Source organism: Pseudomonas sp. 18175 (assembly GCF_050432925.1).
Taxonomy (GTDB): Bacteria; Pseudomonadota; Gammaproteobacteria; order Pseudomonadales; family Pseudomonadaceae; genus Aquipseudomonas.
Genome location: NZ_JBKFTO010000023.1, coordinates 57,384 through 108,077 on the forward strand (window position 1 = coordinate 57,384; position 50,694 = coordinate 108,077).

Below are 50,694 nucleotides of genomic sequence, written 5' to 3' on the forward strand. Positions count from 1 at the left end.
ACTACCGTACCGGCGATACCGCCCAGGTCGATGCCGATGGCTATATCACCTTTGTTGGCCGTGCCGACGATGTGTTCAAGGCCTCCGACTACCGCATCAGCCCGTTCGAACTGGAGAGCGCGCTGATCGAGCACCCGGCAGTGATGGAAGTGGCCGTGGTGCCCAGCCCCGACCCGCTGCGGCTGGCGGTGCCCAAGGCCTTCCTGATCCTGGCCCACGACGCCCCCGGCAGCCATGAACTGGCGCGCCATATCCTCGCGTTTGCCCGCGACAACCTCGCGCCGTACAAACGGGTGCGGCGCATCGAGTTTGTCAGCGAGTTGCCCAAGACCATCTCCGGCAAGATCCGCCGCGTGGAGCTGCGGCAGATGGAGGTGGTGCGGCGTCAGAGTGAGACTCGGGGGGAGTGGGAGTATTTTGAGGAAGATTTTGTAGTGACCACTCCTACCCTATAACTGACAGCCCCTCCCACATTTGGATTGTGGTAGTGCCAGTCATGCCCTGCTTAGAAATCGACAGTGGCCGACACCTGCAACGTACGCGGATACCCCGGCGAAAACGCCCCATACGACGCCACACCCGACCAATACTCCCGGTCAAACACGTTCTGCACCGTGGCGCGGAACGTGGTTGGCCGCCCTTCTATCTTCGTGGCATAGCGCGCACCGGCATCGATGCGCGTCCAGGAATCGAGTTCCTGGGTATTGGCCTGGTTCACATACTGGCTGTCGGTGTAGATCGCGCCACCGGTCAGGGTAAAACCTTCCAGCCACGGCGTGTCCCACTCGGCCCACAGGTTGGCCTGGATATCCGGCACGCCCACCGGCTTGTTGCCACGGTTGGCAGGGGTTGCGGATTTGGTCAGTTCGCCATCCAGCAAGGTCACGCCGCCCATCAAGCGGGTGCCCGGCGCCACTTCGCCAAACACGCTCAACTCAACGCCACGGTTACGCTGTTCTGCCTGTACCGAATACACCCCATCGGCGCCCACTTCGCCGCTGGGCTTGGTGATCTGGAACAACGCCACGCTGGTCATGAACGTGCCGTGTTCATACTTCACGCCGAGTTCGTGTTGTTTGGACTCGTAGGGCGCGAAGGTCTCGCCGGCATTGCTCGCGGTGCCCGGCGCCGCATCACCTTTGCTCAAGCCCTCGACATAGTTGTAGTACAGCGACACGTCGTCCCAAGGCTTGATGACCACCCCCAGCAACGGTGTATTGGCGCTGGCGTCATAACGCGAACTGACCCCACCGGTGCTGTTGTAGTTACGCGACTCGATGGATTGGTGGCGCATGCCCAAGGTCAGTTGAAGGCGATCATCCAGAAAACCCAAGGTGTCGCTGAGCGCCACGCCCGATAGCTCCGTCTCGGAAATGCGCAGCACCTTCGGCGCGTTGATGGACTGCTTGGGCGTGTCCACCGGGTGGTAGATGTTCGAGAGAATCGTCGTGCCATTATTGATGCCGCGCGACAGTTCATCCGTGTAACGGGTGGCCATCAAGGTGGTGAGATGGGTCACCGGCCCCGTGGCAAACAACCCACGCAGGCCCACATCGGCAGTGGCGCGGTCGACATTGAACTTGTAATAACCCGGCACGTTGCTGGTGTCGCCGGCATCATTGAGGATTCGCGGCACCTGGTCGGACATGCGTTTCACATCCGACCGGCCGCCCCCGGCATGGGCGAACACGCTAAGGTTGTCGTTGAGGTCGTATTCGCCACCCAGCAGCAGCGATTGCTCCTTGGTGTCCGACCAGCCCCACTTCTGCGGCAGGCTGGTGCGGCCATTGGGAGCCGACGGCACCTGCACGTTCGGCGCAATCGTGAACGGCCGTGAGGCGCCTTCGTAGCTTTCTTTTTGGCTGATGTAATCCAGGTTCAAGCGCAGCCGCTCACCACGGTAATCCAGGGCGATAGCGCCGATGCCCACGTCGCGGTGCTGGTCGTCCACGGCCGTGTCACCGCCTTGCAGGCTGCCGTTGAAGCGCACGCCAAACTGGTTTTCATCACCGAAGCGACGGCTGATGTCGAGGTGGCCGCCCACTTGGCTGTCCGAGGCATAGCTGCCGGTGAAGCGGGTCAGGTCCTGATCCAGCGGGCGCTTGGGCACAATATTGATCACGCCGCCCACGCCGCTGTTGGGCGAGACGCCGTACATCAGCGCGCCCGGGCCCTTGAGCACTTCGATGCGTTCGGCGTACTCGGTGAACGCCCGGTAGTTGGGTGCTACACCGTACACGCCGTCATAGGCCAGCTCGCCGAGGTTGCCCTCGCCAATCGCAAAGCCGCGGATGAAAAACGAGTCGACAATGCCGCCGGTTTGTCCGGTGGAGCGCACCGAAGGGTCACGTTCCAGCGCGTCGGCCACGGTGACGGTCTGCAGGTCGGCAAGGGTCTTGGCGGTGTAGCTGGTGACGCTGAACGGCGTGTCCATCACGTCCTTGTTGCCCAGCATGCCCAAGCGTGCGCCGCGGGCCACCTGGCCACCGGCAAGCACGTCGGGCAAGTCTGTGGGGCCGTTGTAGACGGCGTTGACGTTGGTTTCGTCCAGCGTCAGAGGCTCGTCGACAGCCCAGGCGCAGGTGCTGGTGGCGGCCAATAACAGGGCGGTGCGAATGGCGAGGGTTAACCGGCTGGCAGCGGGCATGACGTCGGGGTCCTTTCATCAAGAGAACGTGGGAATTACTCCTGATGCCAGCCGGCGCGTGAAAAAGTATCAGCCGCCTGCGGTTTTTTTTGCAGGCGTTGCGCTGGCGGTGGGTTGTCACTTAGCATTGGGAATACTTCTCAATTGCACAGATCCGCGCCATGAGCGAAACCCTTGCTGCCGACAACTCCCCGCACCTGAGCACGGTCGAAGCCCTGTACAGCGGGCATCACGGCTGGCTGTACGCCACGCTCAAACGCAAACTCGGCAATGCCATGGATGCCGCCGACCTGGCCCAGGACACCTTCACCCGCATCCTCGCCTCCCAGGTCACGGTGATCGAGCAGCCACGGGCCTACCTGACCTGCGTGGCCAAGGGCATCCTGGTCAACTGGTACCAGCGCAAGGCCCTGGAACGCGCCTATCTGGAAGCCCTGGCCTGCGTCCCGGTTCACGAGGTGCCGTCGCCGGAAGCGCATTTTGTGGTGCTGGAAACCCTGCATGAAATCGACGCGATGCTCGATTCCCTGCCGCCATTGGTGAAGCGCGCGTTCCTGCTCTCGCAGCTCAACGGCCTTAAATACCAGGACATCGCCGATCAATTGGAGGTGTCGCTGATTACCGTCAAACGCTACATGAAACAGGCATTTGTGCAGTGCCTGATGCTGGTGGAATAGATGCCCGCCCTGTCTCCCAAAGCACTCGAGGAAGCCGCCGAATGGCTGATGCGCCTCAGCGAAGGCGACCTCAATGACAGCGAGCGCGCCGAATGGGAACACTGGAAACTCAGCAGCCCTGAACGCGATCGCGCGTGGGCCCGCGCACAGTTGCTGCAAAGCAAACTGGGTGGCCTGCCGCCGTCGCTGGCGATGTCGGCGCTGGACCGTCCTGCGAGCCCAGAGCGTCGCGCCGCCCTGGGCAAACTGGCGCTACTGTTGGCGGTGATGCCGGTGGGCTGGGGCAGTTGGAAGCTGGCGCAAAACCAGCAATGGATGGCGGACTACAGCACCCGTGTGGGCGAACGCCGCGTGTGGGTGTTGGCCGATGGTTCGCGCATAACGCTCAATACCGATACTGCTATCGACGTGCGGTTCGACAACCAGCAGCGCCTGGTACACCTGCGCGAAGGCGAAATACTGGTGCAGACCGCGCATGAGGCCACCCGCCCGTTTTTGGTCAGCACTCGCCAGGGGCACATGCAGGCCCTGGGCACACGTTTTACCGTGCGCGAACTGAACGCGCGGACTCATCTGGCGGTGTTGGAAGGTGCCGTCAAGGTGATGCTGGCCGAGAATAGCCAAACGGCGCCACTGATCGTTAATGCCGGGCAACGCACGGATTTTTCTGCGCAGACGTTTGGTGTATTGGGCACGGCTGACGCCAATGGAGATGCCTGGACCCGGGGCATGTTGATGGCGGACAAGATGCGCTTGGCGGATTTTGTGGCTGAGCTGTTGCGCTATCGCCGGGGGTTTGTGCGGTGTGATCCGGCGATTGCCGATTTGCGGATTTCCGGGGCGTTTCCGGTCGGTGATAGCCAGCGGGCGTTGGGGATGTTGGTGCAGACGTATCCGGTGCGGGTGAGTGGGCATTTGAATGGGTATTGGGTGACGTTGTCGCCTGCCTGAACCTACCAGGTCACCGCGTTTTATCAGATATAAACCGATTCAAATGTGGGAGCTGGCTTGCCTGCGATAGCGGCTTATCAGGCGACCGAGCTTTTTCGGATGCACACCGTTCAAAATGTGGGAGCGGGCTTGCTCGCGAAAGCTATGTGTTAGGCGCTAGAGGGTTTGGGTCGGAGTACATATCCGTTATTTCGGTGATGGCTGATATGGGTTCCGCCCTTACGGCGGGTCACTTTGGAAAAGCCCCAAAGTAACCAAAGGGCTCTTGCCCCACCACTCGGTGCCTCGCCTAGGCTCGGCATGCCCTCACTCCGGCTTGAATCCGTGGGCCGCCGTCATGGGCCATCCTTGGCCCAGGACGGCTAACCCGGCGTCCTGCCGGGTTACCCACGGATTCAAGCCTGCGTTCGGCCAGCGTGGTTTAACGGGGCGCCTGAGATCAAGATCTAAAGCAAAGCAAAGCAAAGCAAAGCAAAGCAAAGCAAAGCAAAGCTGCGTTCGACTTAAGTGACGCGAAAATAAAATGGCAGTTGGCTGATACTTTTTCCAATCTCAACTGGCAAACCTTGGAACTCCTTTACCTCTCGTCCAAAGGCTCCCCTTTGATGCTTGTGATTCGCAGTGCGCTGTTCAGTCTGGTATTGAGCGGTGCCACGATGGCTGCGCAGCTCGATGCTGTTGCGCTGCACGCTTATCAGATCGCTCCCGGCCCGCTCGGCGCTACGCTGTCGCGCTTTGCGGTGGACGCGGGTATTGCATTGTCGTTTGTACCGGCCCTGACCGAAGGCCAGACCAGCGCTGGGCTGTCCGGCACGTATTCGACCCAGGAGGCGGTCAACTTGCTGCTGGACGGCAGTGGTCTGGCGATGGTGATGCGCAGCGACGGCACCTACACCTTGGTGCAGCGCCGGGTCACTCTGGGCAACACCGAGGTCAGTGGCGTCGAGCAACGGGGCGATAGCCTGCCGCCGGTGTATGCCGGTGGGCAGGTGGCTATGGGTGGGCGCCTGGGCATGCTGGGCAATACGGATGTGATGGATGCGCCGTTCAGTGTCAGCACCTACACCGCCGCGTTGATCAAGGACCAGCAGGCCACTACCGTCGGCGATTTGCTGGAGCGCGATTCTTCGGTGCGTTCCACCGGGCAAACCGGGGGGATTGTCGACTCGTTTTTCATCCGTGGTTTCCCGGTGGGCGAAGGCAACCTCGGCGAATTGGCGTTCGACGGCGTGTACGGCGTGGCGTCCAACTACCGGGTGTTCACTGAGTACGCTGAACGCATCGAAGTGGTCAAGGGGCCAGGCGCCCTCCTCTATGGCATGTCACCCAACAGCGCGGTGGGGGGCGTGATCAATGTGGTGCCCAAGCGCTCCCTGGAGGACGACCTCACCCGCTACACCGCCAGTTACGCCCAGGATGCGCACCTGGGCAACCGCATCGATATCAGCCGGCGTTTTGGCGAGGAGCGCCGCTTTGGTGTGCGCTTCAATGGGGGTGTGCAGCAAGGCGATACGGTGATCGACCACCAGGACCGTGAAGTCGATATTGGCGCCCTGTCCCTGGACTACCAGGGGGAGCGCCTGCGCACCAGCCTGGATCTGATCTCCCAGCACGAGGTATTCAACGCCGCCTCGCGGCCGTTCCTGATCGACACCGGCGTGAAGATCCCCGGCGCCGCCAATGGCCGCACCAACGTCAGCCAGGACTGGGGCTGGTCCAGGACGCGGGACAAGTCCGCCTTGCTCAGCGCCGACTATGACCTTACCGATAACCTGACTGTGTTCGGCCACGCGGGCGGCGGCCGGTCGGCGGTGGCGCGCCTCTCCGACCAGACCCCCAGCATCATCAACAGCACGGGCGACACCTCGTCGATCCCGGGTTATTACCGCTTCGAGGTGCAGCGTTACACCGTGGACGCAGGTCTGCGCCTGCACTTCGACACCGGCCCCATCAGCCACAGCAGCACCGTGCAAGTCAGCCGTTATCGCGACGCGCTGTCACGAGGGATTATTTCAGGGGCGCCGGTGCTGTCCAATATCTACCACCCCACCGAGAGCGCCAGGCCTTCAATTGCCAAGCCCGATGCGCCAAAAGTGTCCGCCACCGAGCTGGACGGCGTGGCCATCGCCGACACTTTGTCGATCTGGGACCAACGCGTGCAGTTCACCCTGGGCCTGCGCAAACAGCGCATCCAGTCTAACAACTACAACAGCGCAGGCCGGGTGACCAGCGCCTACGACGACGGCAAGACCACGCCTCTATTCGGCGCGGTGCTCAAGCCCTGGGAGCAGGTGTCGTTCTACTACAACTACCTCGAAGGCCTGAGCAAGGGCGATGTCGCGCCCTCCAACGCGTCCAACGCCGGTGAGGTGTTTGCGCCCTACGTGTCCCGACAGCACGAAATCGGCGTGAAGCTCGACTACGGCACCTTCATGTCCACCCTGGCCCTGTTCCAGATCCAAAAACCCAGCGGCGAACTGGCCAGCGGACGGTTCGCGGTACAAGGTGAGCAACGCAACCGCGGGCTGGAGCTGACTGTGCTGGGCGAAATCGCCCCAGGCATCCGCCTGCTCGGCGGTGTGACCCTGCTGGATGCAACGCTGACCCGCACCGGCATCGCCGCGAACAAGGGCAACACCCCGGTGGGTGTGCCCAAGGCGCAGGCCAACCTGTGGGCCGAATGGGACACCCCGTGGGTCGAGGGCCTGACGCTGACCAGCGGCGCGCTCTATACCGCCAGCCAGTACGTCGACCAGGCCAACACCCAGCAACTGGATCCCTGGACGCGTATTGATATGGGCGCGCGGTATGCGACAAAGATCGAAGGGCGACCGACCACGTTCCGCGCCACGGTGCAGAACGTGTTTGACCGTGAATACTGGTCGGGCGTGGCCTCCTACGGGGCGTTTTCCCAAGGGGCGCCACGCACACTTCTACTGTCGGCTACGGTGGATTTCTAACCATTGACGCTCTCACCCGATCCTCTCGAATCCTTGCCTGATCCTGCGAACTTATCGACCACCGGATACTTACCCCTTGCACAGTGGTCTAGAGTTCGACAATAAGCGGCCGCCGCATTCATAAAGGCCGCACCTACCGTCGATCAGCAGGTGAGCCATGCAATTACGTATTAACCAACAGGCCTATCAGGTCGATGCAGACGCGGACACGCCCTTGCTGTGGGTAATCCGCGATGACCTGGGGCTGACCGGCACCAAATACGGCTGCGGCCTGGCCCAATGCGGTGCGTGTTCGGTGCTGGTAGACGGCAACGTGGTGCGCAGTTGCGTCACACCGGTGGCGGCGGTGGTCGGGCGCGAGATCACCACTATTGAGGCCATTGAGGCCGATGACGTAGGCAAGCGCGTGGTCGCGGCCTGGGTAGAGAACCAGGTGGCGCAATGCGGCTACTGCCAGTCCGGGCAGGTCATGGCCGCCACCGCGCTGCTCAAGCACACCCCCGCGCCCAATGACGCGCAGATCGAAGCGGCGATGATCAACCTGTGCCGCTGCGGCACCTATAACGCTATCCGTACCGCCATGCACGAGCTGGCCAAGCCGGAGCGTGCCTGATGAATACCCCCAACGATCTATTCGATGCGCCGGTGAATCTGTCGCGCCGACGCTTTTTGGCCAGTACCGCCGTGGGTGCGCTGGTGATCGGTTTCGGGCTGCCGCTGGGTACGTCCAGGGTGCAGGCTGCCACTGGCGCTGAACGCGGCACTCAAGTGCCGGCCTTCCTGGAGATTCGCCCGGACGGCAGCGTGCGTTTACTCAGCCCCTTTATGGAAGGTGGCCAAGGCACCCACACCGCCATGGCGCAGATTGTCGGTGAGGAATTGGACGCCGACCCCGCCACCTTCATCGTCGAGGCCGCCCCGCCCGGCGCAGCCTATGTGGTGATGGAAAACGGCATGCGCATCACCGGCGGCAGTATGTCGGTGCGCATGAGCTACCCCGTGATGCGCCGCCTGGGCGCCCTGGCGCGCACCATGTTGCTGCAAGCCGGTGCCGAGCAGCTCGGCGTGCCGGTGGCGGAGCTGACCACCCAACCTGGCCGCGTGGTGCATGCCGCGTCCGGCCGCTCCCTGGGTTACGGTGAATTGGCCAGTCGTGCCCTGGACATGCCAGTGCCCGACCCGGCCAGCATTACGTTGCGCGACCCGAGCCAGTTCCGCTGGATCGGCAAGCCGGTAAAACGCCTGGACGCCTACGACAAATCCACCGGCAAGGCGCTGTACAGCATCGACCAGAAAGTCGACGGCATGCTCCACGCCGCCGTCCAACACGCACCGCGCCTGGGCATGACGGTCGGCAGCCTGCGTAACCAGGCACAAGTCGAAGCCATGAAGGGCGTGCATTCGGTTCACCAATTGCCCGGTGCCGTGGCCGTGGTGGCTGAGCGCTGGTGGCACGCCAAGCGGGCAGTAGAAGCGATCCAAGTTGATTGGCAGGAACCGGGGGCCGACGCCACCGTGCGGGTCATGCCGGCGGACTTCTCCAGCGATGGCTTTCGCGACTTTCTCGCCGCCCAACAAGGCCCGGCGCGGGACGACGAAAACGAAGGCGATGTAGCCGCCGCGCTGGCGGGCGCCAAAACCAAGGTCGAAGCCACCTACCACAACCAATACCTGCACCACGCCCAACTGGAGCCGCCGTCGGCCCTGGCGCGGTTCAACCCTGACGGCACGCTGGACGTGTGGCTGCCCAACCAGGCCCCCGACATGTTCCACGCCGACATCGCCAAGCGCACCGGCCTCGACATCGCGCAAATCAACCTGCACTCGCCGTTGCTCGGCGGATTTTTTGGCCGGCATTTCCTGTATGACTCGGCCAGTCCGTACCCGCAGGCCATTGCGCTGGCCAAGGCGGTGGGACGTCCGGTCAAGCTGATCTGGAGCCGCGAGGAAGAGTTCCTGCGCGACGTGTTGCGCCCGGTGGCCGTGGTCAAGTTCCGCGCGGCGCTGGATGACAAAGGGTTGCCAGTGGCCATCGAGGCGGTGAGCGCCACCGAAGGCCCTACCGAAGCCATCGCCGGCAAACAGGGCGATAAACTCGACCCCACGGCCCTCGAAGGTTTGTCGGGCAAGGCCTATGCGATCCCTAACAAACGTATCGCGCAGATCTACGTCAAAGGCCCGGCCATGCTGGGCTACTGGCGTTCGGTGGGTAACTCGCTGAATGACTTCTTTTATGAGGCGTTCCTGGATGAACTGGCGGACAAAGGCGGTCACGACCCCTTTGAGCTGCGCCTGCATCTGCTGCGCGACAACCCACGCCTGACCACGCTGTTGCAAGCGGTGGGCGAACTGTCCGGTGGCTGGAAGCGCGGCCCCTACACGGCTGAAGACGGCACGCGCCGTGCACGTGGGGTAGCCATGGCCTCGCCGTTCGGCTCCCATGCGGCGGTGGTTGCCGAAGTGTCGATTGAAAGTGGCCAGGTGAAGGTGCACCAGATCTGGGAAGCCATCGACCCCGGCAGTATCGTCAACCCGGCGATTGTCGAGGCGCAGGTCAATGGCGCCGTGGCCCTGGGCTTGTCCCAGGCGTTGCTGGAAGAAGCGGTGTACGTGGACGGCAAGCCACGGGCGCGCAACTACGACCTGTATCCGATTCTGCCGCCGTCGCGCATGGCCCAGGTGCATGTGCGGATTGTCGAGAGTGGCGAAAAGATGGGCGGCATTGGCGAACCACCGTTGCCCGCCGTGGCACCGGCCGTGGCCAATGCGGTGGCGCAGTTGACCGGCCAGCGCATCCGCAGCCTGCCCTTGAGCCGACACACTTTCAGCTAACCGACAGAGACCGCCCATGAACAACCGTCGATTCGTAAGAACCGCAGGCTGGCTGGCGCTGCCCTGCCTGGTCGCCGCAGGTGTACTGGCCTGGTACGTTACCCGCCAGCCCACCACGCCTTTTGAACAAGCGCCAAGCGTGGACGCCGAACTGGTCAGCCGTGGCGAATATGTCGCCCGCCTCAGCGACTGCGTGGCCTGCCACAGCCTGCCGGGCAAGACGCCGTTTGCCGGCGGCCTGGAAATGGCCACGCCATTGGGGGCGATTCACGCCACCAACATCACCCCGGACCGCGAACACGGCATCGGCGCCTACAGCCTGGCCGACTTCGACCGTGCGGTGCGCCACGGCGTGGCACCGGGTGGCCGCAGGCTTTACCCGGCCATGCCCTACCCGTCCTATGTGAAGCTCAGCGACGAAGACGTGCGTGCGCTGTACGCGTTCTTTATGCAAGGCGTGCAACCGGCCAGCGAGCCGAATATCCCCAGCGACATTCCCTGGCCATTGAACCTGCGCTGGCCCATCGCCCTGTGGAACGGCGTGTTCGCCCCAAGCGCGCCCTATGCGGCCAAAACCGACCAGGATGCGCTGTGGAACCGTGGTGCCTACATCGTCCAAGGCCCCGGCCACTGCGGCAGTTGCCACACCCCCCGTGGCCTGGCCTTCAACGAAAAAGCGCTGGACGAATCCGGCAAACCCTTCCTCAGCGGCGCCCTGCTCGACGGCTGGTACGCCCCCAGCCTGCGCCAAGACCCCAACACCGGGCTGGGCCGCTGGACCGAGCCGCAGATCGTGCAGTTCCTCAAGACCGGGCGTAACCAGCATGCGGTGGTATTCGGTTCGATGACCGAGGCGTTCAACAACTCCACCCAGTTCATGGCTGATGACGATTTGGCCGCCATCGCCCGCTACCTCAAGTCTCTGCCGGGCGATCCGCAGCGTGACGGTACGCCGTGGCAATATCAGACCGCCGCTGCCGACACCGGCCCAGGTGCCCACACCTACGCCACTCGCTGCGCGTCCTGTCATGGCTTGGACGGCAAGGGCCAGCCCGAGTGGATGCCGCCGTTGGCCGGTGCCACGTCGGCACTTGCGAAGGAAAGCGCCTCGGCCATCAACATCACCCTCAATGGCTCGCAACGCATCGTGGTCGCCGGCGTACCGGACGCCTATCGCATGCCGGCGTTTCGTGAGCAGTTGTCCGACCAGGAGGTTGCCGAGGTGCTGAGCTATGTGCGCAACACCTGGGGCAATAAAGGGGGCGCAGTGGACACACAGGCAGTGGGCAAGCTGCGTGGGCATACCGACCCGGCGAGCAGCAGCCCGATTATTTTGCATATGCGTTGACGGCCCGTACTCGGTTAATTGTGGGAGCGGGCTTGCTCGCGAAGGCGGTGGGTCAGTGTGCAAATGCACTGACTGACACTCCGCTTTCGCGAGCAAGCCCGCTCCCACATTTTGGATCTCCATGCATCAGGGTACTTCGGTGGGTTACTGGCGTTTTGTCATGGTTTGTAAAGGGCCAGCAAGGCGCATCGCTTTTAATTGCAGGACGTTTCCTAGACAATCCCTGCCGCCTTGTGCCTGCTGGAATCGGTGGCTAGTCTGCGGTCCGTCACTGCCCATTCAGTGATCGGGTTTAGTCGCTCGGAATGACACAAGGCGCATGGTCACATGAAGTTTTATGGTGGCTGTGCGCAGGGCACCTTCGGGTGCGCCGGATTTCCTTGTGGCCGGTCGACTAACCTGCGTACAGCCGCCACCCATCGTTTAGTCGCGACAGGTGTTGGCTCCTATCTACACAAGGATCTACACCATGAACAAAGTCCTACCCGATCCACCCATCGACCCCGCAACAGACCGCGCCGCCTTCAACCGCGCCATCGACCATTACCTGCCCACCCAAGGTTTCCACTCGGTCAACGAAGACCTCAGCTTCGAAGACGCCCTGCTCTACACCGCCAGCTTGCTCGATAGCGCATCGGCGACAGCGCTCGACTGTGGTGAGCAATTGGCAAGCCCCGAACGGGCGAAGATCCTGGCGGTGTGGCACTTGCTGGAAATTGCCAGGACCACGGTGGATCGCTCCATTGAGTGCCTGAAACACAACTAAAAAAGCTGGGAGCTGGTTTGCCCGCGATGGCGGCCTGGCGGTCACCGTGTTGGTGTCCGATTCACCGTCATCGCAGGCAAACGTCACAGCCCTAGAACGCGGACCATCTGCCAAACGGCAAACCCAATCAGGCATGCCCCGCTAGCTCGGTTAAGCAAGCCTTGCCGTCCTTGGAGTAATGGCCAAGTCGAACGAAGACTTATATCTTTTAAGCTATATACCAGCAGGTTAGAAATAGCGAACACAAAAAACCAATATATCTCGCCGGAATAACCCTACAGCCTGCAATGGCGCGACCCTACATGCATATTATTTTTGCCAGTGCTATTTTTAGTTGCGTCTGACAAACATACAAAAGCATCGACTACATCAGCTGCGTTAATGCTCCGACAACAATCGAAGCCAGCAAGACTTCTTGTACACGGCAAGCGTTAACTAAAAAGAATCTTTCATAAAACCTTATGAAAATCGCTACTAATAGCCTCTGTGTTAGCGGAAATGTAGCGCCGAATCAACGGCAAGCACGTGATATCTAGAATCGTTTGGCCAAAATACTAAATAGGAAGTTTCATTATGTTTGAATGGGTACATGTCGAAACTGTTAATACTCCGGCCACTGCGGCACAAGTTTGGTCAGTATGGGCGGATGCGGAAAACTGGCCAAAGTGGGACGATCAGTTGGAATGGGTAAAATGGCAAGGTCCATTTGAAGAGGGAGCGATAGGAACAATGAAGCCAGCTGACGGGCCGGTTGTGTCGTTCGTACTAACAGAGGTTGAGGAATTTAGCCACTTTATCGACCGAGCTAACCTTCCTTTAACGACTGTTGATTTTATTCATCGTTATGAACCGACTTCTGATGGGGGAGGGAGAATAGTGCACAGTGTCGAGATGCGCGGCTTTTTAGCTCCGCTATTTGGCCGTGTTATAGGTTCAAAAATTAAGACACATCTGCGCCAAGCCATGGAGAAGCTTTCGCTACTTGCGGAAAGGCAATAGCAGCAGACAATTAGAGAGTTTGAATAATCGTCATCTAGGTCGTGGCATAGTGTTATCGCGCGGCTCAAGTTGCTCCGGCTTTCGCAGACACCTCTGTGCTGCTGCGGGCCGGAGGCGTCTCGATAGTTCGATTGCGGTGAGCAATTGGCAAGCCCCGAACGGGCGAAAATCCTGGCGGTGTGGCATTTGCTGGAAATTGCCAAGACTACGGTGGATCTCTCCATCGACTGCCTGAAACACGGTTAAGCCCGCTCCCACATTTGATCTGTAGCGACTGTTCGACCTCATCACAATTGTTAACCGTTAATTTGACGTTTTTTTCTCATTCCCCCCTCTACATTCGCCGCGCCCAAACATGCAAATGATTCCTATTGGTCTAGTCTCAATCGACCTCTCGCGGATTTCCCGTGCATTAATAAAAACCGGAGCGCTCACCGCATGACCACCCGTCTTCCGTCCTTTATCAAAAAAGCCCTGCTCGCCACCGCATTGGTCAGCGCAGGCCATGTGTATGCCGCCGACTCGGTGGGCATCGTGGTGTACAACGCCCAGCATGAAAGCCTCACCAAGGCGTGGGTCGAGGGGTTCACCCAGGAGACTGGTATCCCGGTGACGATCCGCAACGGCGATGACACCGAGATGGGCAACCAGATCGTGCAGGAAGGCGCCGCCTCCCCGGCCGATGTGTTCCTCACCGAAAACTCCCCGGCCATGGTGCTGGTGGACAACGCCGGGTTGTTCGCGCCCGTTGCACCGACCACCCTGGAACAGGTGGACGCCGCCTATCGCCCGGCCCATGGCAAGTGGGTCGGCATTGCCGCGCGCTCCACGGTGTTTGTGTACAACCCGAGCAAGCTCAAGGACGGCGACTTACCTAAATCGCTGATGGACCTGGCCTCGCCCAGCTGGAAAGGCCGTTGGGCTGCCTCCCCGGCCGGTGCCGACTTCCAGGCCATCGTTGCCGCCGTACTGGAGCTGAAAGGCGAAGCCGCCACCCTCGACTGGCTCAAGGCGATGAAGGCCAACGCCAGCATCTACCGCGGCAACAGCGCAGTGCTCAAGGCGGTCAACGCCGGCCAGGTCGACAGCGGCGTGATCTATCACTACTACAGCTTCGTCGACCAATCCAAGACCGGCGAAAACAGCAAGAACACTAAACTGCACTACTTCAAACACCAGGACCCAGGCGCGTTTGTGAGCATTTCCGGGGCCGGTGTATTGGCGTCCAGCAAACATCAGGAACAGGCCCAGGCCTTCGTGAAGTGGATCACCGGCAAAGATGGCCAGGCCATTCTCAAGGACGGCAATTCGTTCGAATACGCCGTGGGCCAGAACGCCCAGTCCAACCCCAAGCTGACGCCGCTGGCACAGTTGGACGCGCCGAAGGTCGATGCCTCCAAGCTCAACAGCAAGAAAGCCGTTGAGTTGATGACCCAAGCCGGACTGCTCTGATTGCTGCCTGAAACCTCCCTCCCCGGCGTTGCACACCCAGCGCCACGCAAACGCGCCCACGGCTGGATGAAAAGCCGTGGGGGCACGTGGGTCACCGGCTTGTCGGTGTTGGTGTCACTGCTGGCGCTACTACCGATTGCCTTTGTGATCGGCGTGTCCTGGCAGATCGGCTGGGCGCAGATCGAAGCGTTGGTGTGGCGCCCTCGCGTCGGCGAACTGCTGGCAAACACCGTGCTGCTGGTGGTACTCACGCTGCCGTTGTGCATCGTGTTGGGCGTTGCGCTGGCGTGGCTGACCGAACGCACCGACCTGCCGGGCCGCCGCTTCTGGTCGTTGCTGGCGGTTGCGCCACTGGCGGTGCCGGCGTTTGTGCACAGCTACGCCTGGGTCAGCCTGGTGCCGTCGATTCACGGTTTACCCGCCGGTGTGCTGGTGTCGGTGATTGCCTATTTCCCGTTTCTGTACTTGCCGGTGGCGGCTACATTACGTCGGCTTGATCCGGCGATTGAAGACGTGGCTGAATCCCTTGGGCTCAAGCCTTGGGCGGTGTTTTTCCGGGTGGTGCTACCTCAGCTGCGCCTGGCGATCTGCGGCGGTGCGCTACTGGTGGGCCTGCACCTGCTGGCCGAATATGGCCTGTACGCGATGATTCGTTTCGATACGTTCACCACGGCGATTTTCGATCAGTTCAAATCCACGTTTAACGGCCCGGCGGCGAATATGCTGGCGGCGGTGTTGGCGTTGTGTTGCCTGGCCATGCTCACCGTCGAATCCGCCGCACGCGGCCATGCGCGTTATGCGCGGGTCGGCTCGGGCAGCGCCCGAGAACAGCGCATTGTCGTGCTGGGTAACGGCACCACCCTGCTCTCACTCGGCTTGCAAACGGCAACCTGCGCACTGGCCCTCGGCGTTCCGCTGATTACCTTGGGCAAATGGCTGATCGCCGGAGGCCGCGAAGTCTGGCAGTTGGGCGAGTTGCTGCCAGCGCTGGAACAAACCGTACTGCTGGGCATTGCCGGTGCGGTGTTGACTACCTGCGCGGCGGTGCCGATTGCCTGGTTGTCGATCCGTGCACCGGGGCGCTTGCAGCGCCTGCTGGAAGGCTGCAACTACATCACCAGTGCCTTGCCCGGTATCGTCGTGGCCCTGGCGTTGGTCACGGTCACCATCCACTTCGCCCGGCCGATCTACCAAACCACGATTACCGTGCTGCTCGCCTACCTGCTGATGTTCCTGCCACGGGCATTGGTGAGCCTGCGCGCCGGCATCGCCCAGGCCCCGGTGGAGCTGGAAAACATGGCCCGCAGCCTCGGCCGCTCGCCAGGTCGGGCGTTGTGGCTGATCACGATGCGCCTGGCCGCACCGTCTGCCGCTGCCGGAGCGGCGCTGGTGTTTTTGGCAATCACCAATGAACTGACCGCCACCTTGCTGCTGGCCCCCAATGGCACGCGCACCTTGGCCACCGGCTTCTGGGCGATGACCAGCGAGATCGACTACGCAGCGGCCGCGCCCTATGCGCTGATCATGATCCTGCTGTCGTTGCCCTTGACCGGCCTCCTCTATCACCAATCCAAACGCACGGCAGGCCGATGAACGCCCTCGAACTCAACGCACTCTGCAAATCCTTCGGCGCCCAGCGCGCCCTGGCGGATGTGAGCCTGTCGGTGCCCACCGGCAGCCGCACGGTGATCGTCGGGCCGTCCGGCTCGGGCAAGACCACCTTGTTGCGGATGATTGCCGGCTTTGAATTCCCGGATACCGGCAGCCTCACGCTGAACGGGCAAACCCTGGTCGACAACAACCACGCCGTGCCAGCTCACCAACGCCAGATTGGCTATGTACCGCAGGACGGCGCGCTGTTTCCACACATGAGCGTGGCCGACAACATCGGCTTCGGCCTGGCAACCAAGGGCGAGCCGCGCCACGCACGCATCGCCGAACTGATGGACAGCGTGGCCCTCGATGCCACCATGGCGCAGCGTTGGCCCCACGAACTCTCCGGCGGCCAGCAGCAGCGTGTGGCGCTGGCCCGCGCATTGGCCCAACAGCCACGCCTGATGCTGCTGGATGAACCCTTCTCCGCGCTGGACACCGGGCTGCGCTCAGCCATGCGCAAGATGGTCGCGCGCCTGCTCAGCGATGCCGGTATCACCACGATCCTGGTCACCCACGATCAAAGCGAGGCGCTGTCATTTGCCGACCAGTTGGCGGTGATGCGCCAGGGTCGACTGGTGCAATCCGGCCATCCGATGGACCTGTACCAATACCCGGTCGACGAGCAAACCGCGCTGTTCCTCGGCGAAGCGGTGGTGATGCCCGCCAGGATCGAAGGCGGCTGGGCCCATTGCGGCCTGGGCCGCATATCGGTGGATAGCAAGCTCGACCACGAAAGCACCCGGATCATGCTGCGCCCTGAACAGTTGCAGCTCAGTCTCACCGACGTTACCGGTTGCCGGGGCGTGGTGACCGAACGCGAATTCGGCGGCAATACCTGCACCCTCACCGTGGAACTGCAAGGCGACGGCCAAGCCATTCTGGTGCGCAGCTCTGGCCTGCAGGCGCCGCCGCTGGGCAGCGTGGTGCACCTGACCACCGTGGGCCTGGCTCACGTCCTGAAAAAAACCGCCGCCCTCAGTCCCAGCTAAGTTTCGCGGTTTACCTTCTCCCCTGCGCCAACCACTGCGCCGTCAAGGAGAGGTAAACCCGATGAATGCCACAGCAGCCCGTTGGCTGAACAAAGTACCCGAGGTGACGCTGTCCTTCTGGGTGATCAAGATCCTGTCCACCACCGTGGGCGAAACTGGCGCGGACTACCTCGCCGTGGACGCAGGCTTCGGCGCGGGCTGGACCAGCCTGGGCATGGCCGCGCTGCTGGCCATCGCCCTGTTCTGGCAGATGCGCACCAAGGCCTACACGCCGTGGATCTATTGGCTGACCGTGGTGCTGGTGAGCATCGTTGGCACACAGATCACCGACATCCTCACCGATAAACTCGACGTCAGCCTGTACACCAGCACGGCGATTTTCTCGGTGCTGTTGGCGCTTAACTTCATGGTCTGGTTCCGCACCGAACGCAGCCTGTCGATCCGCGCCATCGTCACCCCGCGCCGCGAGTGGTTCTACTGGACCACCGTGCTCTGCACCTTTGCCCTCGGCACCGCTGCCGGAGACCTGGCTACCGAAGCGCTGGGCCTGGGGTTCACCCTCGGCGCGGTGATTTTCGCCGCGTTGATCGGCGTCACGCTGCTGGCCTGGAGTGTGGGCGTCAACTCTGTGCTGACCTTCTGGGTCGCCTACATCCTCACCCGGCCATTCGGCGCCTCCCTGGGCGACCTGCTTACCCAGGCCAAGACCTACGGCGGCCTGGGCATGGGCGCCAGCTGGACCAGCGCGCTGTTTCTCAGCGTGATCGTGCTGCTGGTGGCGGCTGCGCAGTTCAGCGTCGGCAACCGCAAAGCCATTACCCAATGATTATTCACACCAAGGAAACCCTTATGCGTCCTGTACAAAACCTGATTCGCCGCGTCGCCATCGCATCAGCCATTCTGATGCTGGGCATCGCCACCGGCTGCTCCAAACCTGCCGACAAACCCAAGGACGCCGCAGGCGCGCCGACCAGCCAGCGCCAGGCGTCGAAACTGGGCGACCTGTCCGAGTTCCGTAACATCGCGGTGGACGTCTCGGCGTTGGTTGCCAGCAACGACCTGGCAGGTGCCAAAGCCCGCATCAAAGACCTGGAAAGCAGCTGGGACGCCGCCGAAGCCGGCATCAAGCCGCGTGCCGCCAGCGACTGGCATGTGCTGGACAAAGCCATCGACCGTGCACTCTCGTCCTTGCGTGACGGCAGCCCGAACCAGGCCGATTGCAAAGCCTCGATGGACGACCTGCTCAAGGCCTTCGACCTGATGAAAGGCTGACGTTTGCTTGCACAGGTGCTTCACTACACACGCGGCGACCACCTCGCCGCGTGTGCTTTTTTTCTGCGGAGCGTGCCATGCGGATACTGCTGGTCGAAGACGACCCGATGATTGGCGATGCCATCCAACGCGCCCTCAGCGATGCGAGCTACGCCGCCGACTGGGTCAAGAACGGCCTCACGGGCCTGGCCGCCCTCGATACCCACCCCTACGACCTGGTGCTGCTGGACCTGGGCCTGCCCGGCAAGGACGGCCTCGATGTGCTGGACACCATTCGTGGGCGCAACAACCCGGTGCCCCTGCTGATCATCACCGCCCGTGACAACCTCGACGACCGTCTGCGCGGCCTCGACGGCGGTGCCGATGACTATTTGCTCAAGCCGTTCGACCTCTCGGAACTGCTCGCTCGCATCCGCGCAGTGCTGCGCCGTAAAGGCGGCAGCGCGTTGTCGGTGCTGGGGAATGGCGTGGTGTCGCTGGACCTGCTGTCCAAGCAAGCCAGCACCGCAGAACAACCCGGCGTGGCGCTGTCCAGCCGCGAGTTTGCGCTGCTGCAGGCGTTGTTGATTCGCCCCGGGGCGATCCTGTCACGCAGTGAATTGGAAGACCGCCTGTACGGCTGGGGCAACGAAGTCGAAAGCAACGCCGTCGAGTTCTTGATTCATGCTTTGCGGCGCAAGTTGGGCAGTCACGTGATCAAGAACGTCAGGGGCATGGGATGGATGGTTTCAAAAAACGTTTGAATGAGTCGGTGCAACTGCGCCTGTCGGTGACGTTGTCCGTGGCGATCCTGGTGGTGGCGCTGTTGGCCAGCGTGTTTGCCTTTGTCTCGGCGTTTGACGAGGCCCACGAACAACAAGACGCCACCTTGCGCCAGGTGGCGATGCTGTTTGACCGCCAGCAAATGACCTTGCAGTACCCTCAAGGCCCGGCCATTGACGGTGATGACGAAGAGTCGCGGGTGATCATCCAATACCTGGGTGACGGCCAGCATTCGCCGGGCACCACCGATGAGGCGTTGCCCCTGCCCTTTCCGACGACGCTCGCCGATGGCCTGTCTACCGTTGAGGTCGCGGGTGAAGCCTTTCGCGTGCTGGTGCGCAGCACCGCCCAGGGCCAGCGGATTGCCGTGGCGCAGGAGCAGGACGCCCGCGACAAGGATGCTCGCGAAAGTGCGTGGCGCAGCTTGTTGCCCTTCCTGATTCTGTTTCCGGTGCTGTTGCTGGTGGTCGGCGACCTGGTGCGCAAGCTGTTTCGCCCGATCGGCGTGCTGGCGGCGGAGATCGACCAGCGGGCCGAGCAGGCACTGCATCCGATCCAGGAACAGCACTTGCCCAGTGAAATACGCCCCTTTGTGGTCGCCATCAATCGCCTGCTGGCGCGGGTGGCCCAGTCCATGGACAGCCAGCGGCGCTTCGTCGCCGATGCTGCCCATGAGTTGCGCTCGCCCATGACCGCCTTGTCCTTGCAGGCTGAGCGGCTCGCCGCCACCGAGATGTCGCCTGCGACCCGCGAGCGGTTTGACCCGTTGTCACGGGGCATTGAGCGCGGTCGCAAACTGATCGATCAGCTGTTGAGCCTGGCGGCGGCGCAATCGACATCAGAACGGGCACAAACCCGGCTTTCGGTACATGAGTTTTATCGACAGGTCCTGGAAGACCTGCTGCCCCTGGCCGAACGCAAGCAGATCGACATCGGCGTCGACAGTCCCCAGGACGCGCACGTGGACTTTAACGAGTTGGACCTGTTTACCTTGGTGAAGAACCTGGTAGACAACGCCATCCGCTATACCCCACCGGGCGGGCGCATCGACTTGTCGGTCCAAGCAACGCCCGGCGCTGTACAGCTGCAAATCAAGGACTCAGGCCCAGGCATTGCCGTAGAAGAACAGCCGCGAGTGTTCGACCCGTTCTATCGCAGCCTGGGCACCGATGAGGCCGGTTCCGGGCTGGGGCTGTCGATCGTCAAGGCGATCTGCGAGCGCACCGGGGCGCGGGTGGAACTGGCGTTCAGCGACCCGGTGGCACAGCGTGGTTTGTGTGTTTCGGTGTGGATTTCAACCTGAATCCCAGATAGGAATCGGATCAAATTGTGGGAGGGGGTTTGCCCTAATGCCAGTCAGTTAAGGGTTAGAAAGAGTAAAAGCTAACCTGTGGCGAGGGAGCTTGCTCCCGCTGGACTGCGCAGCAGTCCCATCTTTGGGGCCGCTACGCGACCCAGCGGGAGCAAGCTCCCTCGCCACACTGACGGTGTTTGCCCTTAACTGACTGGCATTAGGGCAAACCCCCTCCCACATTTGAACCTATTCCAATCTAGGATCGGGTTTACAGGTCGTACCGCACCGCCATGCCAAACGTACGCGGTGCACCGGCATCGATGATTTCATCATCCCGATTGTTGGTGACGTACTGCTTGTCGAAGGCATTCTTCACAAAGCCCGACACCGCCACATTCCGGGTGACCTTGTACTCACTGCTGAAGTTAGCCAACACGTAGTTGTCGCTGCGCCGCTCGCCGGTCACCTTGCCGGCTGTGTTGAACTCATACGCCGACGGCGCTGTACTCTGGTACGTGACGTCGGTGTTCAGGGTCAGGCGCTCGTTGACACGATAGACAGCCCCCACCGATGCCTTGTACTTGGGTGCATACAGGAACGCCTCGCCGCTGCGGTCCTGGCCTCTGTCGGTGATGAAGTCCTTGTACTGGCTGTCGGTGATCGCGCCGCCGGCAGTCAGGGTCAACTGCTCGCTGAGGTCTTTTTCGACGAACACTTCCAGGCCCTTGATGTCGCTGCGCCCGGCGTTGTACACGTTGATGATGTTGCTGTTGGCCTCGCGCACGCTGACCTGCTGGTCTTTCCAGTCGGTGTAGTAGAGGTTGGCGCGGGTGCGCAGGGTGTCGTCGAAGAATGAGCCACGATATGACAGCTCGTAGTTGGTGGTGTATTCCGGGTCATAGGCCTCGTGGCCGCTGCCGGAACGCACGTTGACGCCGCCTCCGCGATAGCCCTTCTGCACCATGAAGCCCAAGTACTGGCCTGCGGCGAGTTCGTAGTTGATGCCAAGCTTGGGCAACAGGGCCGCGAACGACTTGCTGACTTTGGCGGGCCGGGACAGTTCGTCCTGCTTGATGTCGGTGTCGTTGGTCTCGTGGTCATAGCGCAGGCCGGTGATCAACGTCCAGCGCGGCGCGAAGGTCCAGTCGACTTCACCAAACAGTGCCTTGTTTTCAATGGTTGTGTCGCCCCTGACGGTCCTGGCCAGGACGTTATCGAACAGCAACTGATCGTGGAAATTGTTGGTGTTGTGGCCGTAGTACGCACCGACAAAACTCTTCACGGTGTCCGAGCTGTAGTTCAGGCGCAGCTCCTGGCTGAACAGGTTGCCATCCTGGCGGCGGCGGATCACTTCGTTGTCGACGGCGTTTTGGTCGAAATCCAAGCGGTTGTTGTAGTCCGAGGCGGTGTTGGCGGTGAGGCTGGTCAGCGACCATTGGTCGTCGAGGCGGTAGTCGACCTTGGCGCTGACGGTGTCCTGGATCAGGTTGTCGTAGGCCTGGGTGTCGGACGAAATCTTGTAGTAACGCACCTTGTCCTTCGTACGCATCACCGAGTTGTCGCCCTGGCGGTGCTCGTTGTGGGCGTAGGTGAGCAACACATCGAGGTCATCGGTGGGCACGATCAGCAATTTGCCGCGGGCATTGCTGGTGCGATGGGGGTTGGCGTCTTTGCCCAGGGCGATGTTGTCGATGTAGCCGTCACCGTCCTGATAGTCCAGGGCGATGCGCCCGGCGATCTTGTCATCGACGATGGAGCCACCACCGGCCACGGCCGCGCCCTTTTCGCCGTAGTTGCCCACGTTGGTCTGCGCCGAGAACGTCGGTTGGAACGTGGGGTTGCGAGTCTGGATCACCACGGCGCCCGCCAGGGAGTTGCGCCCTTGGGTGGTGGACTGTGGGCCGAGAAACACTTCGACCTGCTCCACATCCCACAGCGTGGTTGGCGTGAGGGTCAGGGTGCGGTTGGGCTGCACGGCGCCGTCGACGTACACCGACACCGCGCCATTGAGGGTGGCCGGGCCTTGGTCATCGAAACCGGACACCGGTACACCGCGAATACCCCAGTTTTCGTTACCGGCCTGGCTGTACACACCCGGCGTGCGCGCAAACACATCCACCAGGCTGTGGTCGGCCTTGTCACGTAGCTGCTGCTCGGTGACGACCACGACGCTGGACTGGGTCTGCTCAAGGCTGCGGTTTATTTTTTCACCGCTGACCGTGATCGGCGCGATTTCCATGCTTTGCGATTCAGCAGCCCAGGCGCCGCCGGCCATGCTCGCCATCGAACCGACCGCCAACGCGATTGTATGTTTTTTGAAATTCACGCCCTGCTCCCCTGCCCCGGATAATTATTGTTGTTGCGGCGGGCCAAATGCGGCCAAACGCCAGCGGGGCGGAGTCTAAGGGATAACAAATACGAATGAAACACTATTGGTAAAAGATCTCATTTACGACAATTGCGCATTTTGGTAACCAGCCAAATACATTTAATCGACGCAAAAAACCAACAAACACTGAGCGGAAAAAAATCCCGAACGACCATTGTTAACATCTTAATTACAAGGTTAACATGTTAATCAATACAGCCCGATTCAGGAGTCAGACATGCGCCGCGCCGCCAGCGATATCGCCACCGGTACCTTGTTCGGCATCGCCTTGAACTACCAAGGCCTGCTGCACAGCCGACTGGACGAATTCAACCAGCCGCCCTACCAGAAGCCACCGCAAAAACCGGTGCTGTTCATAAAGACTCCCAACACCCGCTCCGTCGACGGTCAAGCCGTGATCGCCCCCGCCGGCGAGCGCCTGCAACCTGGCCCGGCGCTGGGGGTGGTAATCGGCAAGACCACCAGCCGCGTGACCGAGCAGGACGCCTTCGCCCATGTCGCCGGCTACGTGATCGTCAACGAGTTCAGCCTGCCCGAAGACAGCTACTACCGCCCCGCCGTGAAGGCCAAATGCCGCAATGGTTTCTGTGCGCTCAGCAGCGAAGTGATCCCCACCAACGAAGTGCCGGATGCCCACGCCCTGGTGCTCACGCTGCTGGTCAACGGCGAAGTGCGCCAGGAAAACACCACCGCCAATTTCGTACGCAGCATTCCCCGATTGATTGCCGAGCTGAGTGAATTCATGACGCTGCACAAGGGCGATGTGTTGATCACCGGCACCCCCGAAGGCCGCGTCGACGTCGTGCCCGGCGATGAAGTCGTCGTCGAGATCAGCGGCCTGGGTCGCCTGACCAACCCCATTGTGGCCGAGTGAGGAAACCCCGATGAAACACGCACGCATCCGCTACCAGAACCAAATCCATGCCGTCACGGTAGAGGCCGACAATGCCGTCCGGCTCGCCGATGGCCGCCTACTCGCCGAGCAGCAAGTGGAATGGCTGCCGCCCGCCAAAGGCAGCATGTTCGCCCTGGGCCTGAACTACGCCGACCATGCCGCTGAATTAGCCTTCAATGCGCCGACCGAACCACTGGCGTTCATCAAGTCACCCGGCACCTACACCGGGCACAACCAAACCACCTGGCGTCCCGATAACGTCAAGTACATGCACTACGAGTGCGAACTGGTGGCGGTGATCGGCAAGCCGGCACGCAACGTAAAACGCGAAGACGCCCTTGGCTACCTGGCCGGCTACACGGTGTGCAACGACTACGCCATCCGCGACTACCTGGAAAACTACTACCGCCCCAACCTGCGGGTAAAAAACCGCGACTGCACCACCCCGGTCGGCCCGTGGATCGTCGACGCCGCCGATGTGCCCGACCCGTCAGCCCTCACGTTGCGCACCTGGATCAATGGCGAGCTGAAACAAGAAGGCTGCACCGCCGACATGATTTTCGACATCCCCTACCTGATCGAATACTTCTCCAGCTTCATGACCCTGCAACCCGGCGACATGATCGCCACCGGCACACCCGAAGGCCTGGCCGACGTGGTGCCGGGCGATGAGGTGGTGGTCGAAGTCGAAGGCGTTGGCCGGCTGGTCAACCGCATTGTCAGCGAATCCGAATTCTTTGCCGCTCGCGGCTGAAAACAACAGAGAGAACAGCATGATCAAGCACTGGATCAACGGCCGCGAAGTCGACAGCCCCGACACCTTCACCAACTACAACCCGGCCACCGGCGAAGCCCTTGGCGAAGTTGCCAGCGGTGGTGCCGATGAGGTGAACCTGGCCGTGGCTGCCGCCAAGGAAGCTTTCCCGAAATGGGCCAACACCCCGGCCAAGGAGCGCGCGCGCTTGATGCGCAAGCTCGGTGAGTTGATCGAGCAGAACGTGCCCAACCTGGCCGAACTGGAAACCCTCGACACCGGCCTGCCGATCCACCAGACCAAGAACGTGTTGATCCCCCGCGCGTCCCACAACTTCGACTTCTTCGCCGAAGTCTGCACCCGCATGGACGGCCACAGCTACCCAGTGGATGACCAGATGCTCAACTACACCCTGCGTCAGCCGGTGGGGGTGTGCGCACTGGTGTCGCCGTGGAACGTGCCGTTCATGACCGCCACCTGGAAGACCGCACCGGCCTTGGCCCTTGGCAACACAGCGGTGCTGAAGATGAGCGAACTGTCGCCGCTGACGGCCAATGAATTAGGGCGCCTGGCACTGGAAGCCGGTATCCCGCCCGGCGTGCTCAACGTGGTGCAAGGCTACGGCGCCACGGCCGGCGATGCGCTGGTGCGCCATCCGGATGTGCGCGCCATCTCCTTCACCGGCGGCACTGCCACCGGGCGCCGGATCATGCAGACCGCAGGCCTGAAAAAATATTCGATGGAACTGGGCGGCAAGAGCCCGGTGCTGATCTTTGACGATGCCGACCTCGATCGCGCCCTGGATGCGGCGCTGTTCACCATCTTCTCGCTGAACGGCGAACGCTGCACCGCCGGCAGCCGCATCTTTATCCAGGAAACCGTGTACGACCAGTTCGTCGCCGAATTCGCAGCCCGCGCCAAGCGCTTGATCGTCGGCGACCCGCAAGACCCGAAAACCCAGGTCGGCTCGATGATCACCCAGGCCCACTACGACAAGGTCACCGGCTACATCAAGATCGGCATCGAGGAAGGCGCCAACCTGCTGGCCGGCGGCCTGGAGCGCCCGGCCAACCTGCCGGCGCACTTGTCCAAGGGCCAGTTCATCCAGCCCACCGTGTTTGCCGATGTGGACAACCGCATGCGCATTGCCCAGGAAGAAATCTTCGGCCCGGTGGTGTGCCTGATCAAGTTCAAGGACGAAGCCGAGGCCCTGCGCCTGGCCAACGACACCGAGTACGGCCTGGCCTCCTACATCTGGACCCAGGACATCGGCAAGGCCCATCGCCTGGCCTACGGCATCGAGGCCGGTATGGTGTTCATCAACAGCCAGAACGTACGCGACCTGCGCCAGCCGTTCGGCGGCGTGAAAGGCTCCGGCACTGGCCGTGAAGGCGGCGAGTACAGTTTTGAAGTGTTCACCGAAGCCAAGAACATCTGCATCTCCATGGGCAGCCATCACATTCCACGTTGGGGTGTGTAAGGATCGGCTCGCCATCGTGATAAAACGGGGCGACCTTCGCGCAGACCATCACAAGAATACGGGCCCCCGAGGGCCCCGCCAGGAGAACCGTCATGGGCAAGCTTGCTCTCGCTGCCAAGATCACCCACGTTCCCTCGATGTACCTGTCGGAACTGCCCGGCCCACGCCAGGGGTTTCGCAAGGCCGCCATCGACGGCCACCTCGAAATCAGCCGGCGCTGCCGCGAATTGGGGGTGGACACCCTCGTGGTGTTCGACACCCACTGGCTGGTCAACGCCAACTACCACATCAATTGCGGGCCGCATTTCAAAGGCTTGTACACCAGTAATGAGCTGCCGCACTTCATCAGCAACATGGAATACGAGTTTGCGGGCAACCCCGAACTGGGCAAGCTCCTCGCCGATGAATGCAACCGCCTGGGCGTGGAAACCATGGCCCACCACGCCACCACCCTCGCGCCGGAATACGGCACCCTGGTGCCGATGCGCTACATGAACGCCGACCAGCATTTCAAGGTGATCTCGGTGTCGTCGCTGTGCACCTCGCACTACCTCAACGACAGTGCGCGCCTGGGCTGGGCCATGCGCAAGGCGGTGGAAGACCACTACGACGGCACCGTGGCGTTCCTCGCCAGTGGCTCGCTGTCGCACCGCTTTGCGCAGAACGGCCAGGCGCCGGAATTCGCCACCAAAATCTGGAGCCCGTTCCTTGAAACCCTCGATGAGCGTGTGGTGCAGATGTGGCAGAACGCCGAATGGCCGGAGTTCTGCGGCATGCTGCCGGAGTACGCGGCCAAGGGCCACGGCGAAGGCTTTATGCACGACACCGCGATGCTGCTGGGGGCCATGGGCTGGTCGAACTACGACGCCGAGGTCGAGGTGCTCACGCCCTACTTCGCCGCCTCCGGCACCGGCCAGATCAACGCGATTTTCCCGGTAACGCCACAGGACGGTTCGGCGACGCCGCCGGCCAGTGCGTCTAACCCCAGCGCCGTGGCGTCCACCAGCCGTCTCTGACCAGGAGCCTCACATGCCCCATCTCGTGCTGCTCTACACCGCCGACCTGGAACACGGCGCCGATATCCCAGGCCTGTGCCGCGCACTCGCCGACACCATGCTCGATCAACAGGACGAAAGCGGCAAAGCCGTGTTCCCCAAGGGCGGCACCCGCGTGCTGGCCTACCCCGCCGCCCACTGCGCAGTGGCGGATGGCCAGGGCGATTACGGCTTTTTGTACGCCAACCTGCGCATGGGTGCAGGTCGCAGCGCGGCGGTGCATAAGCAGGTCGGCGACCACCTGCTGGCGGTGCTGAATACCCGCCTGGGCCACCTCCTGCTGCAACGACCGATCGGCATCACCCTGCAGATCGACGAAAGCCCAGGCCAGGTCTACGACGGCAAACACAGCAGCCTGCACCCGCTGTTCAACCGCTGAACCCTTCTTTGCAAAGAGACCCGTCATGCTCGATTCGACTTTGATCCAACAGGCGGCCGCTCGCCTGAACACCGCCGAACGCACGCGCCAACAGGTGCCGCAGTTTTCCCTGGCCTACCCCGACATCACGCTTGAAGACGCCTACGCCATCCAGCGGGCGTGGGTGGCACAGAAAATCAAGGACGGGCGCAAGCTGGTCGGCCACAAGATCGGCCTGACCTCTCGCGCCATGCAGGTGTCGTCGAACATCACCGAACCCGACTTCGGCGCGCTGCTCGACGATATGTTCTTTGACGAAGGGACCGACATTCCCTTCGAACGCTTCATCGTGCCGCGGGTTGAAGTGGAGCTGGCGTTTATCCTCGGCAAGCCGCTCAAGGGACCGAACGTGTCGGTGTTCGACGTACTCGACGCCACCGAATGGGTGATCCCGGCACTGGAAATCATCGACGCACGTATCCAGCAGATCGACCCGCAAACCGGCGCGACCCGCAAAGTGTTCGACACCATTTCCGATAACGCCGCCAACGCTGGCGTGGTGATGGGCGGCCGCCCCGTGCGCCCCACCGACGTGGACCTGCGGCGCATTCCGGCGGTGCTGTACCGCAACGGCGTGATCGAAGAATCCGGCGTCAGTGCCGCCGTGCTCAACCACCCGGCCAAAGGCGTGGCGTGGCTGGCCAACAAGCTGGCGGCCTACGACGTGACCCTGGAAGCGGGCCAGATCATCCTTGGCGGCTCGTTCACCCGGCCGGTGGCGGCCAATCCTGGGGACACCTTCCATGTCGACTACGACCAACTGGGCAGCATCGCCTGCCGTTTCGTCTGAGGGTTGAACCATGCTGAAAAACACCTTCAAGGCCCGCCTCAAGGCCGGCGAACCGCAAATCGGCCTGTGGCTGGGCCTGGCCGATGCGTACTGCGCGGAACTGGCGGCCAACGCCGGCTTCGACTGGCTGCTGATCGACGGCGAACACGCCCCCAACGACCTGCGCAGCCTGCTTGGCCAGTTGCAGGCCATTGCACCCTACCCGTCGCAACCGATCATCCGCCCGGTGGTGGGCGACACCGCGCTGATCAAGCAAGTGCTGGATATCGGCGTACAAACCCTGCTGGTGCCCATGGTCGAAAGCGCCGACCAGGCCCGTGAACTGGTGCGCGCCATCACCTACCCGCCGCACGGCGTGCGCGGTGTCGGCAGTGCCCTCGCACGGGCGTCGCGCTGGAACAGCGTGCCGGACTACCTGGACAAGGCCGATGAAGAAATGTGCCTGCTGGTACAAATCGAAAATACCGTGGGCCTTGCGAACCTGGATGAGATTGCTGCGGTGGACGGTGTGGACGGCGTATTCATCGGCCCGGCGGACCTCTCGGCCGCCATGGGCCATCGCGGTAATCCGGGGCACCCGGACGTGCAAGCAGCGATCGAAGACGCCATTGCGCGGGTGCGTAAAGCGGGCAAGGCCGTGGGCATCTTAAGTGCTGATGAGACGTTGGCGCGCCGCTACCTGGAATTGGGCGCGACGTTTGTGGCCGTCGGCGTGGATACCACCGTGTTGATGCGCGGCCTGCAAACCCTGGCTGGACGCTTCAAACAGATTGAAACCCCAGCCGCAGCGGGTGGGGTGTACTGAAATCTCTGTGACAAGAAATTAACTGTGGGAGCCAACCCTAATGCCAGTCAGTTAAGGAAACGAAAGGCTGCCACAAACTTGTGGTGAGCGGGCTTGCCCCGCTCACCACAGAAGCTGTTTTGCGCATGCAATTTCTTAACTGACTGGTTGATCAACACCCTCGCCCTGGGCCAGTTGCGGATGCGGCAACACCATCGAATAAGCGCCCTGGTGATACAGCAACGGCGCACGGCCAAAATCGTCAAAGCGCACCACCTTGCCGATCATGATCCAGTGATCGCCGCCATCCACCTGCTGGTACTTCTCGCAATGAAAGTGCGCCGCACAGTCGGCAAACACCGGCGCGCCGCCTTCACCGTGCTCATGGGCGATACCGGCAAAACGGTCTTCCTTGGGGCGGGCGAAGTTGTTGGACAGCTCGATCTGGTTGGCCGCCAGGATGTTCACCGCAAAATGGCTGGCCTGCTCAAACACCCCGTGGCTGGTGGAACGCTTGTCGATGCTCCACAACACCAGCGGCGGGTCCAGGGATACCGAGTTGAAACTGTTGGCGGTGACGCCCACCTGTTTACCGCACTCGGTGGCGGCCGTGACCACCGTGACACCGGTGGCGAAGTTGCCCAGCGCACGGCGAAAGGCACGCGAATCAAATGGCGTAGACATACAAGACTCCTGGCACCGCACACGCGGCGCCCATGATTGTTATTGTTGGGTAACCACTCAGACCATGCTCGGGTCAGGCTCAAGCCCCATCAGCTCGCGGCCCAGGATCTGCGCGCAAACGTCGTAGTCGGTATAGGCATGCGCCCCGGTCATATGGGCGTCGCGCCACAGCCGTTGCAGTTCGTTGCTCTCCATCCACGCGCCGCCACCGGTCGCTTCGAACAAGCGGTCCACGGCCTGGATGCACATCTTCACCGCGTACGCCTGGTTGGTGCGCCAGAACGCCAGGGTTTCCTTGGACGGGTACACATGCCGCTCGCCATGCTCGGCATGCTCCAGCCAAGTCTTTTCGAGGAACGCGCGAGCCGCCGCCACCTGGTGCGTGGACTCGGCCAGGCGCATCAGTGCCGGGGTGGCCGCGCCGACTTGCGCACCGGTGTAGGCGCGCACGCGGTTGCGGGTCTTGTCGCGGAACGCTTGCAGCATGCGCTCGGCAATCCCGAGGCTGACGGTGGAGAAACCACTGGCGAAATACGGGCGATACGGCGTGTAGTAAATCTGGCTGTCGGGGTACAGGCCAAACCCGGCGGACTTGCCTTCCATCATGTCCTTGGCCTTCTGGATGCGATGGTTGGGCACAAACACATTGTCCACGCTCAGCGTCTTGGTGCCGCTGCCACGCATGCCCAGCGCAAACCAGTCATCGAGAATTTGATAATCGCTGCGCGGCAACACCGCGAAGCAGTAATCCTGGCCGCCTTCGGCATTGTGCCGACGGCAGCCCATGATCGCCCATTCAGCGTGATCGCTGCCGCTGCTCCAGCCCATCTGGCCGCTGAACAGCACACCACCTTCCACCTCCTCCACCTTGCCGAACGGCGCGATGCTGCTACTGGCGGTGGCGTCGGGGTTTTCCAGCCACAACTCGTCCTGCAATCGCTTGGAAAACATCGCCAACTGATGGCTGTGGGTGCACAGCAAACTCATGGCCCACGCGGTACTGGCGCAGGCTCCGGCCAGTAACGCGATGCAGTCACAGAACGCCGGCAAGGACATTTCCAGCCCGCCATAGGCGCGGGGCTGGAACGCACGGTGCAGGCCGATGCGCTTGAGCAAGGCGATGTTTTGCGCGGGTACTTTTCGATCGTTCTCGGCCTGCGCCGCATTGGCCGCGATGGTCGGCAGCAGGGCCTTGAGGTCTTCGAGCAAGGGGTTGGGTTGTTGCATGGGACACCTGTTTTTATTGGAGTTGGTGTCCAGTATTGCCAGCGAACGTCAGGGGCGGAATGGATGTTCCATGGGGACGCTTGCACTTTCCATAGGGCTACTTGAACCCGCCCTGGCTGGCGCGATATTCACCTGGCGCCATGTGCGCGTAGCGCTGGAAAAAACGGCTGAAATACGCCGGGTCCTTGAAGCCCAGGCGGTAGCAGATTTCGTTGGCCGAATGCCCGGTGAACAGCAGCAGGCGCTTGGCTTCCTGCATCAAGCGCTCCAGCACCAGACGCTTGGACGACAATGCCGCGACCCGCCGGCAAATATCATTGAGCCGTGCTTCGCTGACCCCCAGGCTCTGCGCATACACCGCCAGGGGCAGGTGCTCCAGGTAGCGCTCTTCAATCAGCGCATTGAAGCGATAAAACACTTGCAAGTCCTCATGCCGCGCCGGGCGTGCTGCCAGCGTCTGCCCGGCCAGGCGGAACAGGCCGGTCATGATCAGCCGCGTCAGCGCCTCAAGCGCCGGCCCCCGGCCGACGGCGCGGCCATCGAATTCACGGCGCAGTTCATCCAGCAGCAGGCTCAGGCGCTCGGCTTCGGGCTTGAATACGGCGTCGAGCTTGTCCAGCGCCACGCATACCGGCGCCATGCTCGGCGCAGGCGCCAGGCTCGGGTCCTGCTCCAACAGGCTCCACACCAACTGCTGCTTGACCGTCAGCACATGGCCCTCGCTGTCGGGCTCGGTGGCGAAGGAATGCGGGATGGTCGGCGGCGTGAGGAAAAACATCGGCCCGCGTTCGACGTATTGCTGGTCATCCAGGTACACCCGCACCGCGCCGTTTTTCACGTAGTGCATCTGGAAAAACCGGTCGTGCCGATGCACCGGCATATTGCGCCCGAAGAACCCCGCGAGGTTGCTGAGGCGGTCGTAGTGGATGTCGGCGTCGCTGTAACGCTGGTCATAGACTTGGCCGATGTTGATGTTGGGAATCGGCGAACGCTCGGTGCTCATGAAAACTCTGCTCTTCTTGTTGTTGGCGTTGCACGGCCGCACGGGTGCACCCGCTCAAGGTATCAGCGCACCACAACAAAGCAACAGCCTCTCTTCGGTGCACGTTCGATACGCCATCGCCTCTTTCAACACGCCCGATCCTTGTAAATCCAAGGCCGCAAAGGATTGGCACACTTCATGCCTCTGTATATTCATTCAAGTTGCTTGAATGAAATTACCGACCTTTCAAGGGGAATGACAATGATGCGATTCACGTTAAAAGCACTGTCCTTGTCGCTGGCTGCGCTGTGCAGTGTGTCCGTGGCCCACGCCGACGATCTGTTGCAGCGGATCAAGCAGAAAAACGAGATCGTCGTGGCGACGGAAGCGCGTTTCGCGCCATTCGAATCCGTTGAGAACGGCAAGATCGTCGGCTACGGCGCCGACCTGATGCACTACGTGCTCGACGCCGACCTGCCGGGGGTCAAGGTGCGCCAGCTGGACCTGCCGTTCCAAGGCATCCTGCCGGGCCTGGACACCAAAAAGTTCGACTTCGTGGTCACCTCGGTCACCGTCAACAAGGCGCGCTTCGAACAGTTCGCCTTTACCGTGCCGATTGCCGAATCCACCGTGGCCCTGCTCAAGCGCGCCGACGATAGCAACGTGAAAACTCTGGCCGATCTGAATGGCCGGGTGATCGGCTCCCAAGCGGGCTCCGGCCAACTGGCGGTGTTGCAGGCGCTGGATGCCAAGCTCAAGGCCGAAGGCCAACCGGGCCTCAAGCGCATCAAGGAATACGTCGGCTTTGACGAAGCCTATGCCGATTTGGCCAACGGGCGCCTCGACGGCGTGGCCCAATCGCTGTCCAACCTCGGCCCACTGATGAAGGCGCGTCCGGGTGTGTTCAGTACCCTGCCTGAGATGGTCGGCCCAGTGACCTACTTCGGTTGGGTCGGCCGCAAAGACGCCGACAGCGCCAGCCTGGTCAAACTGTTCAGCGACGGCATTGCCCGCGCCTCGAAGGACGGCACCCTCAAGACCCTGCAAGACAAATGGTTCGGCTTCACCATGCAATTGCCGACCGACGCCATGCCGGTGCCGAGCATCTGATGAACGATTTCAGCAGCCGTCTCGCCCTGTATTGGCCGGCCTTGCTCGATGGCGCCTGGACCACTCTGTGGCTGTGCAGCATCGCCATGCTGCTGGGCTTTGCGCTGGGGGTGCTCATTCACCTGTTGGCCAACGGCCGCAGCCGGGTGGGCGTGGCGTTTACCCGGGTCTACGTGAGTTTCTTTCGCGGCACGCCAATGCTGGCGCAACTGCTGCTGATCTTTTACCTGCCTTCGGCCTTGGGCCTGGACATTCCACCCATGGTCGCTGCAGCGGCGGCGCTGGCCTTGAACACGGCGGCCTACCAATCGCAGATCCTCAGCAGCGGCTTTGCGGCGATCCCTCGCGGGCAGTTGGAAGCGGCGTCGATATTCGCGTTGGGCAAGTACAACACGTTGGTGCATATCCAATTGCCCCAGGTGCTGCGCCTGACCTTGCCAGCGCTGATTTCCGAGCTGATCGATGTGATCAAGGTGTCGGCGGTGGTCTCGGTGATTTCCATCACCGACCTGATGCGCGTCAGCCAACAGTTGGTGTCGCAAACCTATCGCCCGCTTGAGGTGTACCTGGTGGCGGCGCTGTTCTACCTGGTGCTGACCAGCCTGTTGAGCGTGCTCGGCAGCCTGTTGGAACGCCGCTGGAAGGAGCGCACCTGATGCACGAAGTCTTGAGTTACCTGCCGGATTTTGCCGATGCACTGCTGGTGACCCTGGGCATCAGCCTGGCCGCCGCCGTGATCGGTTTGGCCGCAGGCTTTGGCCTGAACGCCCTGCGCCTGCGGGTGCCGGGGTTTGCCCTGGTGTACCGCGTGTATGTGTGGCTGATCCGTGGCACGCCGTTTTTGGCGCAGTTGGCGGTGATTTATTTCGGCCTGCCGGTGATCGGCCTGCGCCTGGAAGCCGTGGAGGCCAGCATCCTCGCACTGGCGCTCTACAGCGCCGCGTATTTTGCCGAGTTGTTCCGCTCGGCCTGGGCCAGTGTGCCCCATGGCCAGGTGGAAGCGGCGCGAGTGCATGGCCTGTCGCAAGGCCAGGTGTTCTGGCATGTGCAGGCACCCCAGGCCCTGGCCTTCGCCCTGCCGTTGTTGGGCAACCAGGTGATCCTGACCATCAAGGAAAGCGCCGTGACCTCGATCATCACCGTGCCGGAACTGACCATGACCGCCGGGCGCATCGTCTCCACCACCTTTTCTTATGTCATGCCCTACGCCCTGCTGGTGTTGAGCTACTGGCTGCTGACCAGCGCGGTCGCGGCCGTGGCACGCAGCCTGGCGCGGCGCATGACCCGTCATCTACGAGGCTGACCGGATGAGCAGCCTACCGCTTCTTGAACTGCGCGGCGTCGGCAAGTCCTACGGCGCCAACCGCGTGTTGCGCGGCTTTGACCTGCAGGTGCAAGCCGGTGAAATCGTCTCGCTGATCGGGCCTTCGGGCTCGGGCAAGACCACCGCGCTGCGCTGCATGAATTTCCTGGAACGCTACGACGAAGGCGAAGTGTGGATCGACGGCCAACTGCTGGGCTACAGCGGCCCCGGTCGGCAAGTGAGCGATTGCGACAGCGAAGCCAAGGTCGATGAAGTGCGCAACCCGCTGTCCATGGTGTTCCAGCAATTCAACCTGTGGCCGCACATGACGGTGCGCGAAAACGTCATGGCGCCATTGGTGCTGGGCAAGCGCATGGCTAAAGCCCAAGCGCGCACCTTGGCCGATCACGCACTGGCCCGGGTCGGCCTGGCCGCCAAGGCCGATGCCTACCCGGCACGACTCTCCGGCGGCCAGCAGCAACGCGTCGGCATTGCCCGCGCACTGGCGGTGAAACCGCGGCTGATGCTGCTGGATGAACCCACCTCGGCCCTCGATCCGGAACTGGTGGAAGAAGTGCTGCACGTGATCCGCAGCCTCGCCGACGATGGCATGACCATGGTCATGGTCACCCACGAGATGAGCTTCGCTGCGCAGATTTCCGATGTGGTGGTGTTCATGGAGGCCGGGCAGATCATCGAGACCGGTGCGCCCCAAGGCCTGTTCAATGCGCCCAAGACCGAGCGCCTGCAACAGTTCCTCAAGCCCTGGTTCAACCGCAGCCTGCAGGTGACGTCATGACCGCCCTCGCCGTTTCAGCCGCGCGCCTGCAAGGCCTGCTGGACACCCTGGCCACCTTCGGCCCCGGCGCCAATGGCGGCATGAACCGCCAGGCCTTGTCGCAAGAAGATCTCCAAGCCCGCGCCTGGCTGATCGACGCAGCGCGCAAGCTCGGCTGCACCGTCTGGACCGACGCCTGCGCCAACCTGTTTTTGCGCCGCGACGGCCGTGAAGACCTGCCGCCAGTCATGACCGGCAGCCATATCGACACCCAACCCACCGGCGGCACGCTGGACGGTTGCTACGGTGTGATGGCCGGACTTGAATGCCTGCATGCTCTGCACGACGCCGATGTGCGCACGCGCCGCCCCATTGAAGTGGTGGTGTGGACCAACGAAGAAGGCAGCCGTTTCAGCCCGGGCGCCATGGGTTCCAGCGCTTATGTGCAGCCTGAGCGGCTCGCGGCTTATCGCAACAACCTGGACAAGGACGGCGTGTCCGTGGGCCAGGCGCTGGACGCCCACGCCCTGCGTTTTGCCGACATCCCGCTGCGGGGCAAGATCAACACCCATGCCTTTGTCGAGCTGCATATCGAACAAGGCCCGGTGCTGGAGCAGGCCAATATCCCGCTGGGTGTGGTCTCGGGCATCCAGGGCGTGCGCTGGTACCAGGTGCGCTGCACAGGCGCCTCGGCCCATGCGGGCACCACGCCGCACCCGATGCGCAACGATGCGATGTCGCAGGCCATGGAGGCCGTCAAGCGCATCGATGCACTGGCCGACACGCTGGCCGGTGAGGATAAGCGTCTGACCTTCGGTCGCTGGAACGTGCACCCCAACGCCATCAATACGATTGCCGGTGAAGTGACCTTCAGCATCGACTTCCGTCACGCCGACCCAGCCGTCCTCGCAGCTTTCGATGCTCAGTTGAGCACTTGCCTGCCGACCAATGCCGAGCTGACAAGCCTGTTCAGCCATGCGCCGACGGCATTCGATTCCAAGGTCATCGAGGTACTCGAACACGCCTGCGACGCCACCGGCCTGCCGTGGCAACGCATCCGCTCCGGCGCCTTCCACGACGCCATGTACCTGGCCGAGCACTGCCCCACCGCCATGCTGTTCGTCCCCAGCCGCGACGGCATCAGCCACAACCCGCTGGAATTCACCGAACCCACGCAACTGCTGGCGGGCGCCCAGGCTCTGGCCTGGAGCCTGGTTGCACTTGCCGAACAACCCTGAACCCATAGGAATATTTATGAGCCACGTTACCCATAGCCACGACTACCCAGCCTGCTGCCAACCCGACAACGGCGATTCCCTGGGCATCAACGCCACCCTCAAAGAGCCGATCTCGGTGGACGGCACCCCAGTACTCGGCGAAACCTACACCGTGCCCGCCCGCTGCGGCCGCGCCGTGCGCCTCAAGGCCGGTGAAGTGATCAAGATCGTCAACACCCACGGCACCCAGGTGTGCGACACCTGGCTGTTCAACAGTGAAGACATGAGCGAATTCCTCTCCATGGAACACGCCCGCGCCCACTGCAACAGCATCATCCCCAAGGCGGGCGATGACCTGTTCAGCAACCGCCGCCGCAGCATCGGCACCCTGCTCACCGACACCTCGCCGGGCATCCACGACACCCTGATGGCCGCCTGCGATTTGCATCGCTACACCAACCTCGGCGTGGTGGGTTACCACGACAGCTGCGCCGACAACATGCGCCTGGCCCTGGCTGCCATCGGCCTGCGCGCCCACGAAGTGCCGCAGCCGTTCAACCTGTGGATGAACATTCCGGTCAAGCCGGACTACAGCGTCGAGTGGCTGCCACCGGTGTCCAAGGCTGGCGACTATGTGGAGATCCGTGCCGAGATGGACGTGGTGGTGGTGATGTCGGCCTGCCCGCAGGACATCGTGCCGATCAACGACCTCAACCCGGTAGAAGTGACCTTCTCGGTTCACGCCTGAGGCTTGAACCGGCAGTAGACGGCAGGCATCCGTGACCCTAGGATGCCTGTCGCATCATTGAATGCCCTTTTTCACCCGAGGCCTGCATGTCCACACCCAGCAAACCGCCTGTCAGCAAAGCCCTGCACTCCGATGGCCTGCCCAGCCTGAGCGTGCGGCTGCGCCATGCGCGCAAGGTCGCCGGGCTGACCCTCAAGCAGGTGGCGGTGGCCGCCGGCTGTTCCGAAAGCCTGATCTCCAAGCTGGAAAACGACGCCGCCTCGCCGTCCCTGGCCATGCTGCACCGCCTGGCCCTGGCGTTGGGCAGCAACGTGTCCGAACTGACCAGCGAAGAATGGGTGTCGGAAGAACCGGTGCTGCGCGCCGGCGCCCGGCAGGTCAATCGCTTCGCCAGCGGCGCGAAGAAAGGCTATATCGACCTTGAGCGCATCACCCACCTGCAAAAAGGCGGGCTGTTGCAGGGCGATATCCATATCGTGTCGCCGGGCATGGTCAGTGACATGATCGAGCATGCCGGTGAAGAAATGGGCTACGTGATCGAGGGCAGCCTGGAGCTGACCTTGGGCGAAACCACCTACACCTTGAACGCCGGGGATTCGTTCCACTTTCCCAGCAATGTGCCCCATGGCTATCGCAATGGCACCGACCGTGTCGCGCGCATCTTGTGGATCAACACCCCTGCTACCTTCTAAACACAGGCGCACCGCAAACGTGCGTCGTTTCTACCCAAGTGACAGTTTTCAGGGCGTCGCCAACGCCAGCCAACCCAAGCATTCCCTTTAAAAACATAAACATAGCGTTTATGGCCTGAAGCTTGCTTTTGAAACAGCGCCGCGCCTTGCGGTACTCGTTTCCCCCATCCCCTTGCGATGGGCGACCCAGCCTCAACGATGCGGCTGATGTCTCCAAGCGAAACGACTCACACATTCAGCCGACAGCGTCGTCGGTATGTGAAATCAGGCCCTCCTTCCCCCCGCCTGCATTTCTTCCCAGACCTTTCCTCTTCCAGCGCACCGGCCCAAAGGCTGCGGTGGACGTTTGGGCCTGGGTTCCAGGAGTCTTCCGAATGGCTATGAATCGTCGTGCTTTCCTGCGTACGTCCGCTATTTCTGCTGCTGCATTGTCCACCTTGAGCTTGAAGAGCTTTTCGGCGTTTGCTGCCGATGACGCGATCAATATCGCCTCGCTCTACGACAACTCCGGTGGCCTGGACATCTATGGCAAGCCCATCGTCGACGCCCTCACCTTCGCGGTCGAAGAACTCAACGGCGCTGGCGGCCTGCTCGGTCGCCCGCTCAACCTGATCAAGTACGACACCCAGTCGAACATGCAGCTCTACGCCCAATACGCGCAACAAGCGGCGCTCAAGGACCGTGCGGCGGTGGTGCATGCCGGTATCACCTCGGCCTCGCGGGAAGTGGTGCGCCCAGTGCTCGACCGCTACAAGACCCTTTACTTCTACAACAACCAGTACGAAGGCGGCGTGTGTGACCGCAACGTGTTTGCCACCGGCGTGACCCCTGGCCAGACCGTGGAGAAACTGGTATCCCACGTCACCCAAAAGTGGGGCAAGAAGGTCTACATCGTCGCGGCCGACTACAACTACGGGCAGATCGTCACCGCGTGGGTGAAGAAGTACGTGGAACAGGCCGGTGGCGAAAGCGTGGGTATCGAGTTCTTCCCGCTGGACGTGACCAACTTCGGCGCCACCATCTCCAAAATCCAGGAAGCCAAGCCGGACTTCGTCTGGTCGGCCCTGGTGGGTGGCGCGCACATGTCGTTCTATCGCCAATGGAAAGCCGCAGGCATGACCGGCAAGTTGCCGATTGCGTCCACCACCTTCGCTGGCGGCAACGAACACATCGTGCTGTCGCCAGAGGAATGCAACGGCATCCTGATCTGCCAGAACTATGTGCAGGAACTGGCCACGCCGCAGAACCAGGCGTTCGTCGAACGTTTCCACAAGCGCTTTGGCGCCGACTACCCCTACATCACCGAACTGGCCATGGGCGCCTATCAGGGCATGATGCTGTGGGCCGAAGGCGTGCGCCAGGCTGGCACGGTGGAGCGCATGGCCGTGACCCAGGCCCTGGAAAAAGGCATCAGCCTCGACCTGCCCAGCGGCAAGGTCAGCGTTGACCCGGCGACTCACCACTGCGTGCTCGACGTGCACATCGCCGAGGTGCGCGACCGCCGTCTGGAAGTGGTCGAAAGCTTTGCCCAACAAGCGCCGTCCGACACCGCCGCCGTGTGCGATTTGGTGAAGAACCCGCGTGACGCCAAACAATACAGCATCGCGCTGTAAGGAGGCCGACATGGATTGGGCTGCCATTTTTTCCCTGCAAATCGTGGGCGCCATCGCCACGCTGGTGCTGTTGAGCATCGGCCTGGCGGTGGTGTTCGGGATGATGAAGATCATCAACCTGGCCCACGGTGAATTCATGATGCTCGGCGGTTACGTCGCCGTGCTCGCCACCCACCACCTGCATGTGCCCATCTGGATTTCGATCCTGGTGCTGGCGCCTTTGACCGTGGGGCTGTTCGGCATGCTGGTGGAGCGCCTGCTGGTGCGCCACCTGTACGGGCGCATGATCGACACCATGCTCGCCACCTGGGGCCTGAGCCTGGCCCTGACCGGCGCGGCCACCATGCTGTTCGGCAACACCACGGTGGGCATCAGCTCGCCGTTGCCGGGCATCAGCATCGGCGCGTATCAAACCAGTGGCTACGGCCTGTTTGTGATCGGCGTGGCCGTGGCCGTACTGCTGGGCATGTGGGCGCTGCTGCGCTTTACCCACTTTGGCCTGTGTGCCCGCGCCACCATGCAAAACGCCAAGATGGCCGCTGCATTGGGGGCCAATCCTGGGCGCATCTACAGCCTCACGTTTGGCCTCGGTGCCGCGCTGGCTGGTCTGGGCGGTGCGGTGTTGGCGCCGCTCACCGGGGTGATCCCGACGCTTGGCGCCAGTTATATCGCCAAGGCGTTTATCACCGTGATCGGCGGTGGCAGCGCGGTCATCACCGGCACGCTGAGCGCCGCCAGTGGCTTTGGGGTGATCAGCCAAGTGGTGACGTTCTTCAGCACCCCGGTGTTCGGTGAAGTGGCATTGCTGCTGGCGGCCATTGTGTTGATCCGCGTACTGCCTCAGGGCATTACCGGTCGTTTCTTTCGGAGGGCGTTCTGATGCCTGTTGATACCCGCACCCTGTTACCGGTGCTCGGCTGCGCCCTGGCCGCCGTGCTGGTGGCGGTCCTGCCGCAGTGGCTCGACCTGTTTACCTTATTGTCCCTGACCATCTACCTGGTGATGGCGCTGTTGGCCTTGAGCCTGGCGTTTATCTGGGGGTTTGGCGGCATTCTGTGCTTTGGCCAGGCGGCGTTTTTTGGCCTGGGGGCCTACGCCTATGCCATCGGTGTGCTGAATATCGGCGACAGCACCTGGCCGGTGTTGCTGGCCATCGCCGTACCGGCGCTGGTGGCGGCGGCCATGGGCTACTTCATGTTCTACGGCGGCATCAGTGACGTGTACCTGGGGGTGATCACCCTGGCAGTCACCTTGATTCTGTTCAATGTGATGAACTCCACGTCCGGCTCCGAGTACCACATCGGCAGCGCATTGCTGGGTGGTTTCAACGGCATCCCGGCGATTCCCACCTTGAATGTGCCGTTCAACCCGGACCGTGTGCTGGAGCCGGAAACCCTGTTCCAGGTGATCGGCGGTGCGTTGATCCTGTGCTACCTGGGCCTGCGCGGACTGCTCGCCAGTCGTTTCGGCAAAGTGGTCGTAGCGATTCGTGAAAACGAACAACGCGCCGGCCTGCTGGGCTATGACACGCGCCTGCACAAGTTGATCGTGTTCAGCCTGGGCGGCGGCACTGCGGGGTTGGCCGGTTGCCTGTTCGCCAACTGGGGCGCGTTTGTCAGCCCGGGTGTGTTCGGGCTGGCGCAGTCGGCGCAGATCATCATCTGGGTCATCGTCGGCGGGCGCGGCACCTTGTTCGGGCCGATCCTGGCGTGCATCGGCATCCAGGCGCTGATGGCGCGGCTGGGAGAACAGCAGCATGTGGACAGCGGCTTCGTACTCGGCCTGATTCTGTTGGTGTTTGTGATGCTGTTGCCACGCGGCTTGCTACCGACCCTAAGCAGCGGCGTAGCGCGTGTGTTCCAACGCCGCCCCCAACCGTTGCCTGCCCAGGAGCGCGCACTATGAGCCTGTTGCAAACCCAAGGCCTGGGCGTGAGCTTCGGTGGCGTGCATGCGGTAAAAGAGGTGGATTTCACCCTGCAAAGCGGCGAACTGCGCTGCCTGATCGGGCCCAATGGCGCCGGTAAAAGCACCTTTTTCAAGATGCTCAGTGGCCAGCTCAAACCCACCCGTGGCGTGTGCCACTTCAAGGGCCAGCGCATCAGCGGGCTGGCGCCGCACAAAGTCGCCCAACTCGGCATCGGCATCAAAACCCAGGCCCCCAGCGTGTTCGACGGCCTGGACGTGCTGGAAAACCTGCGCCTGGCCGCCAGCCGCAAGCAAACCCCAAGCGAAGCGCGCAACACCGCCGAAGAGACCCTGGAACGCATCGGCCTCACCGAGCTGCGCACGCGCCTGGTGGGCGATTTGGCCCACGGCCAACGCCAGTGGGTGGAGCTGGGCATGATCCTCGCCTCGCGCCCGGAGCTGGTGCTGCTGGACGAACCGGCGGCCGGCATGACCTACCAGGAAGTGCGCAAGACCGCCGCGCTGATCAAGGAAATCAATGCCCACAGCACCGTGGTGGTGGTGGAGCACGACATGGAATTTATCCGCCTGATCGCCGGCACCGTCACCGTGTTCAACCAAGGCGCGATCCTGGCCCAAGGCAGTTTTGCCGAGGTCACCCAAGACCCCGCCGTGCGCGAAGCCTACCTGGGCAAGCAGGAGATCAAACATGCTTGAAGTCATCGGTTTATCCGCCGGTTACGGCCGTATCCCTGTGCTGCGCGACATTCGCTTGAGCTGCGCCGCCAACACCTGCGTGGGCGTGCTGGGGCGCAATGGCATGGGCAAGACCACCTTGCTGCGTGCGCTGATGGGGGAAATTCCCACCATGGCTGGCAGCCTGCATTTTGATGGCGAGGACTTGAGCCGCGCCGCTGCCCACCAACGCGCCCGCGCCGGTATCGGCTATGTGCCCCAAGGTCGGCAGATCTTCCCTTTCTTAAGCGTGCGGGAAAACCTGCGCATGGGCTGCGTGAAGGATTTTGCCAAGGCCGACGCCACCATCGAACGCATCCTTGCGTACTTTCCGCGCCTGCAACGCCTGCTCGACCAGCCCGGTGGCGCGCTGTCCGGTGGTGAGCAACAGCTGCTGGCCCTGGCCCGCTGCCTGTGCGGCGAACCCAACATCATCCTGCTGGACGAGCCCACCGAAGGCATCCAGCCCTCGATCTGCGACGAAATCATTGAAACCCTGCAGCGCCTGCGCGTGGAGCAAAGCCTGGCGGTGATCCTGGTGGAGCAAGACATTGAATTCTTGAGTGCCTTGTCCGACCGCATCCTGATCATCGAGAACGGCCAACTGGTGGACGAGGTCGACCCGGCCCACACCAGTGCCGAGGCCATCGCCGAGCGTTTCATGGGCTTTCATGCATAAGGAACCTGCTATGACGATTCAACGCCCTACCCTGGCCGACCTCACCCAAGTCGGCCGCAGCCTTGGCCTGGAACTGGCCGAGCCGCTGCTGGATGAATACGCATACATTCTCGAAGCCGTGTGGCAGGACTACGACCGCCTCGACGCCATCGCCACCCCGCCCGCACCACCGCGCTACCCACGCGGCCCGGGCCAGGTGCCGACGGACAATCGCTACAACGCCTGGTACGTGCGCACGGATATCCAGGGCGCCGCCAGCGGAAAACTGGCTGGCAAGCGCGTGGCGCTCAAGGACAATATCTGCCTGGCCGGCGTGCCAATGATGAACGGCGCATCGACCCTGCACGGCTATGTACCGGACATTGACGCCACCGTCGCCACCCGCGTGCTGGACGCCGCCGGGCAGATCCTCGGCAAGGCCCATTGCGAGTTTTTCTGCGTGTCGGGCAGTAGCCACACCAACGCCACCGGCGCGGTGCACAACCCGCGTAATCCGGGGCATTCCACTGGCGGTTCGTCGTCGGGTTGCGCCGCGTTGATTGCCGCCGGTGAAGTGGACCTGGGCATCGGCACCGACCAAGGTGGCTCGGTGCGCATTCCGGCGGCCTACTCCGGTATCTATGGCATGAAGCCGACCCACGGGCTGATCCCCTACACCGGCATCATGCCCATCGAAATGACCCTGGACCACGCCGGGATCATGAGCGCCAACCTGGCCGACAACGCCCTGTTGCTGGAGGTACTGGCAGGCGCCGACGGGCTCGACCCACGCCAGGATCGGGTGGTGCCGACCGAGGCCTATACCCAGGCCCTGGGCAAAGGCTGCAAGGGCTTGCGAATCGGGGTGGTGCGCGAAGGCTTCGGCCACGCCAACTCCGAGGCGGATGTGGATGCGGCGGTGCGGCGTGCTGCGGCGTTGTTCGAAGGCCTCGGCGCCAGGGTCGAGGACATCTCGATCCCGCTGCACGCCCTGGGCCACGCGATCTGGACCCCGATTGCGGTAGAAGGCACCACCCAATTGCTGCGCGGCTACAATTACGGCTCGAACTGGAAAGGCCTGTACGTGGAAAGCCTGATGCGCGCCCAACAGGATTGGCAGAGCAAGGCCGGGCAATTCCCCCACGATTTGAAAACCTGCCTGTTGGCCGGTGAATACGCGTACAAACGCTTTGGCGGCCAGTACTACGCCAAGGCCCAGAACGCCGCCCGGCAACTGCGTGCGGCTTACGACCAGCACTTGCAGGACTTTGACGTGTTGCTGATGCCTACCGTGCCGCTCAAGGCGCCCAAACTGCCCACAGCAGACGCTTCGCCCAGCGAGTGGGTGCAACGGGCCCTGGAAATGAACGCCAACACCGCGCCGTTCGACGTGACCGGCCACCCTGCGCTGTCGATCCCTTGCGGACTTGCCAGCGGCCTGCCGGTGGGCATGATGCTGGTGGCGCGGGACTACGATGAAGCCATGCTGTACCAAGTGGCGCACGCGTTCGAACAACATATTGACTGGGAAAGCCTGACGTCATGAGCACCCCCGACTACAAAGTCGGCCTGTTGTTTTCCGAGAGCAGCCTCACCGCTGCCTCGGAAACCACCCAGGCCAATGCCACTCACTTGGCCATCGCCGAGGTCAACGACGCGGGCGGCATCCATGGCCGGTTGCTGGTGCCGGTTGATGGCCACCCCGGCGCCGAACCTGCGGATTATCGCGACAGCGCCGTGCGCCTGTGTGACGAACACCAGGTGCAGGTGCTGTTCGGCACCCACATGTCGAGCACCCGCAAAACCGTGCTGCCGGTGGTGGAGAGCCGTCGCCGCTTGCTGTTCTACCCCACGCTCTATGAAGGGTTTGAATACTCACCGTGGTGTTACTACACCGGCTCCGCACCGAACCAGAACTCGGTGCAATTGGCGCGGTATGTACTGGAACACTTCGGCAACCGCGTGCTGTTTGTCGGTGGCTCCTATGTGTACCCGTTCGAGTCCAACCGCATCATGCGCGAGCTGTTCGAACAGGCCGGCGGTGAAGTGGTGGACGAGATCTACCTGCCCTTCCACGCCACCGCCGAAGACTTCGAACGGGTGATGCAACAGGCGCGGGCCACGGCACCGGATGCGATCTACTCGACCATCGTCGGCAGCGATATCCCGGCGCTGCACCGGGCCTATCGCCAGGCCGGTTTCGACCCGGCGCGCATGCCCATCGTCAGCCTGGCCACCAACGAGGTGGATGTATTGCGCATGAGCGCTGAAGAAGCCGAAGGGCATGTGTCGGCGGCACCGTGGTTTTCCACCTTGCAGACGCCCGCCAGCCAAGCCTTCTTGGCGCGCTACCGGGCGCGTTTTGGTGATGAAGCACCGCTGACAGCGGGCGCCGAGGCGGCGTATTTCCAGGTGCATCTGTTCGCCGAAGCGGCACGGCGCGCAGAGGGTGGGTCTATCGAAGCGCTGCGCCAGGCGTTGGCCGGTGCGAAGTTCGACGCGCCTCAAGGCCGCGTGCAAATCGACGCCGACACCCAACACACCTGGCTGTGGCCACGCATCGCCCGCCTCGACCACCAGCGCCGTTTCGAGTTGGTGGTGCAAAGCGAGCAACCGGTCAAACCCAGCCCGTACATGGTCGACTACCAACTGGATGGGCAGCCATGAGCGGCAGCAGCGCACCTTCATTGCTGCGCGAACTCAAGGGCCTGCGCGTGCTGGTGATCCACCCGGTGGACGCCGAAGCCCGCGTGGTACTGGACCAGTTGCAGCGCATCGGCTGCATCGTCGAGCAATGCTGGCCGGTGCCTGCGCACTTGCCAGAGCACACCGACGTGGTGCTGCTGGCCGTGGAACTCAGCCAGCGCCTGAACACCCAGGCGCTGGTGGAAGGCCTCAGCGAACAGGCGCCGCCGATCATCGCGGTGGTGGGCTATGAAAACCCCTCGATGCTGCAACTGGTGCTGGAAACCCAGCCGGCTGCGGTCATCGAGCGTCCACTACGGCCCTTCGGCCTGTTGACCCAGTTGCTGATGGCTCGCGCTGCCTGGCGCGCACGTATCGACATGCTGGCGCAACTGCGCAAGTTGCAGACCCGGCAACCGGCGGTTTCCAAGATTTCCATGGCCAAGGCCTTGCTCATGGCCCGCCATCGCATCGGCGAAAACGACGCCCACCGCCGTCTGCAACGGGATGCCATGGCCAGCCGCACCAGCATGGAGGCGGTGGCCCAAGCCATCATCGATGCCGGCCTGCCCCCACTATCAGAATAAGCAGAGGTTACTTATGCAAGCCTTCAATTTCAGCACCACCGCCCACCTGATCTGCGCCAGCGGCGCTGCCGCCCAACTGGCCGAACATTGCGCCGCCCGAGGCGCGCGCAACGTGCTGCTGGTGACCGACGCCGGCATCCTGCGCCATAACCTGCTGGACTCAGTGCTGCCCGGCTTTGCCGCCGCCGATATCAACTTACAGGTGTACAGCGACGTGCTCGCCGACCCGGCCGAAGAGCTGGTGCTGGCCGCCACTGAACAAGCCCGCGCAATGGGCGCCGACCTGATCGTCGGCTTCGGCGGCGGCAGCTCCATGGACACCGCCAAGCTAGTCGCCTACCTCGCCCAGCCTGGCCAACGCCAGGGCCTGAGCGACATCTACGGCGTCAACCAGGCCAGCGGCACACGCCTGCCGCTGATCCAGGTGCCGACCACTGCCGGCACCGGCTCGGAAGTCACGCCGATCTCCATCGTGACCACCGCCACCGGCAAGTCCGGCGTGGTGTCGCCGCAGTTGCTGCCGGACCTGGCGATTCTGGATGCACAACTGACCGTGGGCCTGCCCGGCCCGGTCACCGCCGCCACCGGTATCGACGCGATGGTGCACGCCATTGAGGCCTACACCAGCAAGCTGCGCAAAAACCCGATCTCCGACCTGCTCGCCCGTGAAGCCTTGCGCCTGCTCAGTGCCAACCTCGAAACCGCCGTGCGCGAGCCGCACAACCTTGAAGCACGCCAGGCCATGCTGCTGGGTGCCTGCCTGGCCGGCCAGGCCTTTGCCAATGCCCCGGTGGCGGCGGTGCATGCGCTGGCTTATCCGTTGGGGATTACGTTCCACTTGCCCCATGGGTTGTCCAATGCGCTGGTGCTTAACCCGGTGCTGGCGTTCAATTTGTCCCATGCCGGGGGGCTCTATGCGCAGCTTGCGCCGTGTGTATTAGGGGAGCGGTTGGAAGCGGGCGATGGCGCGGCGCAGTTCATCGCCGAGATGCAGCGCATCCACGCTGCTGTGGGCTTGCCGCTGCGCTTGAGAGATGCGGGCGTGACCCTGGAAAGTTTGCCGGAGTTGGCCCGCAGTGCGATGCAGCAACAGCGACTGCTGGTGAATAACCCGCGTGAAGTGAGTGAGGCGGACGCGTTGGCGATCTATACCGCTGCGTATTGAAGGGCAAATAGAAGCTAGCCCTAGTGATGTACCTGTGGGAGCGGGCTTGCTCGCGAAAGCGGTGGGTCAGTCGAAATATCTTTGACTGATACACCGCTTTCGCGAGCAAGCCCGCTCCCACATTTGGCCTTCATACATCAGGTAGATTGTGTCGCTCATCCAGTTGGGGTTATGGACGATCGCGCAACAGTGCGGCAATCATCTGCACCGGCGGCATATGCGCGGTCTGCGCCACTTGGTTGAGGCTGGCGCTGGCGGATTCCACCACCCACCCATGTNCCAGTTGGGGTTATGGACGATCGCGCAACAGTGCGGCAATCATCTGCACCGGCGGCATATGCGCGGTCTGCGCCACTTGGTTGAGGCTGGCGCTGGCGGATTCCACCACCCACCCATGTTGACGCATGCGCGCCATCAGCTCATCCGGGGTGACTTTGAACAGCGCGGCACTGTCGCTCAGCGGCGCCTTCGCAACCAGTTGCACTACCGCCACGGCTGGGTTACCGGCTGACCGCGTGCTGAAATTGGCCACCACAAACGGCAGCGCCATCACCAGCGATAACACCAGCGGAATGAACAGTGTCTTGCGCTTGATATAGCCCATCAACGGGCCCCAGTTTTTCCACAGGTGCAGCACGATCGGCACGAGCAAGACCATGCTCAGCCATTCATGCATGCTGTGGAACAGCCCGGAGGACCAGTGGAAGAACAGCGCGACACCGGAAATTGTCGAGACCAGGAAGAAGCCGGTGGTGAGAGGCGTTGCGTAGCGATGGATCAGGGTTTTCACGGCGGGGGCGTCCGTTCAGGGTTTCAAGGGCGCCGGATCATATCGCTGATGGGTGTAAAGGGTCTGTCAGCCTGGGTAAAGTTTTAGACGCAATCAGGTTTTAAGTCGTTTTACGCTGGCAAACGTCGACTCACCCCGCGCCTGCTCCAATGGATTCATCGGCGCGGGCACGGGTTGGCGATGAATGATCGGCTTAACCACGATGGAGCGCTCACTGTCGGTAGCCGAACGCTCATCACTGGGCGGCACGCCGAAGTATTCGCGGTAGCACTTGGAAAAGTGCGGCGTGGAGATAAAGCCACACAGCACCGCCAGTTCCACGATTGAAATAGGCGTTTGCTTAAGCAATTGCCTTGCCCGTATCAAGCGCAGCCGCAGGTAGTAGCGCGAAGGCGAACAGTGCAGGTACTTCTGGAACATGCGCTCAAGTTGCCGGCGCGACAGGGCGACATACGTCGCCAGTTCATCCAGGTTGATCGGTTCTTCGAGGTTGGCCTCCATCAACGCGACGATTTCCTGCAACTTCGGTTGCTGGGTGCCGAGCATGTGCTTGAGGGGCACGCTGCATTCAAAGCCGTCGAGCAACCCGGCGCGGGCCAATACCCAACTGCCGGTGCAGATGCCGCCCAGGCGCTTGGAATACCGCGCCTGGCTGCGCAGCCATTTCACCAGCTCGCCGGTCACCGTGCCCTGGATACCAATGCCGCCGCACACGATCACCGTGTCCGCTGGCGGCACGCTGGTGATCGAACCGTCAGGGGTGACCGGCACCCCGTCACTGGCCCACACCGGGTGACCGTCCAGGCTCGCGGTGTGCCAGCGGTACAGTTCCTGGCCCGACAGTTGGTTGGCCATGCGCAACGGTTCCAAGGCAGACGCCAGGGAGATCAGGGTGAATTGGTCCAGCAGTAAAAACACCAGGCTGCTGACAGGCCTTGCACTCATGGCTGCGAGGCTGCGGCAACCGACTTCGGCGCACCCTCGGGGTGCCGCGCGGTGATCAACCCGATGAAGGAAATGATCAGGGCCAGGCCAATGGTCGAGGACACTTCAAAGCGGTGCTCGGGCGTCACCAACATCACCGTCAACGCCGTGCAGATAAAGGCGATGACCAACCAGGTCAGCCAAGGAAACAGCCACATCTTGAAGGTCAACTTGACGTTACGGCGTAGCAGGATCTTGCGCATGCGCAGCTGGGAAACGGCGATCACCAAGTACACCAACAAGGCGATGGCGCCTGAGCTGGCAAGCAGGAACTGGAACAGCCCGGCCGGCATGAAGTAGCTGAGCAACGTCACGCCCGCCCCCAGGATGGTGCTGGCAATCACCGCGGCCCGAGGCACGCTGGCCGACGACGTCTTCTTCAACATGGCCGGTGCATCACCGCGCTTGCCCAGTGAAAATAGCATGCGCGAAGCAATATAGATCGATGAGTTCATGCAACTGGCCACGGCGATCAACACCACAATGTCCACCAGCAGCTTGGCGTGGGGAATATTCATCAATTCCAGTGCCCGTTGATAGGAACCGACCGAGGCCAGCAGCGGGTCATCCCACGGCACCACCGAGATCACCACAAAGATCGACAGCACATAAAACACACCAATGCGCCACATTACCGAACGCGTCGCCCGGGCGATGTTCTGCGCCGGGTTGCTGGACTCGGCCGCCGCGATGGTCACCGCTTCCGTGCCGATAAAACTGAACATAATGGTGATGAACGCGCCCACCACCGCCGACAACCCGTTGGGGGCAAACCCACCATGGTCCTGCATCAACTGGCTGAGCCCGCTGGCCTCACGCTCGGGCACCCAGCCCATCAACACCGCAAAGCCCACGCCGATAAAGCCGATGATCGCCACCACCTTGGCCATCGCGAACCAGAACTCGAACTCGCCGTATTTGGAGACGCTGAACAGGTTGGTGACCACCAACAAAAAGATCGACAACAAGGCAAACAGCCAAGCGTCGATCTGTGGGAACCATTGGTTGAGGATATGCCCGGCGGCCAGGGCCTCGATGGGGATCACCAGCACCCAGAACCACCAGTACAACCAACCGATGGTAAACCCGGCCCAGCGGCCGATGGCCTGGTCGGCATAGGTCGAGAACGACCCTGTGTCGGGGTTGGCCACCGCCATCTCCCCGAGCATGCGCATCACCAGCACCACCAACAGGCCGGAGAAAAAATACGCCAGCAGCACCGCTGGCCCCGCCGCCGCAATGGCATGCCCGGAGCCGACAAACAACCCCGCACCGATGATGCCTGCGATGGAAAGCATGGTGACATGGCGCGGCTTGAAGCCCTGCGCCAACTGGGCGTTGGAATCCTTCGGGGTCGGGCTATTCATTGTTTTCTTATTCTCGGTGATCGACGTAAGGCCTACTGACTCACGGGTCAGGCGATCATCATTTTTAATGATGGGGTCACCTTACGCGGGCTGAGTCGTCCGAAAATAGCCTGGGTGCGGCATGGTTTGGTCTGATATCGACATGGCGTCCGCTGACTGACCGAGATTGACTGTCGAACCCAGTTCTAAATGTGGGAGATTCTATGGTTGAGGGGAAGTCCCCAAAACCGCTTTTGACTTGTACTCACTCTGATTTTTCAGGAGTGAAAACGCGATCCGTGCCAGCTTGCGG

46 protein-coding genes and 2 pseudogenes (1 of these 48 cut by a window edge) are annotated in these 50,694 nt (G+C 62.2%); 40 read left to right on the forward strand and 8 right to left on the reverse strand.

The genetic code is table 11. The features are described from left to right. Positions 1-455 carry the 3' end of an AMP-binding protein gene (locus ACLD1Y_RS25150; protein ID WP_429480463.1) on the forward strand. The gene continues 1,246 nt to the left of window position 1, outside the view, so only the last 455 of its 1,701 coding nucleotides appear in the window; the start codon falls outside the window, past its left edge; the stop codon is at positions 453-455. A 50-nt stretch (positions 456-505) separates the two neighbouring features. Here ACLD1Y_RS25150 and ACLD1Y_RS25155 read toward each other — a convergent pair whose 3' ends face one another. Then, a complete protein-coding gene (locus ACLD1Y_RS25155) occupies positions 506-2,647 on the reverse strand; it encodes a TonB-dependent receptor (RefSeq protein WP_429480464.1) in 2,142 nt (713 codons plus the stop codon). A gap of 161 nt (positions 2,648-2,808) precedes the next feature. On the opposite strand from ACLD1Y_RS25155, the gene ACLD1Y_RS25160 reads away from it, so the two are divergent. The 16 genes and pseudogenes from ACLD1Y_RS25160 (at position 2,809) to ACLD1Y_RS25235 (ending at position 20,614) form a co-directional block, all read left to right on the forward strand. After that, positions 2,809-3,324, forward strand: coding sequence for a sigma-70 family RNA polymerase sigma factor (locus ACLD1Y_RS25160; RefSeq protein ID WP_429480465.1), 516 nt, complete (start codon positions 2,809-2,811; stop codon positions 3,322-3,324). Further along, positions 3,325-4,275, forward strand: coding sequence for a FecR domain-containing protein (locus ACLD1Y_RS25165; RefSeq protein WP_429480466.1), 951 nt, complete (start codon positions 3,325-3,327; stop codon positions 4,273-4,275). A 605-nt stretch (positions 4,276-4,880) separates the two neighbouring features. Further along, positions 4,881-7,235, forward strand: coding sequence for a TonB-dependent siderophore receptor (locus tag ACLD1Y_RS25170; protein WP_429480467.1), 2,355 nt, complete (start codon positions 4,881-4,883; stop codon positions 7,233-7,235). Between the two features lie 157 nt (positions 7,236-7,392). Next, complete coding sequence (locus ACLD1Y_RS25175; RefSeq protein WP_429480468.1) at positions 7,393-7,848, forward strand: (2Fe-2S)-binding protein; 456 nt, start codon at positions 7,393-7,395, stop codon at positions 7,846-7,848. Then, entirely contained in the window at positions 7,848-10,067 is a 2,220-nt protein-coding gene (locus ACLD1Y_RS25180) for a molybdopterin cofactor-binding domain-containing protein (RefSeq protein WP_429480469.1), read from the forward strand. Before ACLD1Y_RS25175 ends, ACLD1Y_RS25180 begins: the two co-directional genes overlap by 1 nt. 16 nt (positions 10,068-10,083) lie before the next feature. Beyond that, entirely contained in the window at positions 10,084-11,415 is a 1,332-nt protein-coding gene (locus tag ACLD1Y_RS25185) for a c-type cytochrome (protein ID WP_429480470.1), read from the forward strand. Between the two features lie 469 nt (positions 11,416-11,884). Next, positions 11,885-12,181 carry a DUF6124 family protein gene (locus ACLD1Y_RS25190; RefSeq protein ID WP_429480471.1) on the forward strand — a complete coding sequence of 99 codons (297 nt, stop codon included), beginning with the start codon at positions 11,885-11,887 and terminating at the stop codon, positions 12,179-12,181. Between the two features lie 573 nt (positions 12,182-12,754). Further along, complete coding sequence (locus ACLD1Y_RS25195; protein ID WP_429480472.1) at positions 12,755-13,180, forward strand: SRPBCC family protein; 426 nt, start codon at positions 12,755-12,757, stop codon at positions 13,178-13,180. A 129-nt stretch (positions 13,181-13,309) separates the two neighbouring features. Beyond that, positions 13,310-13,426 (forward strand): annotated as a pseudogene (locus tag ACLD1Y_RS25200) (DUF6124 family protein); the annotation flags it as partial. A gap of 192 nt (positions 13,427-13,618) precedes the next feature. Then, positions 13,619-14,632, forward strand: a complete 1,014-nt coding sequence (locus ACLD1Y_RS25205) for an iron ABC transporter substrate-binding protein (RefSeq protein ID WP_429480473.1) — start codon at positions 13,619-13,621, stop codon at positions 14,630-14,632. 66 nt (positions 14,633-14,698) lie between these two features. Continuing rightward, positions 14,699-16,225, forward strand: a complete 1,527-nt coding sequence (locus tag ACLD1Y_RS25210; RefSeq protein ID WP_429480507.1) for an ABC transporter permease — start codon at positions 14,699-14,701, stop codon at positions 16,223-16,225. After that, positions 16,222-17,277: an ABC transporter ATP-binding protein gene (locus ACLD1Y_RS25215; protein WP_429480474.1), complete on the forward strand. Its 1,056-nt coding sequence runs from the start codon at positions 16,222-16,224 to the stop codon at positions 17,275-17,277. The genes ACLD1Y_RS25210 and ACLD1Y_RS25215 overlap by 4 nt, the downstream gene beginning before the upstream one ends. 61 nt (positions 17,278-17,338) lie before the next feature. Continuing rightward, positions 17,339-18,103 carry a COG4705 family protein gene (locus ACLD1Y_RS25220; RefSeq protein ID WP_429480475.1) on the forward strand — a complete coding sequence of 255 codons (765 nt, stop codon included), beginning with the start codon at positions 17,339-17,341 and terminating at the stop codon, positions 18,101-18,103. A 23-nt stretch (positions 18,104-18,126) separates the two neighbouring features. After that, positions 18,127-18,549, forward strand: coding sequence for a hypothetical protein (locus tag ACLD1Y_RS25225; protein ID WP_429480476.1), 423 nt, complete (start codon positions 18,127-18,129; stop codon positions 18,547-18,549). Between the two features lie 77 nt (positions 18,550-18,626). After that, positions 18,627-19,292, forward strand: a complete 666-nt coding sequence (locus ACLD1Y_RS25230) for a response regulator transcription factor (RefSeq protein WP_429480477.1) — start codon at positions 18,627-18,629, stop codon at positions 19,290-19,292. Next, positions 19,268-20,614: an ATP-binding protein gene (locus ACLD1Y_RS25235; protein WP_429480478.1), complete on the forward strand. Its 1,347-nt coding sequence runs from the start codon at positions 19,268-19,270 to the stop codon at positions 20,612-20,614. Before ACLD1Y_RS25230 ends, ACLD1Y_RS25235 begins: the two co-directional genes overlap by 25 nt. Before the next feature lie 259 nt (positions 20,615-20,873). Here ACLD1Y_RS25235 and ACLD1Y_RS25240 read toward each other — a convergent pair whose 3' ends face one another. Then, positions 20,874-22,931: a TonB-dependent receptor gene (locus ACLD1Y_RS25240; RefSeq protein ID WP_429480479.1), complete on the reverse strand. Its 2,058-nt coding sequence runs from the start codon at positions 22,929-22,931 to the stop codon at positions 20,874-20,876. A gap of 280 nt (positions 22,932-23,211) precedes the next feature. Between ACLD1Y_RS25240 and ACLD1Y_RS25245 the strand changes: the two genes are divergently transcribed. From ACLD1Y_RS25245 to hpaI, 7 genes are all read left to right on the forward strand, one after another. Then, on the forward strand, positions 23,212-23,868 hold the full coding sequence (locus tag ACLD1Y_RS25245; protein WP_429480480.1) for a fumarylacetoacetate hydrolase family protein: 657 nt from the start codon (positions 23,212-23,214) through the stop codon (positions 23,866-23,868). A 10-nt stretch (positions 23,869-23,878) separates the two neighbouring features. After that, the gene (locus ACLD1Y_RS25250; protein WP_429480481.1) at positions 23,879-24,643 is read left to right on the forward strand and encodes a fumarylacetoacetate hydrolase family protein; all 765 of its coding nucleotides are present in this window, start codon (positions 23,879-23,881) and stop codon (positions 24,641-24,643) included. Positions 24,644-24,662: 19 nt separating this feature from the next. Next, positions 24,663-26,123 carry a 5-carboxymethyl-2-hydroxymuconate semialdehyde dehydrogenase gene (gene hpaE / locus ACLD1Y_RS25255; protein WP_429480482.1) on the forward strand — a complete coding sequence of 487 codons (1,461 nt, stop codon included), beginning with the start codon at positions 24,663-24,665 and terminating at the stop codon, positions 26,121-26,123. 92 nt (positions 26,124-26,215) lie between these two features. Continuing rightward, positions 26,216-27,139 carry a 3,4-dihydroxyphenylacetate 2,3-dioxygenase gene (gene hpaD, locus ACLD1Y_RS25260; RefSeq protein WP_429480483.1) on the forward strand — a complete coding sequence of 308 codons (924 nt, stop codon included), beginning with the start codon at positions 26,216-26,218 and terminating at the stop codon, positions 27,137-27,139. Positions 27,140-27,152: 13 nt separating this feature from the next. Continuing rightward, positions 27,153-27,557 (forward strand): 5-carboxymethyl-2-hydroxymuconate isomerase, encoded by a 405-nt coding sequence (locus ACLD1Y_RS25265; RefSeq protein WP_429480484.1) that lies wholly within the window; start codon positions 27,153-27,155, stop codon positions 27,555-27,557. 25 nt (positions 27,558-27,582) lie between these two features. Further along, positions 27,583-28,386, forward strand: coding sequence for a 2-oxo-hept-4-ene-1,7-dioate hydratase (gene hpaH / locus ACLD1Y_RS25270; protein ID WP_429480485.1), 804 nt, complete (start codon positions 27,583-27,585; stop codon positions 28,384-28,386). Between the two features lie 10 nt (positions 28,387-28,396). Further along, positions 28,397-29,191 carry a 4-hydroxy-2-oxoheptanedioate aldolase gene (gene hpaI / locus ACLD1Y_RS25275; RefSeq protein ID WP_429480486.1) on the forward strand — a complete coding sequence of 265 codons (795 nt, stop codon included), beginning with the start codon at positions 28,397-28,399 and terminating at the stop codon, positions 29,189-29,191. A gap of 138 nt (positions 29,192-29,329) precedes the next feature. Here hpaI and ACLD1Y_RS25280 read toward each other — a convergent pair. From ACLD1Y_RS25280 to hpaA, 3 genes and pseudogenes are all read right to left on the reverse strand, one after another. After that, a pseudogene (locus ACLD1Y_RS25280) lies at positions 29,330-29,854 on the reverse strand (flavin reductase family protein); the annotation flags it as partial. Positions 29,855-29,911: 57 nt separating this feature from the next. Further along, positions 29,912-31,081, reverse strand: coding sequence for a p-hydroxyphenylacetate 3-hydroxylase oxygenase component (locus ACLD1Y_RS25285; RefSeq protein ID WP_429480487.1), 1,170 nt, complete (start codon positions 31,079-31,081; stop codon positions 29,912-29,914). Between the two features lie 97 nt (positions 31,082-31,178). After that, positions 31,179-32,084 (reverse strand): 4-hydroxyphenylacetate catabolism regulatory protein HpaA, encoded by a 906-nt coding sequence (gene hpaA, locus ACLD1Y_RS25290; protein WP_429480488.1) that lies wholly within the window; start codon positions 32,082-32,084, stop codon positions 31,179-31,181. A gap of 243 nt (positions 32,085-32,327) precedes the next feature. Here hpaA and ACLD1Y_RS25295 point away from each other — a divergent pair, with 243 nt between their 5' ends. From ACLD1Y_RS25295 to ACLD1Y_RS25370, 16 genes are all read left to right on the forward strand, one after another. Beyond that, positions 32,328-33,173, forward strand: coding sequence for a transporter substrate-binding domain-containing protein (locus ACLD1Y_RS25295; protein ID WP_429480489.1), 846 nt, complete (start codon positions 32,328-32,330; stop codon positions 33,171-33,173). Continuing rightward, the gene (locus ACLD1Y_RS25300; protein WP_135291742.1) at positions 33,173-33,829 is read left to right on the forward strand and encodes an amino acid ABC transporter permease; all 657 of its coding nucleotides are present in this window, start codon (positions 33,173-33,175) and stop codon (positions 33,827-33,829) included. Before ACLD1Y_RS25295 ends, ACLD1Y_RS25300 begins: the two co-directional genes overlap by 1 nt. Then, complete coding sequence (locus ACLD1Y_RS25305) at positions 33,829-34,476, forward strand: amino acid ABC transporter permease (protein ID WP_429480490.1); 648 nt, start codon at positions 33,829-33,831, stop codon at positions 34,474-34,476. The genes ACLD1Y_RS25300 and ACLD1Y_RS25305 overlap by 1 nt, the downstream gene beginning before the upstream one ends. Positions 34,477-34,480: 4 nt before the next feature. Next, positions 34,481-35,275, forward strand: a complete 795-nt coding sequence (locus ACLD1Y_RS25310) for an amino acid ABC transporter ATP-binding protein (RefSeq protein ID WP_429480491.1) — start codon at positions 34,481-34,483, stop codon at positions 35,273-35,275. After that, on the forward strand, positions 35,272-36,492 hold the full coding sequence (locus ACLD1Y_RS25315) for a M20 family metallo-hydrolase (protein ID WP_429480492.1): 1,221 nt from the start codon (positions 35,272-35,274) through the stop codon (positions 36,490-36,492). Before ACLD1Y_RS25310 ends, ACLD1Y_RS25315 begins: the two co-directional genes overlap by 4 nt. 16 nt (positions 36,493-36,508) lie before the next feature. Then, the gene (locus tag ACLD1Y_RS25320; RefSeq protein WP_429480493.1) at positions 36,509-37,219 is read left to right on the forward strand and encodes a DUF1989 domain-containing protein; all 711 of its coding nucleotides are present in this window, start codon (positions 36,509-36,511) and stop codon (positions 37,217-37,219) included. 86 nt (positions 37,220-37,305) lie between these two features. Next, positions 37,306-37,911, forward strand: a complete 606-nt coding sequence (locus tag ACLD1Y_RS25325; RefSeq protein ID WP_429480494.1) for a cupin domain-containing protein — start codon at positions 37,306-37,308, stop codon at positions 37,909-37,911. 374 nt (positions 37,912-38,285) lie between these two features. Next, the gene (locus ACLD1Y_RS25330; RefSeq protein WP_429480495.1) at positions 38,286-39,524 is read left to right on the forward strand and encodes an urea ABC transporter substrate-binding protein; all 1,239 of its coding nucleotides are present in this window, start codon (positions 38,286-38,288) and stop codon (positions 39,522-39,524) included. A gap of 10 nt (positions 39,525-39,534) precedes the next feature. Then, a complete protein-coding gene (locus ACLD1Y_RS25335) occupies positions 39,535-40,404 on the forward strand; it encodes an ABC transporter permease subunit (RefSeq protein WP_135291736.1) in 870 nt (289 codons plus the stop codon). Further along, the gene (locus tag ACLD1Y_RS25340; protein WP_429480496.1) at positions 40,404-41,429 is read left to right on the forward strand and encodes an ABC transporter permease subunit; all 1,026 of its coding nucleotides are present in this window, start codon (positions 40,404-40,406) and stop codon (positions 41,427-41,429) included. The genes ACLD1Y_RS25335 and ACLD1Y_RS25340 overlap by 1 nt, the downstream gene beginning before the upstream one ends. After that, on the forward strand, positions 41,426-42,148 hold the full coding sequence (locus ACLD1Y_RS25345) for an ATP-binding cassette domain-containing protein (protein ID WP_429480497.1): 723 nt from the start codon (positions 41,426-41,428) through the stop codon (positions 42,146-42,148). Before ACLD1Y_RS25340 ends, ACLD1Y_RS25345 begins: the two co-directional genes overlap by 4 nt. Then, on the forward strand, positions 42,141-42,845 hold the full coding sequence (locus tag ACLD1Y_RS25350; RefSeq protein WP_429480498.1) for an ABC transporter ATP-binding protein: 705 nt from the start codon (positions 42,141-42,143) through the stop codon (positions 42,843-42,845). Before ACLD1Y_RS25345 ends, ACLD1Y_RS25350 begins: the two co-directional genes overlap by 8 nt. A 10-nt stretch (positions 42,846-42,855) precedes the next feature. Continuing rightward, a complete protein-coding gene (locus ACLD1Y_RS25355) occupies positions 42,856-44,370 on the forward strand; it encodes an amidase (RefSeq protein ID WP_429480499.1) in 1,515 nt (504 codons plus the stop codon). Beyond that, positions 44,367-45,491 (forward strand): transporter substrate-binding domain-containing protein, encoded by a 1,125-nt coding sequence (locus ACLD1Y_RS25360; RefSeq protein ID WP_429480500.1) that lies wholly within the window; start codon positions 44,367-44,369, stop codon positions 45,489-45,491. Before ACLD1Y_RS25355 ends, ACLD1Y_RS25360 begins: the two co-directional genes overlap by 4 nt. Beyond that, positions 45,488-46,096 (forward strand): ANTAR domain-containing response regulator, encoded by a 609-nt coding sequence (locus ACLD1Y_RS25365; RefSeq protein WP_429480501.1) that lies wholly within the window; start codon positions 45,488-45,490, stop codon positions 46,094-46,096. Before ACLD1Y_RS25360 ends, ACLD1Y_RS25365 begins: the two co-directional genes overlap by 4 nt. A gap of 13 nt (positions 46,097-46,109) precedes the next feature. Next, a complete protein-coding gene (locus ACLD1Y_RS25370; protein ID WP_429480502.1) occupies positions 46,110-47,261 on the forward strand; it encodes an iron-containing alcohol dehydrogenase in 1,152 nt (383 codons plus the stop codon). Between the two features lie 289 nt (positions 47,262-47,550). Here ACLD1Y_RS25370 and ACLD1Y_RS25375 read toward each other — a convergent pair whose 3' ends face one another. The 3 genes from ACLD1Y_RS25375 to gabP form a co-directional block, all read right to left on the reverse strand. After that, entirely contained in the window at positions 47,551-48,051 is a 501-nt protein-coding gene (locus ACLD1Y_RS25375) for a DUF4405 domain-containing protein (protein ID WP_429480503.1), read from the reverse strand. Between the two features lie 93 nt (positions 48,052-48,144). Beyond that, positions 48,145-48,996 (reverse strand): GlxA family transcriptional regulator, encoded by an 852-nt coding sequence (locus ACLD1Y_RS25380; RefSeq protein WP_429480504.1) that lies wholly within the window; start codon positions 48,994-48,996, stop codon positions 48,145-48,147. Beyond that, positions 48,993-50,402 carry a GABA permease gene (gabP, locus tag ACLD1Y_RS25385; RefSeq protein WP_429480505.1) on the reverse strand — a complete coding sequence of 470 codons (1,410 nt, stop codon included), beginning with the start codon at positions 50,400-50,402 and terminating at the stop codon, positions 48,993-48,995. Before gabP ends, ACLD1Y_RS25380 begins: the two co-directional genes overlap by 4 nt. Positions 50,403-50,694: the final 292 nt, after the last annotated feature.

What these genes read in the sequence shown, in the direction of transcription:
- ACLD1Y_RS25155 (WP_429480464.1), bottom strand. Translation starts at nt 2,647, where the DNA reads ATGCCCGCTGCCAGCCGGTTAACCCTCGCCATTCGCACCGCCCTGTTA.
- ACLD1Y_RS25160 (WP_429480465.1), top strand. Translation starts at nt 2,809, where the DNA reads ATGAGCGAAACCCTTGCTGCCGACAACTCCCCGCACCTGAGCACGGTC.
- ACLD1Y_RS25165 (WP_429480466.1), top strand. Translation starts at nt 3,325, where the DNA reads ATGCCCGCCCTGTCTCCCAAAGCACTCGAGGAAGCCGCCGAATGGCTG.
- ACLD1Y_RS25170 (WP_429480467.1), top strand. Translation starts at nt 4,881, where the DNA reads ATGCTTGTGATTCGCAGTGCGCTGTTCAGTCTGGTATTGAGCGGTGCC.
- ACLD1Y_RS25175 (WP_429480468.1), top strand. Translation starts at nt 7,393, where the DNA reads ATGCAATTACGTATTAACCAACAGGCCTATCAGGTCGATGCAGACGCG.
- ACLD1Y_RS25180 (WP_429480469.1), top strand. Translation starts at nt 7,848, where the DNA reads ATGAATACCCCCAACGATCTATTCGATGCGCCGGTGAATCTGTCGCGC.
- ACLD1Y_RS25185 (WP_429480470.1), top strand. Translation starts at nt 10,084, where the DNA reads ATGAACAACCGTCGATTCGTAAGAACCGCAGGCTGGCTGGCGCTGCCC.
- ACLD1Y_RS25190 (WP_429480471.1), top strand. Translation starts at nt 11,885, where the DNA reads ATGAACAAAGTCCTACCCGATCCACCCATCGACCCCGCAACAGACCGC.
- ACLD1Y_RS25195 (WP_429480472.1), top strand. Translation starts at nt 12,755, where the DNA reads ATGTTTGAATGGGTACATGTCGAAACTGTTAATACTCCGGCCACTGCG.
- ACLD1Y_RS25205 (WP_429480473.1), top strand. Translation starts at nt 13,619, where the DNA reads ATGACCACCCGTCTTCCGTCCTTTATCAAAAAAGCCCTGCTCGCCACC.
- ACLD1Y_RS25210 (WP_429480507.1), top strand. Translation starts at nt 14,699, where the DNA reads ATGAAAAGCCGTGGGGGCACGTGGGTCACCGGCTTGTCGGTGTTGGTG.
- ACLD1Y_RS25215 (WP_429480474.1), top strand. Translation starts at nt 16,222, where the DNA reads ATGAACGCCCTCGAACTCAACGCACTCTGCAAATCCTTCGGCGCCCAG.
- ACLD1Y_RS25220 (WP_429480475.1), top strand. Translation starts at nt 17,339, where the DNA reads ATGAATGCCACAGCAGCCCGTTGGCTGAACAAAGTACCCGAGGTGACG.
- ACLD1Y_RS25225 (WP_429480476.1), top strand. Translation starts at nt 18,127, where the DNA reads ATGCGTCCTGTACAAAACCTGATTCGCCGCGTCGCCATCGCATCAGCC.
- ACLD1Y_RS25230 (WP_429480477.1), top strand. Translation starts at nt 18,627, where the DNA reads ATGCGGATACTGCTGGTCGAAGACGACCCGATGATTGGCGATGCCATC.
- ACLD1Y_RS25235 (WP_429480478.1), top strand. Translation starts at nt 19,268, where the DNA reads ATGGATGGTTTCAAAAAACGTTTGAATGAGTCGGTGCAACTGCGCCTG.
- ACLD1Y_RS25245 (WP_429480480.1), top strand. Translation starts at nt 23,212, where the DNA reads ATGCGCCGCGCCGCCAGCGATATCGCCACCGGTACCTTGTTCGGCATC.
- ACLD1Y_RS25250 (WP_429480481.1), top strand. Translation starts at nt 23,879, where the DNA reads ATGAAACACGCACGCATCCGCTACCAGAACCAAATCCATGCCGTCACG.
- hpaE (WP_429480482.1), top strand. Translation starts at nt 24,663, where the DNA reads ATGATCAAGCACTGGATCAACGGCCGCGAAGTCGACAGCCCCGACACC.
- hpaD (WP_429480483.1), top strand. Translation starts at nt 26,216, where the DNA reads ATGGGCAAGCTTGCTCTCGCTGCCAAGATCACCCACGTTCCCTCGATG.
- ACLD1Y_RS25265 (WP_429480484.1), top strand. Translation starts at nt 27,153, where the DNA reads ATGCCCCATCTCGTGCTGCTCTACACCGCCGACCTGGAACACGGCGCC.
- hpaH (WP_429480485.1), top strand. Translation starts at nt 27,583, where the DNA reads ATGCTCGATTCGACTTTGATCCAACAGGCGGCCGCTCGCCTGAACACC.
- hpaI (WP_429480486.1), top strand. Translation starts at nt 28,397, where the DNA reads ATGCTGAAAAACACCTTCAAGGCCCGCCTCAAGGCCGGCGAACCGCAA.
- ACLD1Y_RS25285 (WP_429480487.1), bottom strand. Translation starts at nt 31,081, where the DNA reads ATGCAACAACCCAACCCCTTGCTCGAAGACCTCAAGGCCCTGCTGCCG.
- hpaA (WP_429480488.1), bottom strand. Translation starts at nt 32,084, where the DNA reads ATGAGCACCGAGCGTTCGCCGATTCCCAACATCAACATCGGCCAAGTC.
- ACLD1Y_RS25295 (WP_429480489.1), top strand. Translation starts at nt 32,328, where the DNA reads ATGCGATTCACGTTAAAAGCACTGTCCTTGTCGCTGGCTGCGCTGTGC.
- ACLD1Y_RS25300 (WP_135291742.1), top strand. Translation starts at nt 33,173, where the DNA reads ATGAACGATTTCAGCAGCCGTCTCGCCCTGTATTGGCCGGCCTTGCTC.
- ACLD1Y_RS25305 (WP_429480490.1), top strand. Translation starts at nt 33,829, where the DNA reads ATGCACGAAGTCTTGAGTTACCTGCCGGATTTTGCCGATGCACTGCTG.
- ACLD1Y_RS25310 (WP_429480491.1), top strand. Translation starts at nt 34,481, where the DNA reads ATGAGCAGCCTACCGCTTCTTGAACTGCGCGGCGTCGGCAAGTCCTAC.
- ACLD1Y_RS25315 (WP_429480492.1), top strand. Translation starts at nt 35,272, where the DNA reads ATGACCGCCCTCGCCGTTTCAGCCGCGCGCCTGCAAGGCCTGCTGGAC.
- ACLD1Y_RS25320 (WP_429480493.1), top strand. Translation starts at nt 36,509, where the DNA reads ATGAGCCACGTTACCCATAGCCACGACTACCCAGCCTGCTGCCAACCC.
- ACLD1Y_RS25325 (WP_429480494.1), top strand. Translation starts at nt 37,306, where the DNA reads ATGTCCACACCCAGCAAACCGCCTGTCAGCAAAGCCCTGCACTCCGAT.
- ACLD1Y_RS25330 (WP_429480495.1), top strand. Translation starts at nt 38,286, where the DNA reads ATGGCTATGAATCGTCGTGCTTTCCTGCGTACGTCCGCTATTTCTGCT.
- ACLD1Y_RS25335 (WP_135291736.1), top strand. Translation starts at nt 39,535, where the DNA reads ATGGATTGGGCTGCCATTTTTTCCCTGCAAATCGTGGGCGCCATCGCC.
- ACLD1Y_RS25340 (WP_429480496.1), top strand. Translation starts at nt 40,404, where the DNA reads ATGCCTGTTGATACCCGCACCCTGTTACCGGTGCTCGGCTGCGCCCTG.
- ACLD1Y_RS25345 (WP_429480497.1), top strand. Translation starts at nt 41,426, where the DNA reads ATGAGCCTGTTGCAAACCCAAGGCCTGGGCGTGAGCTTCGGTGGCGTG.
- ACLD1Y_RS25350 (WP_429480498.1), top strand. Translation starts at nt 42,141, where the DNA reads ATGCTTGAAGTCATCGGTTTATCCGCCGGTTACGGCCGTATCCCTGTG.
- ACLD1Y_RS25355 (WP_429480499.1), top strand. Translation starts at nt 42,856, where the DNA reads ATGACGATTCAACGCCCTACCCTGGCCGACCTCACCCAAGTCGGCCGC.
- ACLD1Y_RS25360 (WP_429480500.1), top strand. Translation starts at nt 44,367, where the DNA reads ATGAGCACCCCCGACTACAAAGTCGGCCTGTTGTTTTCCGAGAGCAGC.
- ACLD1Y_RS25365 (WP_429480501.1), top strand. Translation starts at nt 45,488, where the DNA reads ATGAGCGGCAGCAGCGCACCTTCATTGCTGCGCGAACTCAAGGGCCTG.
- ACLD1Y_RS25370 (WP_429480502.1), top strand. Translation starts at nt 46,110, where the DNA reads ATGCAAGCCTTCAATTTCAGCACCACCGCCCACCTGATCTGCGCCAGC.
- ACLD1Y_RS25380 (WP_429480504.1), bottom strand. Translation starts at nt 48,996, where the DNA reads ATGAGTGCAAGGCCTGTCAGCAGCCTGGTGTTTTTACTGCTGGACCAA.
- gabP (WP_429480505.1), bottom strand. Translation starts at nt 50,402, where the DNA reads ATGAATAGCCCGACCCCGAAGGATTCCAACGCCCAGTTGGCGCAGGGC.